56 protein-coding genes, 1 pseudogene and 1 riboswitch are annotated in these 57671 nt (G+C 47.6%); of the genes and pseudogenes, 25 read left to right on the top strand and 32 right to left on the bottom strand.

Going from position 1 to position 57671, the window contains the following annotated elements; genetic code table 11:
* Window positions 1–275 precede the first annotated feature (275 nt).
* Window positions 276–986 (top strand): GT-D fold domain-containing glycosyltransferase, encoded by a 711-nt coding sequence (locus DC345_RS00275; protein WP_113051408.1) that lies wholly within the window; start codon window positions 276–278, stop codon window positions 984–986.
* Window positions 987–1104: 118 nt separating this feature from the next.
* Here the strand turns inward: DC345_RS00275 and DC345_RS00270 are convergent, their stop codons facing one another.
* On the bottom strand, window positions 1105–1512 hold the full coding sequence (locus tag DC345_RS00270) for a hypothetical protein (RefSeq protein WP_113051407.1): 408 nt from the start codon (window positions 1510–1512) through the stop codon (window positions 1105–1107).
* A 189-nt stretch (window positions 1513–1701) separates the two neighbouring features.
* Between DC345_RS00270 and DC345_RS00265 the strand changes: the two genes are divergently transcribed.
* The 12 genes and pseudogenes from DC345_RS00265 to DC345_RS00215 all read left to right on the top strand — a co-directional run bounded on the left by DC345_RS00265 (window position 1702) and on the right by DC345_RS00215 (window position 11509).
* Complete coding sequence (locus DC345_RS00265) at window positions 1702–2835, top strand: RluA family pseudouridine synthase (protein ID WP_113051406.1); 1134 nt, start codon at window positions 1702–1704, stop codon at window positions 2833–2835.
* A 111-nt stretch (window positions 2836–2946) separates the two neighbouring features.
* A complete protein-coding gene (locus tag DC345_RS00260; RefSeq protein WP_181586429.1) occupies window positions 2947–3528 on the top strand; it encodes an SLOG family protein in 582 nt (193 codons plus the stop codon).
* 121 nt (window positions 3529–3649) lie between these two features.
* Window positions 3650–4465, top strand: coding sequence for an adenosylmethionine decarboxylase (speD, locus tag DC345_RS00255; protein ID WP_113051405.1), 816 nt, complete (start codon window positions 3650–3652; stop codon window positions 4463–4465).
* A 179-nt stretch (window positions 4466–4644) separates the two neighbouring features.
* Window positions 4645–5055 carry a flagellar basal body rod protein FlgB gene (gene flgB / locus DC345_RS00250; RefSeq protein WP_079695340.1) on the top strand — a complete coding sequence of 137 codons (411 nt, stop codon included), beginning with the start codon at window positions 4645–4647 and terminating at the stop codon, window positions 5053–5055.
* A 230-nt stretch (window positions 5056–5285) separates the two neighbouring features.
* A pseudogene (locus DC345_RS31555) lies at window positions 5286–5777 on the top strand (GNAT family N-acetyltransferase); the annotation flags it as partial.
* Window positions 5778–5927: 150 nt separating this feature from the next.
* Window positions 5928–6386, top strand: a complete 459-nt coding sequence (locus tag DC345_RS00245; RefSeq protein WP_309304308.1) for an NUDIX domain-containing protein — start codon at window positions 5928–5930, stop codon at window positions 6384–6386.
* Between the two features lie 234 nt (window positions 6387–6620).
* Window positions 6621–7142: an RNA polymerase sigma factor gene (locus tag DC345_RS00240; protein WP_113051404.1), complete on the top strand. Its 522-nt coding sequence runs from the start codon at window positions 6621–6623 to the stop codon at window positions 7140–7142.
* Complete coding sequence (locus DC345_RS00235) at window positions 7132–8451, top strand: DUF4179 domain-containing protein (RefSeq protein ID WP_113051403.1); 1320 nt, start codon at window positions 7132–7134, stop codon at window positions 8449–8451. Before DC345_RS00240 ends, DC345_RS00235 begins: the two co-directional genes overlap by 11 nt.
* Before the next feature lie 114 nt (window positions 8452–8565).
* The gene (locus DC345_RS00230; protein WP_113051402.1) at window positions 8566–9609 is read left to right on the top strand and encodes a S66 family peptidase; all 1044 of its coding nucleotides are present in this window, start codon (window positions 8566–8568) and stop codon (window positions 9607–9609) included.
* A gap of 64 nt (window positions 9610–9673) precedes the next feature.
* Window positions 9674–9979, top strand: coding sequence for a hypothetical protein (locus DC345_RS00225; RefSeq protein ID WP_076291774.1), 306 nt, complete (start codon window positions 9674–9676; stop codon window positions 9977–9979).
* Between the two features lie 365 nt (window positions 9980–10344).
* A complete protein-coding gene (locus DC345_RS00220; protein WP_397333610.1) occupies window positions 10345–11040 on the top strand; it encodes a threonine/serine exporter family protein in 696 nt (231 codons plus the stop codon).
* A 19-nt stretch (window positions 11041–11059) separates the two neighbouring features.
* On the top strand, window positions 11060–11509 hold the full coding sequence (locus DC345_RS00215; RefSeq protein WP_063564353.1) for a threonine/serine exporter family protein: 450 nt from the start codon (window positions 11060–11062) through the stop codon (window positions 11507–11509).
* 247 nt (window positions 11510–11756) lie between these two features.
* On the opposite strand, the gene DC345_RS00210 is transcribed toward DC345_RS00215, so the two are convergent.
* From DC345_RS00210 to DC345_RS00170, 9 genes are all read right to left on the bottom strand, one after another.
* Entirely contained in the window at window positions 11757–13616 is a 1860-nt protein-coding gene (locus DC345_RS00210) for a transglycosylase domain-containing protein (protein ID WP_397333600.1), read from the bottom strand.
* Window positions 13613–14413 (bottom strand): HAMP domain-containing protein, encoded by an 801-nt coding sequence (locus DC345_RS00205; protein WP_113051399.1) that lies wholly within the window; start codon window positions 14411–14413, stop codon window positions 13613–13615. Before DC345_RS00205 ends, DC345_RS00210 begins: the two co-directional genes overlap by 4 nt.
* A gap of 399 nt (window positions 14414–14812) precedes the next feature.
* Complete coding sequence (locus tag DC345_RS00200; protein WP_113051398.1) at window positions 14813–15949, bottom strand: sensor histidine kinase; 1137 nt, start codon at window positions 15947–15949, stop codon at window positions 14813–14815.
* A 54-nt stretch (window positions 15950–16003) separates the two neighbouring features.
* The gene (locus tag DC345_RS00195; RefSeq protein WP_258530409.1) at window positions 16004–16726 is read right to left on the bottom strand and encodes a response regulator transcription factor; all 723 of its coding nucleotides are present in this window, start codon (window positions 16724–16726) and stop codon (window positions 16004–16006) included.
* An 89-nt stretch (window positions 16727–16815) separates the two neighbouring features.
* Window positions 16816–17637: a DUF2785 domain-containing protein gene (locus DC345_RS00190; protein ID WP_113051397.1), complete on the bottom strand. Its 822-nt coding sequence runs from the start codon at window positions 17635–17637 to the stop codon at window positions 16816–16818.
* Window positions 17638–17879: 242 nt separating this feature from the next.
* Window positions 17880–18347: a DinB family protein gene (locus DC345_RS00185; RefSeq protein WP_258530408.1), complete on the bottom strand. Its 468-nt coding sequence runs from the start codon at window positions 18345–18347 to the stop codon at window positions 17880–17882.
* Between the two features lie 173 nt (window positions 18348–18520).
* Complete coding sequence (locus DC345_RS00180; protein WP_181586428.1) at window positions 18521–19465, bottom strand: DUF1963 domain-containing protein; 945 nt, start codon at window positions 19463–19465, stop codon at window positions 18521–18523.
* 155 nt (window positions 19466–19620) lie between these two features.
* A complete protein-coding gene (locus DC345_RS00175) occupies window positions 19621–20910 on the bottom strand; it encodes an ammonium transporter (RefSeq protein ID WP_113051394.1) in 1290 nt (429 codons plus the stop codon).
* 2 nt (window positions 20911–20912) lie between these two features.
* Complete coding sequence (locus tag DC345_RS00170) at window positions 20913–21326, bottom strand: hypothetical protein (protein WP_113051393.1); 414 nt, start codon at window positions 21324–21326, stop codon at window positions 20913–20915.
* A gap of 282 nt (window positions 21327–21608) precedes the next feature.
* Between DC345_RS00170 and DC345_RS00165 the strand changes: the two genes are divergently transcribed.
* Window positions 21609–22109: a DinB family protein gene (locus tag DC345_RS00165; RefSeq protein ID WP_113051392.1), complete on the top strand. Its 501-nt coding sequence runs from the start codon at window positions 21609–21611 to the stop codon at window positions 22107–22109.
* An 86-nt stretch (window positions 22110–22195) separates the two neighbouring features.
* Here the strand turns inward: DC345_RS00165 and DC345_RS00160 are convergent, their stop codons facing one another.
* Both DC345_RS00160 and DC345_RS00155 read right to left on the bottom strand, forming a co-directional pair.
* Entirely contained in the window at window positions 22196–22699 is a 504-nt protein-coding gene (locus DC345_RS00160; RefSeq protein WP_113051391.1) for a GNAT family N-acetyltransferase, read from the bottom strand.
* Between the two features lie 100 nt (window positions 22700–22799).
* Window positions 22800–23948: a M23 family metallopeptidase gene (locus tag DC345_RS00155; protein ID WP_258530407.1), complete on the bottom strand. Its 1149-nt coding sequence runs from the start codon at window positions 23946–23948 to the stop codon at window positions 22800–22802.
* A gap of 230 nt (window positions 23949–24178) precedes the next feature.
* Here DC345_RS00155 and DC345_RS00150 point away from each other — a divergent pair, with 230 nt between their 5' ends.
* The 4 genes from DC345_RS00150 to thrS all read left to right on the top strand — a co-directional run bounded on the left by DC345_RS00150 (window position 24179) and on the right by thrS (window position 29145).
* The gene (locus tag DC345_RS00150) at window positions 24179–24946 is read left to right on the top strand and encodes a response regulator transcription factor (protein ID WP_113051390.1); all 768 of its coding nucleotides are present in this window, start codon (window positions 24179–24181) and stop codon (window positions 24944–24946) included.
* Entirely contained in the window at window positions 24943–26703 is a 1761-nt protein-coding gene (locus tag DC345_RS00145; RefSeq protein WP_113051389.1) for a sensor histidine kinase, read from the top strand. The genes DC345_RS00150 and DC345_RS00145 overlap by 4 nt, the downstream gene beginning before the upstream one ends.
* 75 nt (window positions 26704–26778) lie before the next feature.
* Window positions 26779–26937, top strand: a complete 159-nt coding sequence (locus DC345_RS31550; protein ID WP_181586427.1) for a hypothetical protein — start codon at window positions 26779–26781, stop codon at window positions 26935–26937.
* Between the two features lie 231 nt (window positions 26938–27168).
* Window positions 27169–29145, top strand: coding sequence for a threonine--tRNA ligase (thrS, locus tag DC345_RS00140; protein WP_258530406.1), 1977 nt, complete (start codon window positions 27169–27171; stop codon window positions 29143–29145).
* Between the two features lie 120 nt (window positions 29146–29265).
* Here the strand turns inward: thrS and DC345_RS00135 are convergent, their stop codons facing one another.
* Window positions 29266–30129, bottom strand: coding sequence for an SDR family oxidoreductase (locus DC345_RS00135; protein WP_113051388.1), 864 nt, complete (start codon window positions 30127–30129; stop codon window positions 29266–29268).
* 130 nt (window positions 30130–30259) lie between these two features.
* On the opposite strand from DC345_RS00135, the gene DC345_RS00130 reads away from it, so the two are divergent.
* The gene (locus tag DC345_RS00130) at window positions 30260–30805 is read left to right on the top strand and encodes a hypothetical protein (RefSeq protein WP_113051387.1); all 546 of its coding nucleotides are present in this window, start codon (window positions 30260–30262) and stop codon (window positions 30803–30805) included.
* Window positions 30806–30869: 64 nt separating this feature from the next.
* Entirely contained in the window at window positions 30870–31601 is a 732-nt protein-coding gene (locus tag DC345_RS00125; RefSeq protein ID WP_181586426.1) for an MBL fold metallo-hydrolase, read from the top strand.
* A gap of 101 nt (window positions 31602–31702) precedes the next feature.
* Here the strand turns inward: DC345_RS00125 and DC345_RS00120 are convergent, their stop codons facing one another.
* The gene (locus DC345_RS00120) at window positions 31703–32911 is read right to left on the bottom strand and encodes a PQQ-dependent sugar dehydrogenase (RefSeq protein WP_113051386.1); all 1209 of its coding nucleotides are present in this window, start codon (window positions 32909–32911) and stop codon (window positions 31703–31705) included.
* Window positions 32912–33198: 287 nt separating this feature from the next.
* On the opposite strand from DC345_RS00120, the gene DC345_RS00115 reads away from it, so the two are divergent.
* The gene (locus tag DC345_RS00115) at window positions 33199–34290 is read left to right on the top strand and encodes a M24 family metallopeptidase (RefSeq protein ID WP_113051385.1); all 1092 of its coding nucleotides are present in this window, start codon (window positions 33199–33201) and stop codon (window positions 34288–34290) included.
* A gap of 147 nt (window positions 34291–34437) precedes the next feature.
* On the opposite strand, the gene DC345_RS00110 is transcribed toward DC345_RS00115, so the two are convergent.
* Both DC345_RS00110 and DC345_RS00105 read right to left on the bottom strand, forming a co-directional pair.
* Entirely contained in the window at window positions 34438–35121 is a 684-nt protein-coding gene (locus DC345_RS00110) for a queuosine precursor transporter (protein WP_113051384.1), read from the bottom strand.
* Window positions 35122–35379: 258 nt separating this feature from the next.
* Window positions 35380–36777 (bottom strand): L-cystine transporter, encoded by a 1398-nt coding sequence (locus DC345_RS00105; protein ID WP_099855238.1) that lies wholly within the window; start codon window positions 36775–36777, stop codon window positions 35380–35382.
* A 334-nt stretch (window positions 36778–37111) separates the two neighbouring features.
* Between DC345_RS00105 and DC345_RS00100 the strand changes: the two genes are divergently transcribed.
* On the top strand, window positions 37112–38812 hold the full coding sequence (locus DC345_RS00100) for a methyl-accepting chemotaxis protein (protein ID WP_113051383.1): 1701 nt from the start codon (window positions 37112–37114) through the stop codon (window positions 38810–38812).
* Window positions 38813–38965: 153 nt separating this feature from the next.
* On the opposite strand, the gene DC345_RS00095 is transcribed toward DC345_RS00100, so the two are convergent.
* From DC345_RS00095 to cobD, 11 genes are all read right to left on the bottom strand, one after another.
* Entirely contained in the window at window positions 38966–40507 is a 1542-nt protein-coding gene (locus DC345_RS00095; RefSeq protein ID WP_113051709.1) for a cobyric acid synthase, read from the bottom strand.
* Between the two features lie 72 nt (window positions 40508–40579).
* The gene (gene cobS / locus DC345_RS00090; protein WP_113051382.1) at window positions 40580–41470 is read right to left on the bottom strand and encodes an adenosylcobinamide-GDP ribazoletransferase; all 891 of its coding nucleotides are present in this window, start codon (window positions 41468–41470) and stop codon (window positions 40580–40582) included.
* Window positions 41467–42027 (bottom strand): bifunctional adenosylcobinamide kinase/adenosylcobinamide-phosphate guanylyltransferase, encoded by a 561-nt coding sequence (gene cobU / locus DC345_RS00085; RefSeq protein ID WP_113051381.1) that lies wholly within the window; start codon window positions 42025–42027, stop codon window positions 41467–41469. The genes cobS and cobU overlap by 4 nt, the downstream gene beginning before the upstream one ends.
* Window positions 42024–43154, bottom strand: a complete 1131-nt coding sequence (cobT, locus tag DC345_RS00080; RefSeq protein ID WP_113051708.1) for a nicotinate-nucleotide--dimethylbenzimidazole phosphoribosyltransferase — start codon at window positions 43152–43154, stop codon at window positions 42024–42026. Before cobT ends, cobU begins: the two co-directional genes overlap by 4 nt.
* A gap of 47 nt (window positions 43155–43201) precedes the next feature.
* On the bottom strand, window positions 43202–44023 hold the full coding sequence (locus DC345_RS00075; RefSeq protein ID WP_397333599.1) for an ABC transporter ATP-binding protein: 822 nt from the start codon (window positions 44021–44023) through the stop codon (window positions 43202–43204).
* Window positions 44020–45066, bottom strand: a complete 1047-nt coding sequence (locus tag DC345_RS00070; protein WP_113051380.1) for a FecCD family ABC transporter permease — start codon at window positions 45064–45066, stop codon at window positions 44020–44022. The genes DC345_RS00075 and DC345_RS00070 overlap by 4 nt, the downstream gene beginning before the upstream one ends.
* Entirely contained in the window at window positions 45063–46067 is a 1005-nt protein-coding gene (locus tag DC345_RS00065; protein ID WP_376032091.1) for an ABC transporter substrate-binding protein, read from the bottom strand. Before DC345_RS00065 ends, DC345_RS00070 begins: the two co-directional genes overlap by 4 nt.
* Before the next feature lie 200 nt (window positions 46068–46267).
* Window positions 46268–46415: riboswitch (cobalamin riboswitch) on the bottom strand.
* A 154-nt stretch (window positions 46416–46569) separates the two neighbouring features.
* Window positions 46570–47217: a histidine phosphatase family protein gene (locus DC345_RS00060; RefSeq protein ID WP_181586425.1), complete on the bottom strand. Its 648-nt coding sequence runs from the start codon at window positions 47215–47217 to the stop codon at window positions 46570–46572.
* Complete coding sequence (cbiB, locus tag DC345_RS00055) at window positions 47208–48188, bottom strand: adenosylcobinamide-phosphate synthase CbiB (RefSeq protein ID WP_113051706.1); 981 nt, start codon at window positions 48186–48188, stop codon at window positions 47208–47210. The genes DC345_RS00060 and cbiB overlap by 10 nt, the downstream gene beginning before the upstream one ends.
* 44 nt (window positions 48189–48232) lie before the next feature.
* Window positions 48233–49051, bottom strand: a complete 819-nt coding sequence (locus DC345_RS00050; protein ID WP_113051377.1) for an adenosylcobinamide amidohydrolase — start codon at window positions 49049–49051, stop codon at window positions 48233–48235.
* A complete protein-coding gene (gene cobD / locus DC345_RS00045; protein ID WP_113051376.1) occupies window positions 49032–50180 on the bottom strand; it encodes a threonine-phosphate decarboxylase CobD in 1149 nt (382 codons plus the stop codon). The genes DC345_RS00050 and cobD overlap by 20 nt, the downstream gene beginning before the upstream one ends.
* 211 nt (window positions 50181–50391) lie before the next feature.
* On the opposite strand from cobD, the gene DC345_RS00040 reads away from it, so the two are divergent.
* A complete protein-coding gene (locus DC345_RS00040) occupies window positions 50392–51393 on the top strand; it encodes a lipoate--protein ligase (RefSeq protein ID WP_063564381.1) in 1002 nt (333 codons plus the stop codon).
* A 240-nt stretch (window positions 51394–51633) separates the two neighbouring features.
* Window positions 51634–52437, top strand: coding sequence for a Cof-type HAD-IIB family hydrolase (locus tag DC345_RS00035; protein ID WP_113051375.1), 804 nt, complete (start codon window positions 51634–51636; stop codon window positions 52435–52437).
* A gap of 102 nt (window positions 52438–52539) precedes the next feature.
* Here DC345_RS00035 and DC345_RS00030 read toward each other — a convergent pair whose 3' ends face one another.
* Entirely contained in the window at window positions 52540–52863 is a 324-nt protein-coding gene (locus DC345_RS00030) for a hypothetical protein (RefSeq protein WP_113051374.1), read from the bottom strand.
* Window positions 52864–53101: 238 nt separating this feature from the next.
* Window positions 53102–54031: a DMT family transporter gene (locus DC345_RS00025; protein ID WP_113051373.1), complete on the bottom strand. Its 930-nt coding sequence runs from the start codon at window positions 54029–54031 to the stop codon at window positions 53102–53104.
* A 120-nt stretch (window positions 54032–54151) separates the two neighbouring features.
* On the opposite strand from DC345_RS00025, the gene DC345_RS00020 reads away from it, so the two are divergent.
* Window positions 54152–55573: an aminotransferase-like domain-containing protein gene (locus DC345_RS00020; protein ID WP_258530405.1), complete on the top strand. Its 1422-nt coding sequence runs from the start codon at window positions 54152–54154 to the stop codon at window positions 55571–55573.
* 185 nt (window positions 55574–55758) lie between these two features.
* Here the strand turns inward: DC345_RS00020 and DC345_RS00015 are convergent, their stop codons facing one another.
* From DC345_RS00015 to DC345_RS00005, 3 genes are read right to left on the bottom strand one after another with little or no spacing between them, the layout of a single operon-like run.
* Window positions 55759–56385, bottom strand: a complete 627-nt coding sequence (locus DC345_RS00015) for an ABC-2 transporter permease (RefSeq protein WP_113051371.1) — start codon at window positions 56383–56385, stop codon at window positions 55759–55761.
* Entirely contained in the window at window positions 56378–57244 is an 867-nt protein-coding gene (locus tag DC345_RS00010) for an ABC transporter ATP-binding protein (protein ID WP_113051370.1), read from the bottom strand. Before DC345_RS00010 ends, DC345_RS00015 begins: the two co-directional genes overlap by 8 nt.
* Window positions 57241–57624: a GntR family transcriptional regulator gene (locus DC345_RS00005; RefSeq protein ID WP_113051369.1), complete on the bottom strand. Its 384-nt coding sequence runs from the start codon at window positions 57622–57624 to the stop codon at window positions 57241–57243. Before DC345_RS00005 ends, DC345_RS00010 begins: the two co-directional genes overlap by 4 nt.
* Between the last annotated feature and the right edge of the window lie 47 nt (window positions 57625–57671).

Raw genomic sequence — 57671 nt, 5'->3', positions numbered from 1 at the left:
AAAAATGCCTCCGTCAGCCCGAAACTGCTATACAGAAGCTCTCTCTCCAATCCAGCCGACTCTATAACGTATGAAAAAATAATAGAACTGGTCCGGACACTTGCACGGGTTCTTGCATAAATCAGCTTTTACATAAGCCCATCAACACTTTCCGGTCTCGAAAGCAGATTGATATATAACCGAAGATGCGCCCTGCGGGTCGAACGCACAAAACGTTGCCGAAGCCGCAACATAGAATAGAGCAATTGAATTTTCAAAGGAGGCCTTATACCACAATGAGTCCAATCTATCTTGAAATGGATGGTGTGCTGGATCAACTTGAAGCGGCCGTGAGGGATAAGCGTCCCTTCTCTCTGGTCCGTGTGGGCGATGGCGAGAATATCGTCATGTCCCAGGAAACAGTCTGGAGTACGGAACAGGTTCTGCAGGAACGATGGGCTATCAAAGCTAATCTGGGGCAAAAAGGACTGCGTCTACCTAATCTGCAGCTTCGGGACGAGGTTGCCGCTTCCTTGCAACGGGCAGATATCGTAGGTGTTCTTCCTCACGGGGACAGTACCATCAAAGCCCCGGAGCATCTCAAAAGACAGCTGACCGATACGGTGTTCGCGCATTTTGGCATCGCTCCGGCACTGACTTGCCATGCCTGTGTCAATCGGGAACTCGCTCAGGTGCCCCGCTTCTGGAATATGCTTGCCGGCAAGCGGGTACTGCTCGTTACCCGGGAGATTGAGCAACTGCGAGCCATGCTAGTTCAGGAGCCCTACCATCTGGATATCACAGCTGCGCTGCCCTTCGACGGCTGGGACCAGATGCAGGAAACGCTGCAATGGATTCAAACGAATCAGGATACCTTCGATGTAGCTCTTTTCTCCTGTGGCGTGAACGCGGTTGTTCTTGCGGAACGGACAGCGGCACTTGCAGGCAAAGTCGCCATCGACTTCGGCAAAGCCAACAACATTATTTTGAAAGGCCGCGCCAACTAGTCTTTAAAAGTAGATACTACAACAAAAATCCCGGACTCCTTGGAGCCGGGATTTTGTTCTGCTTATCATCAGATGTTTACGTAAGCACTCTTCCTGCTGAACCTTTTGTTCATAGGAACTAATTGGTGGCTGCAATGCCATGGAACACCTCAGGGCCAGTCCGTACCGATGTGGACACGCCGGAAATAAACGAAGTATACACACTTTCCAGTGCAGGCGGTGCGGACAGATCCTGTGCAGTGAACGAATGAAATTCAGCACCACCGTTCTGACCTACCGTGCCTTCGGCGCGATATATCACATAGAACGGATCGTAAACACTGCCCCGTACAAGCTCAACAACAAACGTATCCCCCACTTCTCCGGTAACGCCAACCGTGCCATTCAAGGTGATAATGGGGTTGGGGACACCAAGGGTCTGCAGACCAATGGAGCCAAACGCTTCTGGCGATGGGCCTAGAGACAAACCCGGCTGTCCTACGGTTCCCGAGTTCATCGAAGTTCTCATATCGAGAAACACACCCATGAGTAACACCTCCAATGCTATGGGATACGTTATTCTATGAATCTCGACTCTCTTTGGATTGGATGGGTAACAGATTGTCTCCACCTATTTTTATTTGCCCCCGGTTAATGGTATATTGGACTGCATAACGAAATGAACGGATCGTATGCACACAAGCGGTACAGGCTGTTCAGAAGGAGATTACTATTTATGAATAAACGTAAACGCCCAACAGGCAATACATCGGCCAAGGGGAAAACATCCGCAGGTTCGTCCACAGCACGATCCGGTCGGTCCACTTTTACTTCCGCCAAATCATCAGGACCATCTGCATCACGCAATACAGGAGCGGCGAATAAGCCTGTAGCATCCAAATCCTCCGCGGCTCCCAAGAAAGCCGGAGCATCCAAACCCAAAGCAGCCAAACGTTCGGGTAATTCCTATTATCGCAAGCAAGAACCACCACGCCCGTACAAGGTTACTGAACCGGATGAGCTGCTCAACTTCTTGCTGAAACATTTGAAGTCCGGCCGTAATGCCGTCAAATCCATTCTGGGTCGCGGACAGGTATCCGTTGATCAGAAAGTGGTGACCAAGTTTAATCTGGAGCTAACGCCAGGGCAGATCGTAACAATTAGCAAAGAAGGCGCTGTTGCCGCTCCTTCCCTGACGGGCATTAACATTTTGCATGAAGACGATGATATTATTGTCATTCGCAAGGAAGCTGGACTGTTGTCCATCGCCGCTGACAAGAGTGATGATCTTACCGCTTATCGCCAGCTGACCGAGCATGTTCGCCGTACCGACGCGCTGAACCGGATATTTATAGTCCATCGTCTGGACCGCGACACTTCGGGTGTCATGATGTTCGCCAAGAGTGAAGAAGTGCAGCAGAAGCTGCAGGACAACTGGAAAGAAAATGTACAGGAACGTGTGTATGTTGCCCTTGTGGAAGGCGCCGTTGCAAAAGAAGAAGGCACCATTTCCTCATGGTTGAAAGAAACCAAGACGCTCAAAATGTATTCCAGTTCTCGCCCGAATGATGGACAACATGCCATTACACACTACAAACGTCTACAATCGAACCGCGAGTTCTCCTTGCTGGAAGTCCGTCTGGAGACGGGACGTAAAAACCAGATTCGTGTGCATATGGAAGATCTGGGCCATCCCATCGCAGGCGACAAAAAATACGGGGCTCATACCAGAACACTCGGCCGCCTCGGACTGCATGCACGGGTACTCTCGTTCATCCACCCAACGTCGGGTCAGCTAATGAGATTTGAGTCGGATATTCCAAAACAGTTCCTCTATCCATTCCGTACGGATGCTCCACCAGCGAACTAACGGGATGATTCAAAGAACAGGCAGCGCTGACTCTGCGATTTCAGCCGATTCTGGACAAGCTGCGGTGCCGGAACTGGCCGCTGGCCTGACCACGTCTGAAAGGAGGAACCGATGCTGAAAAACGTGTTGATTACCGGTTATCGTGCACATGAACTACAGATTTTTGGACAGAAGCATGAGGGAATTCCTTTCATCAAAAAGGCGATCTCTTCCCGTCTTACACCTCTGGTCGAAGACGGGCTGGAGTGGGTGCTGACGCCAGGCCAATACGGTGTAGACCTGTGGGCCTGCGAAGTGGTACTTGAGCTGAAAAAGACGTTCCCGGATCTGAAGCTGTCGATCATTACTGCTTTTCAAAATCCTGAGGAACAATGGAAGGAAGACAAACAGGAGTATTATCGCTCCATTCTGCAAGGTGTAGACTATTATGGCGCGATTAGTCGTCAGCCGTATATCGGCCCGTGGCAGTTTACTGCGCGGGATGACTTACTGCTGCGCAAAAGCGACGGTCTCCTGCTCGTGTATGATGAAGATGCCGGGGATGGCAGTCCCCGTTTTATTAAGGAAAAAGCAGTCAAAAAACAGCAGAATGAAGATTACACCATCATCAGCATCACCTCGGAGGATATTCAATCGGTTGCCGAAGATGAACGGATGAACGATGTAGGGAATTACGACGATCCTTCATTCTGATCTGTGCGCGATTGGAGCAGCAAAGAATGACGTACATATGTTTTTTTTGGCAGCAGGTTGGGTATAAGTAGTAGTAAAACTGCGATTACCATGTCGTATGGGACAAAGGGGAACTGCAACCATGACATTAACGCCAGAGCAGCGCATTCAACTGCATGGATTCAACAACCTGACCAAGTCGCTGAGTTTCAATATGTACGATATCTGTTATACGAAAACCAAAGATGAACGCGAAGCTTACATTGAATATATTGATGAACAATATAATGCGGCTCGGCTGAGCAAAATCCTGAATAACGTGTCTGACATTATCGGTGCCCATGTGCTGAATATCGCCCAACAGGACTATGTTCCTCAGGGTGCAAGTGTGACGATGCTTGTGTCGGAAGGCCCCATTGTGGAGATCCCCGAAGAATCCTTCGATGAATCTCCAGGCCCCCTGCCCGATAATGTTGTCATGCAGCTCGACAAAAGCCATATTACCGTTCATACGTACCCCGAATTCCACCCAAGTGAAGGCATCAGTACATTCCGGGCAGATATTGACGTCTCTACCTGTGGTGAAATCTCGCCACTTAAGGCACTGAATTATCTGATCCACTCATTCGATACGGATATCATGACGATGGATTACCGGGTACGTGGTTTTACACGGGATACGAGTGGACGCAAACTGTTCATTGATCATGAGATCGGTTCAATCCAGAATTATATTCCAGATGAGATCAAGAGCAGCTTCGACATGATTGACGTAAACGTCTATCAGGAGAACATTTTTCACACCAAGTGCAAACTGAAAGAATTCGATCTGGATAACTATCTGTTTGGTTATACCAAAGATAAACTGAGCAAGGCTGAGCAACAGGAAATTACGGAGTGGTTGAAGTTGGAGATGGATGAGATTTATTATGGCAAAAACATCAATCGTCCTTCTTAATAACTAATTCGTGAGGACTGATTCATACGGGTGGGACAAGGATAAGATGTCATGAAGCAGGATTTCATAATGGAGTCCTCCGTCATGCGCTTGTCCTTTTCTTTTGCCTAACTTGACAGGCAGTAGCTCATTTTTTTATGATGAAAGCAATTGCATTTTCATTGAAGGAGACTGAGCCGTTGATTGAAACGAACACTTCCAGACGCAATGAATCTCTGTTACAGGCGCTGAACGCGCAGCACAAGGTTACCACTGAAAATATTGCCAACGCAGACACACCCAATTACAAAAAGAAATCGGTGGAGTTTGAGGAAGAGCTTAGACGTATTATTGAGAATGGCAAAACAGATCAGCTCGATATGAAGCGGACTCATGAAAAGCACTTTCCGGTCAGTAATCCCAATGATTCCATCGTAAACTACCGGATTGTCGAGAACAACGAAACATCCATGAATAATAACAACAATAACGTTGATATTGACAAGGAAATGGCGAATCTTTCGGAGAATCAGCTTATGTATAACTACATGGTTGATCGGGTCAGCGGGCACTACAAGAAAATGAAAAACCTGTTGCAGGATATGAAATAATGAATGATAGAGCAGCCTTTTGGCTGCTTTTTGTTTTGTCAGCGATCGGAAGTATGCAGAGGATCTATATTGAATTATATTGATCTATATTAAACGCATTTAGCGTCGCTTTTATTTTCTTTAATCAGGAGGATGTGCTCCCCTGCTTGTGCCCTTTTTCGGTATCCTCTCTGATTCGTAGTATAATGAGATAAAATGTATGATTTCATATCCAATAAAAGAGGTGCAACATGGCTCCACGTCATTTAAATGCTTTTCAAGGCTCCAAAGTCCGGCTGGCCGCTCCTTGCCCAGAAGACTGCATGCGGCTCTCCCGCTTCACTGACAGTTATGATTACTTGCGTAATCTGGATACCGATATTGCTGTTCCGCTAACGCCGGATGAGACGGGGTCATCCGCAGTGCGCAGAGACAACGGCTTTGAATTTGCACTGCGTACACTGGAGGACAATCGGTTCATCGGATTCACGGCCCTCTACCGAATTGAATGGAATAACCGCTCTGCACGCCTGGCCATTGGCATTGGTGATGATAAAGATCGGGGCAAAGGATACGGCAGTGATGCTCTCGCCCTGATTATTCGTTATGGATTCCATGAATTGAATCTGAACCGAATTGCGCTGGAAGTGATTGAATACAATGAGACTGCGAGACATGCCTATCTAAAAGCTGGATTTCGGGAGGAAGGCCGCCAGCGCTCTGCCGTTCTACGCGATGGTACGCATTATGACCTGATCTCCATGAGTATTCTTGCAGAAGAATGGTCCACACAGACCAAACTTCCGCTCGCGTTTCAGTCTACTCATGTCCAGGGAGCTAAACAGAGGGAAGATCACTTAAACTCACGATTGGTCGCTGCCGAAGGATCTGCGCTGTCCTCACTTAACGCCAAAGGTACAGAGAACTCTCTTGTCCAACCTCGCATTGGCGTGGGAGCGGTCATCCTCAACGATCGTAATGAAGTCCTTTTGGTTTGGCGGAATCGTCAGCCTGAACAGTACACCTGGAGTATCCCTGGGGGCAAAGTGGACCCGTACGAATCCATTGAAACGACCGTCATTCGGGAGATCAAGGAAGAAGTCGATCTGGATATTGTCATCGACAAGCTGCTCTGCACCGCAGAGACGATCCGACCTGAAAAACAAGAACATTGGATTTCCGTCCTCTACTCAACTCGAGTTATTAGCGGCGTTGCTCGTAACCTCGAAGAAGGCGGAGCGATTGGTGAGATTGGTTGGTTCCCGCTGGATGATCTGCCATCGCCGCTTGCCAGTTTCGCGGTGCCTGGTCTGGAAGCCGCGAAAAAAATCCATCTTTATTCTGAAGATTGAAATTGGAAGAAACTAGTCTCATTACGATCAAACAAGTCATATAAAGATAACAGCCGCCGAACTCCTCTCTGTAACATAAAGGGGAGCTTGGCGGTTGTTTTCAGTTTTCTGCGCAATTTCTTTCTTTTTGGTAGTCTTCGGTAAGTGTATACATAACTTTTTTTCCAAAATCAAGAACCGTTTGGCCCTTTGCAAGGTCTAATACGCAACAACATCCATGAAAGGAGGAGCCATGTGACCCCTGCTCAACTGACCATCGCCGCACAAAAAGGGGATGCCGAGGCTTTTGCAGCCTTAATGGAGATGCATCAGAGCCGACTGTACCGGATTGCCTATGCCTATCTGCACAACGAGGGCGATGCACTGGAAGCGATACAGGAATCCACCTATAGAGCGTATAGAAAGCTCAAGAAATTAAAAGAACCCTCTTATTTCGCCACTTGGCTGATCCGCATTCTGCTGAACTACTGTGCGGACGAACGCAAACGCAAGAGTCGATTCAGCCACGTTACCGAAATTCATGAACCTAGCAGCTGGGACCGCCCCGCAGACCCTGATCTGGCCGCAGCCGTCTCTGCGCTGAATCGGGATTGCAAACAGATTATTATTCTATGTTATTTCGAAGGTTTCTCCTTAACAGAAGTCGCTGATATTCTCGAAATCCCGACCGGAACCGTAAAGTCCCGACTGCATCGAGCCCTTGGGCAGCTCAGGGACCAACTTGAAACGAAAGGAGATGTAACTCATGAGCGATGAAATGAAGTCATTTGAAGCACTTGAAGAGCGTCTGAGTGATCGTAAAACGGAATACGATGCCATGCCAGTACCGGATGCCGCAGCATATCAGGCTGTACAGGCTGGAATCCGTCAGGCTGCGCGCAAGCGCAAGTCCCGGCTGCGCTGGTATATGAGCTCCATATCGGCAGCCGCGATCATCCTCGTGTTTACGGGATGTATTCGCGTTTCCCCCGCCTTTGCGTCCTTTGTGGAGCAACTGCCGGGCATGGAGGGCATCGTCAGCATGATTCGCCAGGATAAGGGGTTAATGATGGCGATAGATCAGTCTCTTTTGCAGAAGGTTGGTGTGACCGATGAGCATGATGGAGCTTCAATGACCGTGGACAGCATCATTACAGATGAGTCACGCATGGTTATTTTTTACACGATGAAAGGCATGAAAGATCTGGAGAAGGGTGGATACGATATCGATTTACTTGATAGAGATGGAAAAAAGCTGCCTGTTGCGTTTAGCTATTCCTCTCCTCAGCCAGCTTCAGAACTTGGCATTTATGAGGATAAAATTGATGTCTCATTCACAGAATCTTTACCGCCACAAGAGCTGACCGTTGTATTTAAGGAGCGAGGTAAGGAATCGAATAATAAGTGGAAAGTCACCTTCCCAGTGGATCGCAGCTTAACGAAAGGCATGAAAAAAATCATTCCCGTAAACCAAACAATGACCGTGGACGGGCAGCGTATTCATGTAAAACAGGCCGTTCTGTATCCCACTCGTCTTGTACTTGATATCGAATATGATCGGAACAACACCAAAAAAATCTTCGGAATTCGTGATTTGCAGTTGGTAGATGAGCAAGGCCGAGCATGGCGAACAGATTCATCCTCCATCTCAGGCTCTGGAAGTTCTGTCTTTTTCGAAAGCATGTACTTCTCCGCTCCGAAAAAGCTGACGCTGCAAGGGTCTGGCCTTTCAGCGGTGGATAAGGATGAACTGGTTATCAGCATCGATCCATCTTCAGGTGAAATACAAGGTGGCCCATCGAGTTTGAAATTCCTGAAAAGCACGGCCCAGGGCAAAAATCTGATCCTCGAGTTTTCAATCGCAGACGCTCAAAATGCTACTTCAGGGCTATCATTTACCAATATCGAGGACAGCAAAGGAAACCCTTTCGACATTAATGAAGTAGGTTGGAGTCCTTCCGTCTTTGAAGCAAGGGTTGTCATTAAAAATGGAGCCGCAGCCAAAGGAAATTTAACAATGGAAATAGACTCTTACCCTGATCAAATTCGTGCACCGTTCTCCATTGAAATTCCTGTAACTCCCTAAAGAAAATGTGAGCAGCTATAATCGCAAGCCACAAGAAGTAGTCATGCACTATAATGAAAATATCAACCATCTACAATTAAATAGAGTATGTTCACAGGAAAGGGTGTTTCCACAATGAATAAGCGTTCAATTCGTTACCCGCAACCACTTGCTCCGGGAAATACCATTGGCGTGGCTGCACCATCCAGCGGTGTAAGTGAATCCTTGCATCATTACCTTGAAGAGAGCAGGCACAACATGGAGCGCCTTGGTTTTGGTGTTCAGGAGAGCCCATTTCTACGGCATAACGCCAAATGTGTAAGTTCCTCCAAGGAAGATCGCGCTGCCGAGATCAATGCATTTTTCCGCGACCCTGAGATTCAGGCTATTATCCCTCCGTGGGGTGGAGAGTTCCTTATGGATATCCTGCCCCTGCTCGATTGGGAAGCTTTGAAAACCTTGCCGCCCAAATGGGTTATGGGATATTCGGATATCAGCACCTTTTTATTCGCATACACCCTGATCACCGGAACGGCTTCGGCACATGGTACGAACTACGTGGATCTAAGATCCAATGAACTCGATCCGGTGACAGCACGCTGGATTGATGTATTACAGACTGGCCATGGAGGACAGGTTACTCAATCTTCCTCCACTCACTATCAATCGGAATGGAAACCGGATTTGTCCACGTTCAATCTGGATACTCCTTCTCGTTGGAAACAGCTGGGGCAACCCGAAGGAGCAGACTCGCAGGTTACATTCTCAGGTCGGTTGATCGGCGGCTGTATGGATACAATCACCTGTTTGATTGGCACGTCTTACGCACCAGTTGAAGCGTATCTTGATCAGTATTGTGCAGAAGAAGGAACGATCTGGTATCTGGAAAGCTGTGAGATGAATGCGGGTGATATCTACCGTCATCTATGGCAGATGAGACAGGCTGGCTGGTTTGCTGGTGTTAAAGGCTTCATGTTCGGCCGACCTGCTGGTTATTCGGATACAGGAGATTTCAACTTCATCGATGCGCTGTCTTCGGCTCTCGGAGATATGGATGTTCCTGTATTATATGACGTGGATCTTGGCCACATCCCGCCACAGTTAACCTTTGTAAATGGCGCACTGGGCGACGTAGCTTATGAGAATGGGCATGGAAGACTTGAGATGGCATTTGTGTGATCACCTTTTGTAGGCAGATGCATACCTTGAAGTAAGAAATGATTTTGAGGAAGGGTTGTGCATCATGTCTGAATCCACGTCCACACCATCCGCACGGGTCGTATACCAAGCCAATCAACCAATGCTCCAATCCGTGCAAAGTGTGCGGAATATGCTTCATCATACAGCCCGGCAGCATGTAGGCAAGAAGGTGCAAGTCCAAAATATCGATGGTCAGGTATGGGAAGGTGTCATTATCAGCGCAGATCGGGGAATATTATATCTCCAGGTTACGCCGATGCATGGATACCCTGAGCCACGCGCCTTGTTTGGACCAACCATTCTACCACTCGTACTGTATGAGCTGTTGGTTATTACGCTGTTGATGTAGTTGTTTTTTTGTCTCATTTGAGCCTATTCCAATAAGCTTCTCTCCCTTTGGCCATCAAGTCCGGGGAGCGAAGCTTTTGGGGTTTTAGGCGTTATCGGGTTATCAATTTGGTGTGAATGTATGCATTAATCTCTGCAACCAGGATGACTTCCTGTAGTTCGTGCGGTATGTTTCCTTGCTAACGTGTGAAATATGATACAATGGTGTCGGCACCAAGCCTTATCTCATATGAACGGAGCTTGATCCGGTTGGAATATATCCCTCATGATCCTCCACCCGTGCCTCAGTCTGAGACGGAGCTGGTTGGGACAAATCATACTGAACAATCCCGCGTGATTGCAATCTGTCTATTGGCAGGCAAAATCATGCTGCAAAGCGGCGGTGAGACCTATCGTGTGGAAGATACGATGAAACGCATGGCTGCCGCGCTGGGCCTTCCCCATTCGCACAGTTATGTTGTGCCCACGGGTATCTTCTTCTCGGTTGATGCAACCGAGCCTGCCAAGCTGATACGGATCTCTGAACGAACCACGGATTTGCACAAGGTATCCGAAGTGAATGCCGTTTCCCGGCGTATTGGACAAGGTGAATTGTCCGTGGAAGACGCCTATGCATTGTTACAACAGATTGAGGGACAGCCCTCCTCCTATTCTGCGGTTGTGAGGCTTACGGCGGCGGCGTTATCCAGTGGGTGCTTTACCATTATGTTTGGTGGAGGCTGGGTCGACTTTCTCCCTGCGGTACTCTGCGGTGGTATTGGCTATACAGCGGTCATTGCCTTCCATCGATTAGTACTGGTGAAGTTTTTTGCCGAACTGACCGCTTCATTTGTCATCGGTCTGCTCGCCTTTTTGCTTGTCTATATGGGCGCGGGTCATGAACGGGACAAAATCATTATTGGCTCAGTCATGCCCTTGGTACCGGGACTGCTGATTACCAATGCTGTGCGTGACCTGATGGCCGGGCATCTCGTGTCCGGGTTATCCAAGGGAGCCGAGGCGTTTCTGACGGCTTTTGCGATTGGCACCGGCATTGCTGTTGTTTTTTCACTTTTTACGTAAGACGGAGGAGTTGCAGGTTATGCTTCATTTTATTGAACAAGCCCTGACCAGCTTTGTCGCCTCGGCCGCATTCGGCATTATTTTCAACGCTCCTCGGCGCATGCTGCTTCACGGTGGATTTGTCGGCATGATCGGCTGGATCATCTATATTGTGCTCGAATATGCTGCAGATGCAGTTCCTGCTACTCTGGCAGCGACCATTGCGGTAGGTGTCATCAGCCAGCTGTTCTCCCGCATGTTTCGCGCGCCCGTCATTATCTTCAGCGTAGCAGGTATCATTCCGCTCGTTCCCGGTGGACTGGCCTATAATGCGATGCGTAATTTTGTGCAAAATGACTACGGTGCTGCCATGGAGATGGCTGCCAAAGCGCTTATGTTATCCGGTGCCATCGCGATCGGACTTGTATTGTCCGAGGTGTTGAACCAGATGATTCGTCGTATACCCGAATCATTGCGAGCAAAATCCTAATACAGAAGATGAATATATTTTCACTAAACTAAAACGATAAAGACCCGGCGTTGGAGACAGGGTAAACACTGTCCTTCACGGGTCTTTCATATTTCCAGCCAATGTTGATCCATTATCATCTAATATGCAGCGTTTTGTTTTCATCGTAGTATCCATTTGTTTGATAACTGTAGGCAATCCATAAAACAGAGCTCCCCATGTCTGTTGGAACATCCTTGCCCATTGGTGTACGTTAAACCATTCTCTTTTATGGCAAAGCACGCTTCATAACCGACGCAAATAAATCCGCCGCCACACCACTTCCGGATCTCATATAATGCTCTGCATCCGTACGATCAAATCCCATCCAGACTGCAGCCGTCCACTTGCTGGTATACCCTACAAACCACAGATCCCTGTTCGCCTCCTTGCTTACACCAGGTAATGCAGCCTGCGTTGTTCCCGTCTTTCCCGCTACCTTATGCTGACTCAGCTGTGCCCTGCTACCTGTTCCTTGACTGACTACATTTTGAAGCATGCCGGTCATGACCGTTGCCGTGCTGGTGGAGATGACCTGCTTGTTCTCTGGCTTAAAAGCATAGATTTTCCGGCCGCGTGAATCCGTAATTTCACGAATTAGATGTGCCGTATTAAACTTGCCGTTATTGGCAAACACGGAATATGCCTGGGCCATTTTTAGTGGGGATACCCCTTTATGCAAACCACCTAAGGCAATCGAAAGATGAAGATCCTCCTTGCCCATTTCAATGCCCAATCGATCTGCAAATTGATGTGCGCGTCCCAGCCCCGTCTCGTGCAGCAGCCATACGGCCGGAGCATTGATGGAATTTTCAATGGCTTGCGACATGGTAACTGTACCTCTGTAAAACCCGCCCAGGTTGCTTGGTTGATAGCTCCCATATTTCATGCGTTGATCAGGCAGTACACTCTTTGGCTTAAACCGACCAGATTCCAATGCAGGTCCATATGCAATAATGGGCTTAAATGCAGAACCGGGTTGCCTTGCATCCGTGGTTGCCCGGTTAATGCCTCCTTTTACAGGGTCTCTCCCGCCCATCATCGCTTTGACTTCACCGTTATGCTGGTCCAGTATGACCATACTCGCTTGCACTTGCTCATCCTCACGATCATCAGTGAACCGGGAAGATTCACGGAATGTTTGCTCCATCGCCAGCTGCGCCTGATCATCCAATCCCGTTCGAATGGTCCAGCCTGCGGATTGAATCTCTGCTCCACTCTTGCCGGTGAGACGGGAAGCCTCCTCGATTATCGCATCCAAGGCAGACACGTATGCAGGGGCTGTTGAGCCTGGAGTCGATGCAGAGGCTGAATTTGGCGGTGTATAGTCGACAATTCGCGCCTCATCCATCTGTTTCTTGGTAATGATTCCTTGCTCATGCATGAGTCCAAGAACTACAGAACGCCTCTCTTTGGACAGGTCTTCCCTGTCCACCGGATTGTATATAGAAGGTCCCTTCGGGATTCCGGCGAGCGTAGCCATTTGCCATAGCTCCAGCTGTTGTAGATCCTTAATCCCGAAGTAGCGCCATGCCGCTGCTTTAACCCCATATTGCTGGCTCCCCATATAAATGTGATTCAAATACAGCTCCAATAGCTCATCCTTGCTAAATCTCTTTTCCATCGCCATGGCAATCGACATTTCATTCACCTTGCGAACCAGCGTTTTATCTCCGTTCAAATACAGATTTCTGGCCAGTTGCTGTGTAATCGAGCTGCCTCCCTGACTCAGGTTCATATGTAAAACATCCTGCACAACAGCCCTGCCAATCCCGATAAAATCCAGTCCATCGTGGTTATAGAAACGTCGATCTTCTGTAGCCAGAAATGCCTGCTTTAACAGATCGGGCATATCCTTCAAATCAAAATGCTCCGCATATCCCTTGGTTTGTACTTTTAATCTTGAAATTTCTGTTCCATCCGCATTGGTAATGACGGTGGAAGAGGCCACCGAAATGGCCTCAGGATGATTGCGAAGTACACCTTCGCCGTAAGTAACTAGATAGATATAGCCGACAGCTAGCAAAATAACGATTACTACCGAGGCATCAAATATATGATAAATTCCGCGCCTTATGCTGGACCTCAACATTCAGGCTCCCTAAATACATGTGGATTGGAGCCTGAATGTTCCTGTGGCTTCATTTCCATAGAATCCAGGGCAAGTTCCAGCCTTAACATCTGTTCATGCGCCAGCCTGACCCAGTGCTGAATCTCCGCTTCATCCCGACAGCGTCCTTCCATGATCGTATCCAGTGAAGAACGAACACCGTAAAGAGTGAGTTTAATCGGCAGATCGGTACTTATACGACCAGATTGTGATCCAACCAACTTTTCTTGAATAGGTTGCTGATGGCTTCTCTCACTATCTAACACCATTTGTTGTGTTATTTGTTGCCAGCTACTTTCATCGCCATACATACCAGAACTGAACCATTCTTCGTCCCTCGGCTCTCGATCTGTCCATTCCTGATCAGAACTATTTAAGCGCTCCGCTTGTATATGTAACGCAACGTCATTCAGATCGGCCGCAATCTGCCGCAGCTCTCCACCGTTCAGCACTTCAATCTGTGCTGGAATTCGGCCATTTGCCAGTTCATGAGTTCCACGAACAATTACCTTGAGGTCCTCTGCAATCTTCTGGGATCGAATCCAAAAAAATAGCGCAAACAGACTACATCCCATAAATATAAACAATGGCGTTGTACCAATGTGGTTTATCACCCAGTACATAACTCGAGTTAAATCAGTTGTCTCAGACAGGATATGATGGTGAGCATAACGTAACATATGATAAACGACAAATAGGAGCGCTGCGCTAAGTAAGGCGCTTGCTCCGCTGATATATATGTATCTTAGTCTGACTGTACGTAATAATAATCTCATATTCGGCATCCTCCTCAATTTTGCATTTCATGCGTCCGATTGAGGTTAAGAATACCGAATATTTCTTAATGAAGAAGTGGGAAACTTCTTATCATTTTCTTAATTAAGCAATTATATAAATTGAACTAAAGAATATTTACACTTTCCACTCTGATGACAGAACAACCTTCCGATCGCTGTTATCCCCAGATTTTTTTAATTTCCTTATTTAAAGGGGAAACTCCGGGGATAAAGGCGAAGCATATGCTTTCGATGCAGCTTTCTTTCAGAAAGCTTTTAGCTATGCTTCTTCAGGTTATTTCTGTCCTCTCTCCGTTATCGTGTAAATGTTTAGTTCAATTTAAATAGATATGTTGAATCAAGCAAGCTCTCTAACAATTAGAAGAGAATTCTGCCCGGTTACCGTTCCTCTGCATCTCTGTTTATCGGAGCAGCAGTCACAGGAAAACGCGTAACAAAATCGGTTCGGCCCTGTTCACTATATGCAGCGATACTCCCGTGATGTAATTCAATCATGGATTTGGCAATAGCCAGCCCCAGCCCGGTGCCGCCCGTATCACGAGAGCGGGACTTGTCTACCCGGTAGAATCGATCGAATAAATGCGGCAAATCCTGCGCCGGAATCGGTTCACCATAATTGCTGATCCGCACCACGGCTTCTTTACCTTCAAGAGACAACGCGATCTCCATCACTTTACCCTGTGCTCCATAACGGATCGCGTTAGTGAACAGGTTCTCATACGCACGGACAAGCTCTCCAGGAGCAGCCTGAATCCATAAAGGTTCTTGTCCACCAATGATCTTGTATGTCATGCCCGCTTCTTCCAGCATCGGAGAGAACTCTTCAGCAAGCTGCATCAGAAACGGATTCAAGTTCAAAGAAGTCAATGACAAGGGTAAGCTACCACCACTTACACGGGTATATTCGAACAAATCGTCAATCAGCTTCCTTAATGTTAAGGATTTCTCGTACGCAATACTCACGTAATAGCGCATCTCAATTTCATCCTGATAGCGATCCTTCTCTATGTATTCCAAAAATCCGAGAATAGAGGTCAGTGGAGTCCTCAAATCATGAGAAATACCTGTAATTAAGTCATTTTTCGCAGCAACCGCACTACGCTCCTCCTGCAATGACAGCTGTAATTGTTCGGCCATCTGATTAATACTGGCAGCCACAACGCCAAATTCATCTGATGTCTTCACCTCGATCCGATGAGACAGCTCTCCTTTGGCAACTTCCTGAATTCCTGCTGTAATCTCGTCCAAAACCAGCATCACCCTACGCGTGAATAGGAAAAAGAAGAGCACAAAACCAAGTATGCCAACCATAATCATTAATGGCACCGACCCAATATTGTTCACCAGCCACCTGATGCCCCTTGCAGGGATCGAATAATTAGGATAAGTCTGAGCCGCTAGAATGGAGTGTACAACTTTGCTGCCACCATACAAAATAGCCGCCGTCAAAATGCCACTCAGCAGAAATGCGTAGATAAATTTCCACCGGACTGTGTTAATTAATTTTGAATTCATCTCGGAACTCCTTGCTCACGCTCTGTATCCAATTAACATAATAGATGTACGTGCTTATTGTGGTTTGATCATCTTATAACCAACACCCCATACCGTCTGTATGAATTTGGGATGTTTGCTGTCGAGTTCGATTTTCTCACGAATCTTGCGGATATGCACCATGACTGTGTTGTTGGACTCCATAAACTCTTCTTTCCAGACCTGTCTGTAAATCTGCTCCATACTAAGTACAGAACCTTGATGGCGCGCCAGCAGCTCCAGAACAGCAAATTCACGGGGAGTCAAACGAACTAGCTGCTCATCCACCCAAACTTCATGCGTATCGGTGTTGATGACCAGATCGTCAATCACCCACTCATGCTCCTTGTTTTCCCGACCCTCATTGAAGGTATGGTACCTGCGAAGCTGTGACTTTGCCCGTGCCACAAGTTCAAGCGGGTTAAAAGGCTTGGTCACATAATCATCAGCGCCGATGCTCAGCCCTGTAATTTTATCCATATCCATGCTTTTGGCTGACAGCATAATGATCGGCATTTTCTGCTCTTCCCGAATTTTCATACATGCTTCAATTCCGTCCATATTCGGCATCATGACATCCAGAATAATCAGATCAATTGCCTCTTTCTTCAATTGCTCAAGCGCCTCGACTCCATCACTGGCTGTCAGAACCCGGTATCCTTCATTACCAAAATAAATTTCCATTAGTTTAATAATATCCTGCTCATCATCCACAAGCAGAATGGTTGCTGGCTGTGCCACGGCATTATTCCTTTCCATTCCATAAATCATTGCTTGATCAAAGTATATCACTAGGAAATGAATTCGCGAAAATCACCGCTCTCTGAAAGAAACAAAAACGTTGATTTTCAGGAATAATATACTTTTTCTATTTTATATAAAGTATGCTCGATTGTTGGGCAGAGATCAGCATCCACTTTGTGAAATCTAATTCGAAAGTATAAACTTTTCAAAAAGTTTTTTATATTATTTTTTTGCCTAAAGGCAGGAAGAAATTCTGGGTTTTTCTCCACATCACCAAAACGTTGAATCCATTGCTCTACATAAGTCTGACTAAGTATTTTTCTATTTAAAACACTAATTATGGATTTTACCATTCTTTCATCTTCCCCATCGGAGTAAACTCGATCAGGTATGGTCATCTTTTCGTAAACCAAATCGAGAATGGTTAAGAGATCAGTTTTATCCAGCTCGGAACATTGGGCCAGTTCGTCTAAAGCATCTGCTGCATGAGCTATGGCATGTGCCCAGCCTTTTTCTTCGTCATACCCGCGGTAATCTCGCTCTTTATGTACATTGTAAAACACGTTCTCTTTTATCTGATGAATATGCTCTCTTGAGAGAAATGGTGATTCCCTATGCCTCATGAGGAGGAGCGGGATAACCAGCATAGAGAACGATCGAGTAAAGACAGAATCTGTATTGGTTTCACCAAGCCTAAAAAGCAAATGCTTATTATCCAAAACAACAGGTAGAAGTTGTTCTAGTTCGTTTACTGTTAAAGTATTAGCAGGAATCCAATTTGATAAGGTTGTATAAATTAGGTCATCACGTAGTTCGGCATCCAAAGAACCAATGTTAACCATCATTTCTTGTATCAACTTGAATGTATCGGGAGGCGCTTGGTAGTCTCTCTCTTTTATTAATATCAACTTTTCTTTTAAACTCATTTTACACGTCCCTATATAGAAGATTATCCGAACTTACTGTTTTAGTTTCTATTGACTATGTGGCATTTTGAGGCGTTGTTTTTCTTTAATTGTACCTGATCCGGTAATCCCTATTTTAACGTATAGTATTGTCGATCTACTCCTTGCTGAACCGTTGCTTTGTTGCGGATAACATGCTCTATGTATTCTATTAAATCTGCTCTATATTCAGGCAGAACCGCGCATTATGAACCTGGCTCTATCTATTCAAACAACGCTACTTTGGGCTCTATACCAGTCAGTGTCAGCATAGTATGCAGTTGACCCCTATGGTGATACACATGTCCCATGATCTCAAGCAGCCACTCCAGACGACTGTAAGAAGCGCCCCAATAGGAGTCAGTCACCTGTAATAATTCCTCCGTATTGTACTGTCTGTATCGTTGATAGAGGTACATCTGATTCTCAATCAGTGCTTCCCTGATCTCGCTCAGTGTATTCGGCTGATTCTCCTCGTAAAACAAAGCCATTTCTTCTTCGGAAGCGCCCTCCGAAATATGTACATCTGCACGACAAATGACGGATAGATGAGAAAGCAATTCTCCAACCGGCCGTTTGCCTTCAATCGGAGTCAAAGCCAAGTCCTGCTCCGACAGTTGGTCACATAAATTGATTAATGATGTCACTGCCACATCAATATGTTTAAATGCAGACTGAATCAACTGAAACACTCCCTTTTTATCCCATTATACAGAACATATGATCGCTAATCAATCATGAATTCCCCTTAATATATAAACCAGCTGTGCTCAAAAACCAACAATGACGAACAAAAAAAGCCCCTCCTCCCTCATATAGACGGAATTTGGGACATTTTGTTGCTCCGATGATAACAAACACGAACTTAACTTGAATATAACGAACAATACGTTTGATCGAATCGTCCCGCGAGCAAGTCAGCCTTGCGAATGAAAAATTGCAGCTCCCCACAATCCCACCATTGAAAACCGATGGCGTCATGCGTATCAATTTTTAATAGAAGCAAGGTATCTGCAAGCTCTTGTTGTGTGCGTTTCTCATCTCCGCCATAATGAGCAGTCAGTTTCTGCTCACACGCCTGCTCGTCATAAGCATACTCTTCATCAAGCACGATCTGTAACAGCGCCTGATGCTCTGCATCGGGATGCTGACCGTCAGGATATCCAAACATGCCACCCCAGTTCTGGGTGCTTGGATGATTCCAGCTGGACTCAAATTCCAGGTATCGGTCATACAGACCTTCCTCCCCTTCGACGGCTATCGTTCCACCGGACAGCGGGGCGGCGATTGCATTCAGAGCCAGAGAATCAATGTAGGCATATGTAGGAAACTCAAGATTAGGCAGCACGGTTACCGAATGTGCTACAAAATCGTCCTCACCCAGCGCGGTTTCGCCATTAGGCTCTCGCCTTGTCAGGTTATGAGCGTCCGGCTCGTAAATCACACGATGCTCAATATGATAGGCAGGTTCATCCACACCAATAAAAAAGTATAACATGCCTCGTTCAGGCAAACTCCCGCGCCCATCATTTGGCGTATATGGCGTCAAATCCACGAGATTCAACTGGGCCAGGAACGTCATCGGCACCCCGTCCTGTGTCAAAGGCCATTTCATGTTACCCGGCAGATCGGGATTTCCTCCTACACGTGAATTTCCTGTTCTGCGATACTCATCGATTGTCGATACATCAAGGCGAATTCCCCAACGGCTTGAAGATAACAGCAGATCGGCAGCATTACCCAATCCATATTCCTCAAGAGTTTTCCGGGCTTTTCTGGTCAGACGTTCACATTGTTCAGGTTTAATCATACAGATCCTCCCCTTTGGACAATACATCTATGGTGAGACATATTCAGGTTCACACCTGTATATTCTTCTGCTGACGCTTCTTTCCCTGCTTCTAGCGAAAAAAGAGACTGACATCCGTTGTCAGTCTCCTTCCTTATTATCCATTCGGTTCATTCTTAACGATCCCGATTCGGTGAATCATCCTGAAAAGCACGAATATGCTCCTCGCCATCCAGAAATTCATGCGACTGGTGTGCAGCCATCACACCATGATAACTGATATCCAGACCCAACTCTTCCTCTTCTTCCGTGGAACGGACAGGAACGATCTTGCCAATCAGTTTCAGACCAATCCAGGTCATGACAAATCCCCAGACGACCAAAGCCGTGAGGCCGAGCGCTTGAACACCCAGCAGCCTCCAGCCACCTCCCATGAACAAGCCACCATCGGTTGCAAACAAACCCACGGCAATCGTTCCCCACATCCCGGATACAGCATGAACAGGGAACGCTCCTACCGGGTCATCAATCTGCCTGCGGTCCAGCCAATTCGTTGCAGCCATCATGAGCAATCCGGATACCGCCCCGATGAATATCGCAGCCACATCACCGACAAAGGCACACCCCGCCGTAATACCGACCAGACCGGCAAGCGAGCCATTAATGACCGAGGGTGCGTCTGAACGATTGAACCGGAACAAGGTGTAGAGCAGTGTAACCGCACCACCCGAAGCAGCAGATAACATCGTTACGATGGCAATGTGACCGATCCTTACATCAGTCGCACTGAGCGTACTTCCTGCATTGAAGCCAAACCAGCCGAACCACAGCAGAAAGGCACCTACAGATGCCAGTGGCAGATTACTTGGTAGCGCAATGGCACTCACACCAAGCGGCGTGTATTTGCCTTTACGCGGCCCAATAATAATCGCTGCGGCCAGTGCAGAGAACCCGCCCAACGCATGAATGACTGCGGAGCCGGCGAAATCCTGCATCCCCAGTTTGCTGAGCCAACCGCCGCCCCATGCCCAGTGTCCACCAATCGGATAAATAATGGCCGTCATCAATATGATGTACAGCAGATATGCACGAAAGTTAATCCGCTCAGCCACAGCACCCGATACGATGGAAATGACAGCAATCGTGAACGCGGCCTGGAACAGCCAGAATGTTTCCAATGATACAGGTACGTCCAGGTGAGACAAGTCTCCATTGAGGAAAAATCCGGTTATGCCTACAAAACCTCCAGCATCAGATCCATACATCAAGCCAAATCCGATGGCATAGAAAAGCAACGTTCCAATGGTAATGTCAGCGAAAACCTTCATAATAATATTCACACTATTTTTATAACGTACGAAGCCAGCCTCCAGCAGGGCGAATCCGCCTTCCATCAATAAAATCATGGCTGCACTCAGTACGACCCAGACCGTATCAATCCCGGAGCTTAACGTCTCCAAAGTCATGCTTATACATCCTCCGTTTCCCTAAGCTGTCTAATCTCCCGGATCGTTTCGGGCGTAAGCTCGATTTCGTCCCGTTCGATGCTGTCCGGATGCTTGATTCGTTCAGTGATGCGGTCCAGTTCTCGTATCCGCCGCCGGATTTGTTCCATTTTGCGAAAACGTTCCTTCACCTGGACCATATATTCCACCGCCTGGTGATGGGATGCAGGACGGCCTGCGAACCATTTGCGTACAGTCGACAAGGATTGATAAGCCACCTCTTCCGCACGTTTTTTTTGTTCGAATTGTTCGATTTTATGTTTAAGCGTTTCGATCTCATTTTCTTTTTTGACCTTGAGCTGTTGGATAAGGTACAATAAATCGGACGATGATATTTGCAATGCTGTATGGTGATACACCTCGTCAATTACTAACATATCATGTCAGGACTCCTTACATGTCAAGTTACTTGTTATCGATTATAGAGTCCAGCACCACTTAGCGTCAATTCTTTTTTTGGCGATGGCATGATTTGATATGACCCTTTCAGAAAAAAAGCCTCATCCTCATATATATAACTTCTAATAACAAAGCGATTTGAACACTCCTTCGCATTCACCTTTCAGATCCTCTATGATGTATATCAAGCATCCACATTTCAGGCACTGCACTTACACAAGCTGACATCATAGAACTCGTATAAAGGAGAGGATCGCACGATGTTCACTCGTAATGACTACATTCGTAGCCAAATCTGGAATGCCGTCTCTGGACTCAATGAAGAACAATTGAACCTCAAACCCACACCTGACCACTGGAGTATTATGCAAGTTCTCCGTCACCTGAATTTGATGGAAAGCATCATTGCGAAGCAAGCCCGCGCCGCGCTAGAGAAGGAACAGACCGTTGCTGTGGACAAAAAACCATATGAGCTTACACTGGATCGCAGCCACTCTGTTAGCGCCCCGCCTCATCTCCAGCCTCCGGCGGAACCAGAAACGCTCGCTAATGTTACCCACGACCTGGAAGACTCACATCAGGCGTTGATGCTCGTTGCACAAGATCATGAGGCTGAACTGCTGCGAAGCAAGTCCTTTCTTCACCCGGTTTTCGGTGAGATGGATTTAGCCCAATGGGTCGACTTTGCAAGCTATCATGAAGAACGTCATCTGGCACAGATTAAGGATATTAAACAAAGGCTTGGCGTGTCGCACGCCTAAGTCATCCATATTTAATCTATGTAAGCAAAAATAACCTCCAATCCACGCATTGTGGATCTGGAGGTTTTCATTCATTTTGAAACATGCTATATTTTTTTGCCCAAAATCGCCAAATCCCGGTTGACACCATCCAGCACAGCCACTTCAGGATAATAGCCCCACTGTTCAAAACCATGCTTGCGCAATAATCCCAGACTTGGTTCATTATGTCCAAACACAAAGCCCAGAATCGTCTTGATTCCAAGCTTAGGACAAGCTTCAAAAATGGTATTCAGCAAACGTCCGCCAGCTCCAATTCCCCGGCACTGCTGATCCACATACACACTGACTTCCACCGTCCCATTGTACGCAGGCCGTCCATAAAACGAACTCAGGCTGGCCCAGGCTACAACCTGTCCCTCATATCTCATCACCCAGAGCGGGCGATGATCGGATGAATGCTCCTCAAACCACGGAATACGCTGCTCGACAGTCACCGGCTCCAAATCTGCCGTCACCATTCGACTTTCAATCGTGGAATTATAGATCTCCACAATTCTTGGCAAGTCCTCACGACGCGCATAATCAATCTGTACACTATCCAACTTCATGTCTACTCCTCCATCATCCAGATCAATTCTATCGTATGACGGTATTATAACGGAGGAAGGAAGTCGACGTCATCCCCCAACATTCGGGTCAACTCCACACTTACTCAGGCAATCCTTGAATTGTATTACCCCGAGTCATCTGCTGGCTCTGATCTGCCCAACGAATGTTAACAGAACGGGAAGTGAATAGATCCGGGCCATCCGATACCTGAAAATGCAGATGGGCTTCACTGGAATTCCCTGAGTTACCCAGCTCTCCAATAAGGTCTCCCTGCTTGACTTTATCTCCTTTTTTGACCGCTACACTGCCTTCCTTGATGTGCGCGGTGATGCTGTATTCTCCGTTTCCATGGTCAATGACCACATTGTTACCCGCAGGTTCTTCCGGATTCATAACCCCTGGTGTGTTGTCTCGAATATCATTCTTGATATCGACTACGGTTCCGTCCGCAGCTGCATAGAGCGGCTCACCAAAAGCGTAGTAGTTTTCGTTCACCTTCGGATCTCCGTTGTAACTGAAAGCTTCTTTGGTCCGAATGATATCTAGCGCATAGCGCTGTGTTTCATGTTCATAATGATAGTTCGACATCACATCATTGCCTCCCCAGAACACATACCATTCACCCTTCATAGGGAATTGAAATTCGGTATTGGTGAACTTTTGATCCGTATCTTCATGGGGTTCCAGTGGTTGGATCAACAGACCTTCAATCTGATTGGCTCCGGTAAAATAGGCTTGAATCCCTTTGGTCCCTGTTTGATCCTTCCAGGCGAACTCAGTTAAATGGTTCACTTTGGCATCTACAACCAGATCAAAGGAAGTTACTCCCTCAAGGAATTGATCCGCAGACGTTTTAAACTGTTCAAGCGTTAGCGCTTCCTTCAACTCGGGACTCATCTGACTGTAAATTGCCTCCTTGGAACCGTTCATTAACGTATCGATGAAATTGTCGGGTGTAATGATAGCACTCACCTCTGTACCTGAATTCTCTTCCTGATGGGTACTTTCACTCGCTTCATTGGCATTTGTCGTCTGTTCCTTGGACTGCCGCTCCGCCTGTTCGGATGTAATCGAGTTACTGTTACCGCAGGCTGACAACATCACGCAGGCTCCAAGGGCAATGGTAAGCAACTTCCAGCTCTTTTTGCTCTGTAATTTCTCATGTGTCGCGTATTCGGATTCCAGCTGATCCCCTTCGTAATTCGAGTGCCACTCCTTTATTTTACTACTCTCATGCAGCCTGTTCATTTTCCACCTCATTCTCAACATCCCTTCTGGTGTTCGTTATACTTTCCAGTTAAGTGTACAGAATGAATCTTATCCTTCGTCTAACCCATCCTTACATGTAGTTAAACTGTGGAGTCTTCTATGGCTTCATAATTAAGATTCCGTTAAGATAGCTCGCACACTACATAGCCCTCTCGGATGGTATGATTAGCAATAAACAAACAGGAAGCTCTAGGAGGTCATTTCACATCATGGATCACGTCTCCATACTGCTAGTTGATGATGAACAAGCCATTTTACATATGCTCAAAACCGTCTTGCTCAAAGAACAATTCGTAGACATCGACACCGTTACCACCGGAGAAGAGGCGATTACCGCCTGCGAAAATAAAACCTATCATTGCATCGTGCTGGACATCATGCTGCCTGGCAAAAGCGGACTGGAAATCTGTCCCTTTCTGCGGCAAGTGACCGATGCACCAATTCTTTTTCTAACTGCCAAAACAACGGATTATGACAAGTTAACCGGATTCGCCGTTGGCGGCGATGATTATGTCGTTAAACCCTTTAACCCACTGGAAGTAGTCGCTCGGATCAAATCGCTGCTGAAACGTTATTTACCTACCAAAATAGTGACAGGTACAATGGAGACTACACTCTCCTCTGACGCAACTTCGTCATCTTCTGTCGTGCAGGAAGGGGTTTATGATTTTGGTCGTTTTCAAGTATTTGAACAAGCCGGTGAACTTCAGGTTGAAGGACAGTCTGTAACCTGTCCCGCTCTTGTCTACCAGCTGCTGCTCTTTTTCTGCAAGCATCCCAATCGCATTTTCACCAAATCGGAATTGTATGAGCGTGTATGGGGTTCGGAAGCCATCAGCGATGACAACACCGTTATGGTTCATATTCATCGTATTCGTGAGCGGATTGAAGCTGATCCCTCTAACCCTGTGTTTCTCGTCAACGTCCGGGGACTGGGATACAAACTCATACAGCCTAACCAAGTGTTACGCGCATGAGTATTCGTCGCAGGTTAATGACCCGTTTTATCGGTATGCTTGCTGGAGCAGTCGTTCTTATCATCCTGATGGGTTCTGCAGCGACCTATTGGGTCGTTCAAAAGGTGAATGAAGTAAGCCTGGTGGATGACTTCGCTACCAGTGGTCTTGACCAACTGATTAATACTGCAGAAATAATGCCCGATGGGAGGGTCCGCTATGATCCCAGGCTGCTGAAGCAGGTCGAGAAAAATCAGGGATGGCTTCAGGTTGTGGACGAAAAAGGCTACGTCATTGATGATTTTGATACACCGGATGACGTTCCGAAGCAATACAAGCCTGGAGAGTTGATCGCATACTGGGAAGCTAAAAAGCCGTTTCCATACCAGATCGTCATGCTGATCCGGGAGAAAAACGGCGAGATGTTCACCTTGCTGTACGGGGAACGCAATCAGGCCAATTCCTTACTCGATCAAGCCCGTGTGGATAGTCATTATACCAATGGAGAGCTGATGCTGCAGCCCAAACAAGAAGATGTCATACGTTCCAGAGGTGCCTACCTGCAAATTCTGAACGAATATGGCCAAGAGCTGGCTTCCTACAATAAACCTGCCATGGGTGTCCCTAGCAGTTATAATATACAGGAACTGGCTTTGCGTATTCGTTATCCCAATCGATATGGAATATCGATCGCAACCTTTTACGATGAACAGAATGGCACAACCTGGATGCTCAGCATACCTGTCGATCCAACTGCTACAGGGGATGAAAATCCCTATAACTTCATTTTGACTCCAGTGGTCATCGTACTGCTCCTTTCCGTTGTCATTTTACTTATTCTGTTGGCGCTATGGTACGCCAATCGTTTCGGTTCTCCCATGCTGCATATGCTCCAATGGCTCCAACGACTGGAACAGGGACATTATGAAGAACCCAAAGGCATCGGCGGCGTACCTCGCAGCCAGCGACGAAATGGCAAATGGAAGCGGAAATACCGCGTATATGCCGAAGTGCTTCGCTCCATGCAGGCATTATCTGCAACACTGAAACAAGACGAAGAGCTCCGTAAACAGACCGAATCTCTGCGCGAGGAATGGATTGCCGGAATAACGCATGATCTCAAGACTCCGCTATCCTCCATCCAGGGATACGCCCATATGCTTGAAGCACATAAATATAGCTGGTCCGCGGAAGAAGTGAGAGAATTCGCAGGCATTATGCTGGACAAATCCATGTATATGGACCGACTTGTAAACGACCTTGCCATGACGTACCGATTGCGAAGCGGTGGATACCAGCCACCTGTTGAAGAAACTGACGTAAATACGCTGCTGCATGATCTCGTCCAGCGTGCAGAACGCAACCCGTTATATGGCGAGGGGCGTATTGTGTTCCGACCTGCAAAAATTCCGGTATACGGCCATGTGCATATTCCTTCGTTTGAACGTATTGTGGATAATCTGACCGCTAACGCCCTTCTTCATAATCCAGCGGAGTCGATTCTGACCGTTAGTGTGCATCCGGGTAAGCAGGCAGGTGAGTTCAGTGTTCAATTTGCCGATGACGGTCAAGGAATGGATCCGGAACTGGTCTGGAGGCTGTTTGAACGATATTACCGCGGAACGGATACAGGCACGTCCGATGTCGGATCAGGCCTTGGTATGGCGGTAACAAAAGGCTTAATTGAAGCGATGAAAGGCCGTATTGAAGTCCAATCAGCTTCTGGTGAGGGTACTGTCATTCGATTAATATGGGATGGCCAATCAGAACATGGGTAAAAAACATTCCGCTTGACCTTTTCATTTTCAATCTATATAATCGACACTCAATAACACCTGTTCCAATATATTGATATGGACTTCAACGATATTCAGATCAATTCATTTGATATCGATTTTGCATATTTGGCGATGACCAGAGACAAGATTCCGTTTGCGTGCTGCCCAGAGAGAGAGGGGATTGGTGAAACCTTCTTCAGCGAACGGACCGGAATTACCCCTCTGCAGCCGTGAGCTCGAACCCAGCTTTATTCCTGTTTCGGACCAAGCTGTCAGTAGAGTTCACCGCCTGATCCCCGATAACGGATTCCAATGAGGGTTATGATGTTCTTGCTTGCGGCGGCTGGTCGTGTTCAGGAGCATTCATAACCAAATTAGGGTGGAACCACGAGCTGAGCGCACTCGTCCCTTTTCCGGGACGGGTGTTTTTTGCGCTTCAAATTTGAGTATTGGAGAGTGGTTCACATGAGTAATCCGAATAATAACAGCCAATCCAGCAACCCATTGAATAACCAACAACAGCCCCAACATCCGATTGAAATTCGCTTACAAGGCGGAGCTGTACGTTCTTACGAGGCAGGCATCACTGTAGGAGCGGTCGCATCATCCATCAGCACAAGTCTGGGCAAACAAGCCATCGGCGGAATCGTAAATGGTAAGAATGTCGATCTTGACTGGGTTCTTGAGAAGGATTGCGAACTCGTCATCGTTACTTTGGACAGCCCAGAAGGTCTGTATCGTTACCGACACAGCACTGCTCATGTACTTGCGCAGGCTCTCAAACGCATCTACGGTGCGGAACAAGTAAAGCTGGGCATAGGACCTGTCATTGAAGATGGATTCTATTACGATGTCGATCTGGAGCATGCTCTATCGATCAGTGATTTGGCTGCCATTGAGCAAGAAATGAACAAAATCATAAAAGAAAATGAGAAAATTAGCCGCCGGGTAGTTAGCCGGAAAGAAGCACTTCGTATCTTTGGAGAGATTCAGGACCCGTATAAGCTTGAACTCATTCAGGATTTACCGGAGGACGCTGAGCTCTCGATCTATGACCAAGGGGAGTTTTTCGATCTCTGTCGCGGCCCTCATCTTCCGTCCACTGGTCGGATCAAGGCATTCAAACTGCTGAATGTGGCTGGTGCATACTGGCGCGGCAACTCGGATAATAAAATGCTGCAACGCATTTACGGCACTGCTTTCCCGAGCAAAGCCCAATTGGAAGAACATCTGCACATGCTGGAAGAAGCGAAGAAAAGGGATCACCGCAAACTGGGTAGGGAGCTTGAACTTTTCATGTTCTCGGAAGAAGCACCAGGTATGCCGTTCTATCTGCCCAAAGGCATGACTGTCCGCACAGAACTGGAGCAATTCTCCCGTGAATTGCAACTACAGGAAGGCTATCAGGAAGTTCGCACTCCCCTCATGATGAACAACCGTCTGTGGGAGCAGTCGGGTCACTGGGAGCATTACAAAGACAATATGTATTTCTCGGAAGTGGACGATGCGACTTTTGCCCTGAAACCAATGAACTGTCCCGGACACATGCTGATTTTCAAAAATACACTCCATTCCTATCGTGAGCTGCCGATTCGTATGATGGAATTCGGTCAGGTCCACCGCCATGAATTCTCAGGCGCTCTGAACGGCATGATGCGGGTGCGGACTTTCTGTCAGGATGATGCCCATCTCTATGTGATGCCAGAACAGATCGAGGAAGAGATCAATCAGGCGATTTCATTGATCGGTCGCATGTACGACATCTTTGGTTTCGAGTACAACATTGAGTTGTCCACTCGCCCGGACGATTCCATGGGATCGGAAGAGCTATGGGATCAAGCAGAAAGAGCATTGCAAAATGTACTTGATCGGCGCGGTGTGAAATACCGCATTAACGAGGGTGATGGTGCCTTTTACGGTCCGAAAATTGACTTCCACATTCTCGATGCACTAAAGCGCAGCTGGCAGTGTGGAACAATTCAGCTCGATTTCCAAATGCCCGAGAAATTCGATCTCACTTATATTGGCGAAGATAGCCTGAAACACCGGCCTGTCGTGATCCACCGTGCCATCTATGGTTCAATCGATCGTTTCATCGGCATCTTGACTGAACATTATGCAGGTGCATTTCCTCTCTGGCTCGCACCTGTGCAAGTGAAGCTGCTGCCAGTGTCAGATCATTACGCAGATTATGCGCTTCAAGTTCAGAGCCAGCTGCGGGCTGCTGGTATTCGGGTAGAAACAGACTTGCGCAGTGAGAAGCTCGGCTACAAAATCCGTGAAGCTCAGATGGAAAAAGTCCCTTACTCGCTCGTACTTGGGGAAAATGAGAAAAATGCCTCATCCGCCTCTGTCCGTGCATACGGTCAGGGTGATCAAGGCATTCAGCGCATTGAAGCATTCATTGAGCTGATTCAGCAAGCTGTGAAGGCCAAAGCTTAAGCACTCAATCAGGAATCGGCTGAAACTTAACTTTAGAGGCGGCCCGTTAGTATGGAAAACGGCTGCCTCTAATTATGTGGAAACAAGTAAGCCGCCTCTTCCACTTCGAACAATCAGTAATTACAATTTCTCTTCGGGTCTAAGTCCAACTTGCTCTTCACTCCATGTCCAGAAACGCTCAGCATCTGCCGCATCCAGCGCATGGGCTTTCAATTCCTGGTCCTTTTGTTGATAGAAGTAACGCCCGGTTACCCCGGCGACTTCAGGACTTGTAGCAAGATAGATGGCCGTTTGTGCTCCTTCTTCCGGTGAAAGGAAAAACGGTAGTTTGCCCACCAAAGCCATAATTCGTGTGCCAAAACCGGTATTGCGGTCCACGCCAATACTTGTCCCCACCGCACCGGGATGGAGGCAGTTAACCGTGATTCGGGTTTCCGCCAATTTGCGGGCCAGAACACGGGTGAACAACACGTTTGCCAGCTTGGATTGAGCGTAACTTTTGATTGGATTGTAACCTTTGTGCAGATGGGGATCCTCGAAATGGATTTTCCCGGCTTTGTAGGCACCAGACGAAACATTCACAATACGCCCCTGCTTCGCAGACTTCAAAGGTTCGATCAGGAGTAAGGTAAGCAGAAAATGTCCAAGATGGTTAATACCGATGGCTTGCTCGAAACCGTCGGAGGTTTCCTGGCGCTTCAACAAGACGACACCCGCATTATTAACGAGAACGTCAAGTGTATCGTAACGCTCACGGAAGGATTGGGCAAAATGACGGATGCTTTCCAGTGACCCCAGGTCACACAGCATCAGTTCAATCGCAGTAGAGCCGGACTGACGCAGCGCCTCCTGCAGTGCCTGCTGTCCGCGCTTCTCGCTGCGGCATGCCATAATCACGTGATACCCTTGCCTTGCAAGTTCGATGGTGGTTGCCAAACCCATACCTGAGTTGGCTCCCGTAACAATGGCTGTCTTTGTCGACATCAGTTATTTCCCTTCTGAACCAGAGGTTCTTCATATTTTAGAACAGTCATCCTCTTGTTTTTTAAAGCACTGCTGACGTCAATATGAGATAATTGAAAGAACACATATTGGTCTTATAGGGAGGATACGTATGCTAACCAAAGAAGACTTCAAGAAACTGAAAAAAGAAGCGAAACTCGAGATTGCACTAATCGAACAGGAAGATCAAAATCTCCAGCAAAAGACAGACTCATCCCTGTATGAAAAAGATAACCTGTGGAACGATGAAGAGATTGGTGAGCTTATCCAGAAACGGAAAGAGCGAAAATATAGTTCATGGACGATTGAATTATGCACGATTATTGAAGACCTGCTGAATCAACTATACCAGCAAACGTATCAAAAAAAATTTAATTCGATCCAGCTGATGAAAACTCCTGCATACCGTTCATTATCCAATATCGAGATCCTTCAGGCTGAATTGAAAAATCAGCATCTTTCCCTGAAATCGGAAGAAGTGAAATTTGAAGAAGAAATAGCCAAAGTGTTTCAACTGAGAAATAAACTTATTCACTCCAACTTTTCTTTTGCTTCCATCATTAGAGAAAATCACGATGTAAAGCAAGAGTTTGAATCCATCCTGGATACGGTGAAGAAGTATAGAAAACACTTGAAATATAATCAGCCAGAGAACTGACGAATGCATGATACATGGTCATTCACAACAAAGGAGGTGCTCCGGATTCGCTCCGGAAACAACTATGAACAATCAATACATGGAAATTACGGTTCTAAATCTTCATATTGTCACACCTGCGGGTAAAAACCCGATCTACCCTGTTATGTTGCGCGATGAAGATGGTATTACGCTTGTGGATACAGGCATGATTGGGCAATTCGCCGAACTTCAATCCGCACTGGAGCACGAAGGCGTTCAGTTATCTGATATCAAGCGCATTATTGTAACCCATTCCGATATAGACCACATTGGTAATCTTGGTGCCCTGGTGAATGCGATTGCGGAAGTGGAAATCTGGGCGCATAGCGATGAAATTCCGTATATCACAGGCAAAGAGCCCATGATCAAGTTCACACCAGAACGCAAAGCGTTGCTGCCCGAACCTATAGCGGAGCTGGCGGAACAATTGATCTCACAACGGACTGAGTTCAAAATCTCCAAAGTGTTAGAGGACGGTGACATGCTGCCTTTACAAGGCGGCATCCAGGTCATTCATACACCAGGACACACCCCAGGACATATCTGTCTGTACTTCCGGGAGCAACAATTCCTGCTCGCTGCCGATGAATTGCGTGTGGTCGATGATGAATTGGTGGGTCCTTCTCCACCCGCAACACCGGACATGCCTGAAGCACTGCGCAGCTTGAAAAGATTACTTGGCCTAAAGCTGGAGAAGGTGCTTTGTTACCATGGTGGCGAGTTTACCAATGACCCGAGTCAGCGCATTGCCGAACTCGCGGAGAGTGCGGACTAATTCGTACCTTCAACCTAAGTTATAATTACTTAAATATTGAAGCGAAGGGGCTGTCCCATACGTCATGTACATGGCGGGACAACCCCTTTCTCTTGTAAATGTTAAGGTTTCGGCGTCAGAACGATCAGTTGGTCATCCCCATCGCGTGGAGATCCCCTGCCATCCCGGTTGTTCGTGAGCACATATAACTTCCCGTCTTCTCCGGCAGTCACATTGCGAATACGTCCCCACTCGTCTTTAAAAATCGGCTCCACCTGCGTTACTTGTGTACCATCTTCGGACAGATTAATTTTAAGCAGTTGTTCACCCCGCAGATTGGCAGCAAGCAGCGATCCGGCCCATGGCCCTTCCTCTATAAAGACTACACCTGATGGAGCCCATGTTTCATCTCCACTATGCGCAAGCGGAGCCTGATATGTGCCCTTGTCATCATCGTCTCCCTCTACCTCTGGCCAGCCATAATTCTCACCAGCTTCAATGCGGTTAATTTCATCAAAATTACGCTGACCATGCTCTGTGGCATACAGATAGCCATTGTCCGGGTTCCAAGCCAGGCCCTGTGCGTTCCGATGCCCCATGCTGTACACAGGTGAATTAGGCCATGGGTTATCTTCTGGGATCGATCCGTCGAGACCAATCCGCAATATTTTGCCACCCAGGCTATCTTTGTTCTGGGCCAGCTCCGGTTCGTACCGTTCACCTGTTGTAATATAGAGCAGATTGTCCGGGCCAATCTTGATCCGTCCTCCATTGTGATTCACGCCGCCAGGAATGTCACTGAGCAGCTCCTTGTCCATGGTCGCCTTCCCGTCACTTACCTTCAAGCGCAATACCCGATTGGCAATGTCACCATCACCTTCCAGATAAGAATGGTATGCATACAGATAGCCATTATTGTCAAAGTCCGGATCGGCAGCAAGTCCAAGCAGGCCACCTTCCCCTTCTTCATTAAATGGTGCAGAAAAATCAATCAGAGGTTCAGATGCCAATTCTCCGTTCTCGATGACCCGAATGGTACCCGGTCGCTCTGTTACAAACATCCGTCCATCAGACACGCTTACCAACTCCCAGGGTACATTGAGTCCGCCCGCTAGCACAGAAGCCTCGTAAGGAATTACAGCATTCTCATCTGTTTCCTCTTCTCCACCACTCGCACCGTTATTACTACCTTCCGCTGCCTGTCCCTGACCTGTACCCTGTCCTTGTGATGTCTGCTGCGATTCTGTCGTCGGGTCACCCGAAGCACAGGCTGTTAGCAAAGCCATACTGAGTAACGAAGCATATAACGGAACGCTTAGTCGATTATTCATGAATACATCTCCCTTCTAATGTTGTTTTATCGTGTAATCCCAATTTCAGGGATTGTCCATTTCCAAAGTAGGTCAGTCAGTCAATAAATAAATAAATAAATAAATAAATAAATAAATAAATAAATAAGTAACCCTACGCGGTTTCGCCCTGTATTACCCTCCCCATCCGCCACTTAAACGGGCAACTAAAGCTTATTTTCGGTCATCATGCCTGCCTCCATTTGGATTTCTCCGACATTCTTCTATAATAGAAAGATAGAACGAACTGAAAGGTGGACATATAACTAATGAATCAAACTCCTTTATCCCGGCTGGAAGCTGGACTGTCTACACAAGGGTTGGACGCCATGCTGATTACAGATCCGAAACATATTTACTATTTAACAGGTTTTGCGAGCAATCCGCATGAGCGTTTCCTCGGGCTTGTTCTTGCTCGCGGCGAAGATCCATTGTTGATCGTACCAGCACTCGACGAGGAAGCTGCTGCAGCCGCTTCTTCGGTTTCGAACATTGCCACGCATTCAGATACGGACAATCCTTACGCCTTATTTGAGCGTTATCAAGGGCGTCTGGGCCGCGTAGGTCTCGAAAAAGAATACGTGACTGTCGCACGTTATGAACAGTTGACCGCCGCGCTGGGCGCTGCCAACTTTGAAGATGTCGGTCCTCTGCTTCGCACCTTGCGGGTGAAAAAAACACCGGAAGAAGTTGCTCGCATTCGCCATGCCATTCATCTGATCGAAGAGACGCTTCGTCAAGGACTGTCTCATGTTCGTACAGGGGTAACCGAAATCGAACTGGTTGCCGAAATGGAATACCAGATGAAGAAACTGGGTGCAGACGGCCCTTCATTTGATACCATGGTGCTCACAGGACCCAAAACAGGCTTGCCACACGGCACACCAGGTGAACGCAAATTGCAGCATGGCGATCTGTTGATGTTCGATATGGGTGTCTACGCTGGTGGGTATGCATCAGATATTACGCGCACGTTTGCCTTTGGTGACATTTCACCTGAACTTAAAACCATCTATAACACTGTGCTCGCAGCAAACGAAGCTGCCATTCGTGCAGTTAAGCCAGGTGTCACCTGTGCGGAAATTGACCGTGCAGCACGCCAGGTTACGGAAGAAGCCGGATACGGTGAACGTTTCCTGCACAGAGTTGGACATGGAATGGGCATTGACGTGCATGAATATCCTTCATTGCATGGTCAGAACATGGACATTCTTGAGGAAGGTACAGTATTTACGATTGAACCGGGCATTTATGTAACCAGTGCAGGCGGTGTACGTATCGAGGATGATGTACTTGTGACAGAGACGGGTGTAGAAGTTCTGACCACATATCCGAAAGAGCTGCAAATCCTGACGGACTAATCCTCTTTTGGGATCATATCACTTTCGTTTCCATTTTACTGAAGAAAATATGGTGTCATAACCAAAAGTCCCGCGAAACCATGAATGCATGGCTTTGCGGGACTTTTGTGTTGGATTGAGCATTTTACGTACGAATGAACTACGAATCTAGGTTTCATCCTTGAATTTAAAGCTTCGTGCAGCATATAGAAACGGGGTTCCTACCGCGGTCAATACAAATTTGATCACGTACGTCGTCAAGAAAATTTCAAGCCAGACGTCCCATGGATAGATGAAGGCAAACGCAATCGTGCAAAATACCAGCGTATCCGCAAAAGAACTGATGATCGAGCTACCGTTGGTACGTATCCACAACTGATTACGCCCTGGCGCCAACTTACGCAGCCAAGTGTACAGTCGCACGTCCAGGAACTGACTGATGAAATAAGCTGTCAGACTTCCGAGTGCCAGGCGTGGCAGCAGACCAAAGAGGGTTTTCATCGAATCCTGTGCAAAGTCCGTTGATGCTGGTTCAAAGAACAATACCATCTGCATCAACACGGTGGTCATAATCAAAGTGAAGAACCCGAACCATACGGCTTTACGTGCCTCACCTGGTCCATACTTCTCATTGAGCAGATCACTGGTCAAGTACATGCTGACATACATCGTATTGCCCAGCGTTAAAACGATCCCCATAATATCTATTGTTTTGGTCACCTGAATGTTGGCAATAACCGTTGCCACACCAATCCAGGCATATAGACCCTTTTTACCGAACAAACGGTAACACAAAAGAAAAAAGCCATACGTTACGAGAACAAAAAGCGCTCCCCATCCTAAATTAAACAATATAAATACACTGCCTTCCTAGTTTTGATTACGCGGGATGGTTACGAACCGCGGTTTGGCTCTGGGCCAAAACATGAATACTCTATCATATTTCCCCAAGGTTGAACAGCACTAAATAACTCCAACTGGCTTCAAGTGGTATTTACGGTATGCCGAGCGGATGCTAAAAGCAAAAAGCCGCCCTCCGGATTAACCCGAAGGACGGCTGTTCTTGCATAGCTTGTGGCAGTAACTGCCATCGCCTATTATGAATCTGAATTACACCTGAACGGCGGAATCCAGATCACGACTTTGATCATTGAATGTATCCTGATCGTTTTCTTTCAAAATTTTGCTGGATACGAGACCTGCGGTCATCGAATCGTTCACGTTCAGCGCCGTACGGCCCATGTCGATGAGCGGTTCAACCGAGATCAGCAATCCTGCCAAAGCAACCGGCAGGTTCATCGTGGACAACACGATCAAGGAAGCGAAGGTTGCCCCGCCGCCTACACCGGCTACGCCGAATGAACTGATCACGACTACCAGGATCAGGGTAATGATGAAGTCCCAGCTCATCGGGTCGATCCCGACCGTAGGAGCAATCATGACCGCCAGCATGGCCGGATAGATCCCGGCGCAGCCGTTTTGACCAATGGTCGCCCCGAAGCTTGCCGACAAGTTCGCAATCCCGTCCGAAACACCCAATCTCTTCGTTTGTGTCTCCACGTTAAGCGGAATCGCTGCCGCACTTGAACGGGATGTGAAAGCAAAGATCAGCGTTGGCAGAACCTTTTTCACATACGTAATTGGATTGAAGCCAAACAGTGAAATAATAATCAGGTGGATGATGAACATAACGATTAACGCCACGTAGGAAGCAATGACGAATTTGATCAGCTTCAGAATCTCATCCGGGTTCGTTGTGGCGGTTACCTTCGTAATCAGCGCCAAAATCCCGTAAGGCGTCAGCCTGAGCACCAGCGTTACAATCCGCATAACTACCGCATATACCGCATTAACCATGCCGCGGAACGTTTCCGCCTGCTGTGGTTTTTTGCGATCCAGTCCAAGCACAGCTACTCCGATAAAGGCCGAGAAAATAACAACAGCCAGCGTGGATGTACGACGCTCTCCGGTCATGTCCGCGAATGGATTCGACGGAATGAATTCCAGTACTTGCTGTGGAATCGTCTGGTCCTTCACGTCAACGAGACGTTCCTCCATCTTCTGCCCTTGTGCGAGCTCTCTGTCTCCACCTTCGATCTCAATGGAAGTCAGGTTGAAGCTCAAGCTGGTCACAATACTTACACTTGCGGCAATCGCTGTGGTGATGAGCAGGATTGCGATAATCGAAAGGCTCATTTTACCGAGATTCTGCTTGCCTTTCAGATTCATGATGGCCGAAATGATGGAAACCATAATCAATGGAATTACGACCATTTGTAACAAACGAACATATCCTGAACCGGCCAGATTAAACCAATCGACCGACTTGGTAATGATGTCAGAATCAGAGGTGTAGATCAATTGCAGAATGACGCCGTATACGACCCCAATGCCCAGACCCGCAAATACACGCTTGGTAAACGAAATATGTTTCTTCTGCATCCAGAACAGGACACCCAGAAGAGCGAGCATAACCACGACGTTCAAAATGATTAAAAAGGTATTCATCTGTATAAATCCTCCTCAGTGTGAGTAACCGGATCTTCCGGTTTTCTACTCGCTCAAAAGCGATATTCAACAATATATCACATAACAAACTATTCTGGTAGGTATTAATTGATATTATGTAATATGCGTGTAACAAATTCATCTATTTCTGAAAAAAATACACTGAATCGTGAAAATTATTGTATTCAACCTCCGGTTAATTTTGTAATATAGGTATATCCGCTTATTCCCAAGTTTTCTCAACGTGAAAATTAGGCCTTTCTTCGTTGGTATTTAGTCTTACGATAACGGAAAAGCGATAATGTTAATGAACATGACGTGAAAGGATGATTCTATGTTTCGAAATCGCACCGTTGCCGGTAAAATCAGAGGCACTTTGTTCCTCGTACTGCTGGTTGCTTCCCTGTTGTTTAGTATCAGTTTCTATGCTGTCTCCATGAATATTATGCAGAGCTACGTGCTTCCACAGTTCGACAAGGTCCTGAGCACGTCCATTCAGGATATATACAAGAACACATCCGCTTCTAAAATTTTGCAAGTACAGAGTGGCGGAGCTGGCTCTGAGGGCGCTGCACTGACCGTGGAATCCTATTTGGCTGGCAAAGCCAAAGAGCATAATCTGGACGGAGCATACGTTGTGTCCATTCAGGATGGTAAAGCTACCGTGGTCATCGCAAATACCTCCTCGGGCATGAAAGCCGGAGATGAGATTAAAGTAGAAGCAGCAATGAATGAGGCCACTGAGAAAAAAGAAATGGAAATTAGCCAGGTTTATGCCGATTCCTTCGGTGTACATAAAGCAGCCTTTATACCGATCGCAGGAAGTAACATGATCATGGCTGTTAGCATGGATGCCCAATTCATTCAGGACAAAATTGCACAGATCTTCTGGTTGTGCCTCGGTATCACGGCATTGGTCTTTGTGCTCGGATGGCTCATCTCGACTAGCATGATCAAACGTGTAACCAAGCCGATCATCAAGCTCGTTCAACATAGCAAACAAATATCACAAGGAGATCTGACTGCCGAGCTTCAGATTAAAGGCAAGGATGAAATTGCACAGCTCGCTTCAAGCTTCCAAACGATGACTCATAATTTGAAAGAAATGATTAGCCGCGCCCTCTCCACTTCCAATGAAGTTGTAGAAGGCTCCAATGATTTGCTCAAACGGGTAGAATCCATGTCCGGTATGGTGAAAAACTCCAGTCGTTATGCAGAGAGTGCCGAGAAAGGCAGCGTAAGTATCGCTTCCAGCGCAGCCGAAAATGCCAGAGCCATGGAAGAAATCACGCAAGGCATTATGCATATTGCCTCCTCTTCTGCCGAAGTATCCGAGCAGATCGGAGATGCGGCGAACGAAGCTGTTAACGGTAATCGACTGGCTCAGGATGCCATTCAGCAAATGGAACGTGTTGGCCAAACCGCGAGCGAATCTCTGCGTTATGTTGAAACGATGAACGAGCGTTCGATCGCCATAGGGACCATCGTTCAATCCATTTTTGAAATCACGAGACAGATTAACATGCTGTCCCTCAACGCTTCCATTGAAGCAGCGCGTGCGGGAGAGCATGGACGCGGGTTCGCGGTCGTTGCCGGAGAAGTACGCAAACTGGCAGAGCAATCCAAAACAGCTACTGAGGAAATCTCCGATTACTTGGGTACCATTCGTGAAGACGCAGAACGTTCCGTTGATGCCATGAACCGGGTAACCCAAGAGATTGGATCAGGTACTCATGTGGTTCAGCAGGCAGGCTCCGCATTCCAGCAGCTTAATGAATTGATTCAGAACGTCAATCTGACGATTCAGACGGTATCAGCCTCTACCCAGCAAGTATCTGCTGGAGCTGAACAAGTCAGCGCTTCCGTGGAAGAAACGGCTCAGATCACGTCCAAGTCCCGTCAAAGCATGCAAGAGATTGCTTCTACAGCGGATCTCCAACTGAATGAGATGGATTCCCATTCCAGCACCGTACGTCATCTGAATGAGCAAGCGGTAGAACTGCAAGCCGCCATGAAGAATTTCAAAATAAACTAACCGGAATACCTTTAACCCATTATTTCCATATTCGAATCAAACTTTAACATCAGGTACACAAATACCCCCATGCACAGCATTGTTCCAGGTTTCACGGAACGTTGCCACGCATGGGGGTATTCTTTTGGACTGCATATTATATAAATTGAACTATTATTCAGGTGGCTGAACGCCCATAATCTCGTATACACGCTGCATATCCAAGGAAGAACGTAATGATTCAGCTACACGGTCAAACTCCATTTCCTTGCGTTCACGTGCGCTGTATGTCTCCAGCAACGGAGCAAGTCCTTTTCCTTCACGCAAACCATTCAGCCATGAACGCCGGAACTGATCACTTTCAAACAAACCATGCAGGTACGTTCCCCATACTTTGCCATCGCTCGTGCCCCAGCCTTCATAAAAGGATTGACCTCCCGGATGGGCGATCTCGAACAAGGCCGTTAAACGTTCAGGCTCAAGACACTCGGTAACACCCATATGAATCTCATATCCATTAATCTTCAACGAGTTTGCAGGATCGCTTTCCTTAGCCAAACGAATTGGATGATGACTATGAACATACCCGGAGGCTCTTACCGTTTGTTTGTTCTGCAGAAAGGTTGTCGATAGGGGCAGCCATCCCAATCCATGGGCTTCCTGGATCTGATTCGCTTCTACCGCAAATGGATCTTTGAGACGCTGACCGAGCATCTGATATCCACCACATATCCCGACAAGTTGAACATGTTCACGCTCCGTCTGGCTGGCAATTGCTTGCTCCAGTCCTGACGCACGTAGAAATGCCAGATCACCGATGGTATCCTTCGTACCTGGAAGCAGAATGGCGTCGGGATGTCCCAGATCATCGGGAGAAGTCACGTATCGCACATTCACATCTGGTTCCCGGGAAAGAGCATCAAAGTCTGTAAAATTGGAAATGCGCGGATAACGAATTACCACAAGGTCCAGCTCCTGCTGACCGGATTTTCCATGTCGCATGGAGTCCAGCACCACAGAGTCTTCCGCTTCAATCTGAATATCACTTATGTAAGGCAATACGCCCAATACAGGTATGCCTGTCCGTTCTTCAAGCCAGTCCAACCCAGGCTGCAGCAAGGACAGGTCTCCGCGAAACTTGTTGATGATGAATCCTTTTACACGCTGAACCTCATGCGGCTCAAGCAGCTCCAGTGTACCTACAATGGAGGCGAAGACGCCGCCACGATCAATATCCGAGATCAGAATAACCGGAGCATCCGCCCATCCCGCCAGATTCATATTAACGATATCTCGATCCTTCAGATTAATCTCTGCAGGACTTCCCGCACCTTCCATCAGCACAATATCATACGTCGCGCGTAACCGATTCAGTGCATCCATAACCGTTTGTTTGGCTTCGGGCAGGAAATGCTGCCGGTAGTCCCATGCACTCATCTGTGTAAGAGGTACACCGTGCACGACAATCTGGGAATGCATATCCCGAACCGGCTTGATCAGGATCGGATTCATATCCGTCGTCGCTTCAATGCCGCTTGCCTCGGCTTGCGCCCCTTGAGCTCTTCCGATTTCCTTCCCGTCTTCCGTGACGTAGGAATTCAGTGCCATGTTCTGTGATTTGAACGGAGCCGGCCTGAAGCCATCCTGTTTGAATATTCGGCATAAGGCCGTCGTAATTACACTCTTCCCCACATCCGATGCCGTCCCTTGCAGCATTAATACTGCTGCCGTTTGTTCGGATGTTTGTGTAGAAGTATCTTCCACGTTCCCTCACCTCCACGCTCAGCGTTATATCAAAAAGAATCCCTGTAACAGACTAAGTACCGTTAGCAGTGCGGCCTCAAGCAGCTCATTCATGGCTCCATATGTGTCCCCTGTAAGTCCACCCAGCCTTTCGCTGATACGCCCGGCAATGAATTTGCCAATCACATAACCAGCCAGTGGCACCACAATGATCGCTGCAACGGGATATAGCCACCATGGTAACGTCCCCAATCCATTCTCTGTCGCCAGTACTTGGAACATGGCTGTATCCGGCTGGAAGATCCATACCGCTGCCCATGTGATCACACCTGCCAGAATGGTTAGCCCAACCGCGGACCTGCGTGCACGCTGGACTTCCCTCCGTTCACCCAATCCCTTGAACAGGACAGCGAGTCCATCGTCCTTGCGGGCATTCGGCCAGGATGCCATGGCGTATACCATGAACCAGCGGCTCCAGATCATCGGCAGGATGAGCAAAGCGCCATAGGCCCAGTTACCACGTGCAATAAAGTCAGCAATCAATGACGCTTTCATCATCAACAGCAGGACACAGGCGATCACGCCCATTGCCCCAACGCGGCTGTCTTTCATAATCTCCAGCATTCGCTCACGGGTGCGATAACTAAGCAGCCCATCTGCCGTATCCATCCAACCATCCAAATGCAGGCCTCCGGTTAGCCATACCCATAACGTCAAGGTTAACACCGCAGCCGGAAACGATGGAAGCAGTGCACCCGTCAGGGCTCCGCCCAGCCAAACGCATAATCCGATGACAGCACCAACCAGCGGGTAATACACTACACTTTCCCTCAACAATGGCGGGACGAAATCAAGCTGTATTTTTACCGGAAACCGGGATAGAAATTGAAAAGCGGCCGCAGCCGCATGTTTTTGTTCAAGGTCACCTTTACTCATAAACGATACTCCCTGCTTTTCAGCTCAATGGCAATACCCACTGTCACCAGAAACACTTCGCGGCAAATCGCGGCAATCCGCTGATTGAGAATGCCTGCCAGATCCCGATATCTTCTGCCCAGCGCATACTCCGGCACAATGCCGTCCCCTACTTCATTGGTGACAAGCACGAGCAGACCCGGGTACGACTGGATGGCCGCTACCAGCGCGTCCATATGATCGTACAGCACCTGAACAGGTTCATGTTCATGCGCTAACAGTACATTGCTGAGCCACAGTGTCAGACAATCTACCAGAATGGTCGGTGCAGACGTACCTGTATGGGACTCTCCCATTCGTGTAATTAACTCAGGCAAAGCCAGCGGTTCCTCCACCGTATGCCATAGATATCCTGCTTCATCCCGCTGGCTCTGATGCAGACGTATACGCTCACGCATCTCGTCATCATAAGCTTGAGCCGTAGCGACATACCAAGCCTCAGAGGATCGCTGCATACAGAGACGCTCGGCAAACGAACTTTTGCCACTTCGCGCCCCGCCCGTCACGAGAACACTCATGAGGATACCTCTCCTTGAACAGATGAATCAGCAGAAGCTGATATAGACTCTGTAGGTTGAGACTCCGTTGTGCCATCAGATACACCCGCACTTGCAAATGTCGCCATCTCATTCAGAATGCGACATGACGCATCAATCAGATGAAGACTGAGCACGCCTCCGGTACCTTCACCCAGTCGCATGTCCAGATCCAGCATGGGCTTCAGACTCAGCTCACGCAGCAACGCTGCATGTCCACTTTCATGCGATGTATGGGAAGCAATCATGTATTCTGTGCTGAGCGGAGCAAGATGACTTGCAATCAACGCGGCAGCGGTGGAGATAAATCCATCCACGACGACGGGGCATCCGTTTGCAGCAGCAGCGAGAATCACCCCTGTCAGTCCGGCAATCTCCAGTCCGCCCACTTTGCACAGTACATCGAGTGCATCGTCTGCATCTGGAGCATTCACGCTGAGGGCTTGGCTGACTACTGCGGCTTTGCGCTGCAAACCGACATCATCTAAGCCTGTTCCCCGGCCAACCGCTGAAGCAGGTGCTGTTCCGGTTAATGCACACATTACCGCAGCGCTAGCAGTTGTATTCCCGATCCCCATCTCTCCGGTCACAAATAACTGCGTTCCCTTCGCAACCTCAGTGGAGACCACTTCAGCACCTGCAAGAATGGCCTGAATCGCTTCGCCCCGGGTCATTGCAGCACCCTTCGCCATGTTAGCTGTTCCTTTACGGACTTTGCGGGAGACCAGGTCTGGATGATCCAGATCCGCATTCACGCCGATATCCACACAGATCACATGAGCTCCAGCGTGGCGCGCAAGCACATTGACAGCGGCTCCCCCTGCCAAGAAATTCAGAACCATCTGCGGCGTTACCTCAGCAGGAAAAGCGCTAATCCCTTCTTCAACCACCCCATGATCCGCAGCCATAACGATGACAGCTCTTCGATCAAAGCAAGGCCGAGCCTCACCAGTGATTCCCGCCAGACGAATAACTAGCTGTTCAAGCTTGCCCAGACTGCCGGGAGGCTTCGTCAATGCATCAACATGCGCGGAAGCTTCAGCCGCAACTGCCTCATGTGGACCCACGATCCGACCAATCAACTGTTCCAACACCTGTTCATTATTCATACAACCAGCACTTCCTTTATCAAAATATGGGGTCTCCCCCGCTTCATTCATTTCTTCTCTCTTCTTAGCAAAAGCTGTGGCAATCCATTGTCGGGATGATTCACCATGGCCGGGCTCACCCGGAAGATCTCCCGAATGTTCTCTTCCGTCATTAACGAATGGGGGGTGCCACTGCTTACACAAGTCCCGTCACGCAGCGCCAGAATATGATCGCAAAATTGCGCGGCCAGGTTCAGATCATGCAGCACCGCCACAATGGTAATATGATTTTTTTGACGCCACGCTGATAATAACTCCATGAATTGCAATTGATATTTGATATCGAGAAAGGTCGTTGGCTCGTCAAGCAATAATAGCCTCGGTTCCTGAGCCATGACTTTGGCAAGCGCAACCCGCTGCCGTTGTCCGCCACTCAGTGCATCCAAAGGTCGTTCGGCCATGTCACTCAGACCCAACTCTTCTAACACCTTATCAACTACCGCTGCTCCATTCGACGGTTCTTTGCCAAGCCAATTCTGGTAAGGGTAACGTCCCATCTCGACAACATCCCTTACGGGATAAGAGATGGCCGGCAGTCCATCCTGCTGCAAAACCGCAATCATGCGCGACAGATCTTTACGGGTGTACGAGGAAATGTCACGTCCATCAATCTGTATGCTGCCTACGTTCGGCTGTTCGGTTCCGGCAAGTAGCTGAAGAAGGGTCGATTTTCCACTGCCGTTTGGACCAACAACACCCCACCATTCGCCCTCTGTGACTTGCCAGTCCACCGCATGCAGAGCCCGATGGTTACCATACATTTTACCAGCTTCTTTGACTTCTATCATCGGCCGACTTTTGGTAAGGTCTGTTTTCATGAATGTACTCATGGCATCATCCCCTTCCGCAGCTTTTTGTTCCGGTGCAGCAGATACGCAAAAAATGGCGCTCCAACAAAAGCCGTAACCACACCCAGCGGAATTTCGGTTGGGGCCAGCAATGAGCGTGCAATTGTATCTGCCCAGACCATGAAGATGGCTCCCCCAATGGCGGACAATGGCACCAGCAAGCGATAATCAGGTCCGACGATGAGCCGTAGAATATGCGGAATGACCAAGCCGACGAAGCCGATCACACCGGATACGGAGACAGCGCCTGCCGTAAGCAGCGTACCCACAGCTAACACCGACAGCTTCAATCCATCCACCTTAACCCCGATATGCGCAGCCTGTCGTTCCCCCAAGGCAAGCACATTCAATGAACGTGCACGGCTCCAGAGGAAAATCAGCCCAAGTACAAAATACGGGAAAAGGATGGCCGTATACGACCACCCACGCAGTGCCAGACTTCCCATCGTCCAGTATATAATTTCATTGATTGTCTGTTTCGACATGGTCGACAGGAAAGAGACTACTGCTCCCAGGAAACTTTGCATGACCACGCCAGCCAAAATCAGGCTGTGTGTCGGTATTTTGCGACCCTCACGAGCGAGAGCCAGCACAAACCATAGAGTAACAACTCCCGTCAGAAACGCGACCAGTGGCAGAGTCCAGATCCCAATCAGTGCATACTGTAATCCGAAAAAAATCAGAAAAGCCGCACCTACCGATGCACCGGACGATACGCCCAGGGTAAACGGATCAGCCAGAGGGTTACGAAGAACCCCCTGGAATCCAGTTCCGGCAATCGCCAGCGATGCACCTACAAGCACGGCAAGCAGTACACGTGGGAATCTGACCTTCCATATAATCTGTTCTGCTGCTGTATTCCAGTCAGGAATAATCCAGTCGCCCACCCAGGGAATGCGATGAAGCAATATGCCCGCAATGTCCCGAACAGGCAGGGCAACCGAACCGATGCCCGTGCATATGAGCACGGTTAACACAAGCAGCACAATTCCGGCCGTTCCGTACACTGCCAGCTTTTTACTCATTTGAACAGATCAGGGTAGATCGCTTTGGCTACTTCTTTCAGACCTTGGGTTACCCGTGGTCCCGGACGGCTCAACAGGTTGGCATCCAGACCGATGACTGCATCGTTTTTCACAGCCGTGATTTGATCCCATCCACTACGTGCTTTGATGATTTGATCCAATGTTTTGGAATTTTCGTCAATAACATCGTTCGCATACAAAATGACGTCCGGATTGGAGGCAATAATGTTCTCTTCATTAATCTGGTTCCAGCCAGTCAAGTCGGAAGCTACGTTGTTTCCTCCGGCCAGTGTAATCAATTCATCCATGAATTCGCCTTTACCCACAGTCCAGCCTGGGGAGAACTCAACGTATACTTTTTTCTTCTCTTCCGCTTTAACTGCCTTCACAGCTTCAGTTACATCAGCCACATCCTGTTTCATTTGGGTGATGATCTCTTGTGCTTTTTCCTGATGATCCGTGATTTTACCAAATGTTTCAATGTTGTTCATCACATCATCCACTGATTTAGGATCTGTTTTGAAAATGGTAATACCCAGATCGCGCAGTTTCTTAACCGACTCTTCGCTCATCGAGATACCTGTAAATACGATATCTGCTTCAGCTGCAATGATCGACTCTTCATTAGGCTTTGTTATGCCGCCCATTTTTGGTTTCTTCGTTGCTGCTTCCGGATAATCGTCATAGTCGGATACCCCTACGATCTGCTCGTCCAATCCGAGTGCGAAAAGGGATTCCGTTTCAGCCGGAGATACGGATACGATTTTGGCTGGTGCTTTGTCAAAGGTAAACGATTCACCCGTAGCATCTGTAACCGTGAGTGGGTATTGGGTTTTGAGATCTGTCTGCGCCTGCTCCTGGGATTGCTCCTGTGCAGGTTGCGAGGATCCTGTACCCTCGTTCGTTGTTGTTGTACCACATCCGGCCAACGTCAGTGCCAGCATCGCTGCGCTCAGCAGTGACGCTACGCCTTTCCATGTCTTGAAATTCATTGTGTTCATTCTCCCCTTCTCTATCCATTCTAGTGAGTAGTGCTCCTGTCCCAATTCCGCTTGAATTTGTGTTCCGAAAAAATAAAATCCCCAATCCTTTGGTCAGGATCAGGGATGACGTCTCGCATGTGGCGATCTGCGCATGGTCAGCTTGGCGCTGTATATGCACAGAGAACTGCCCGAAACGCTGTCCTTTCCTCGAAGGAACACCGGTTTGTACGTCCAGGGCAGGTAACCTGACTTACAGGAATTTATCCTGATTTACAGTGGCGGGACCGTGCCGGATTTACACCGGCTTCCCTATTTCACCCGTTTGCCGTTCATGGCCTCATATGAACCCATGAAATTGCTGCATGCACGCGGGACCCTTGGTCGCTAATATTGTTTAACCATTCAAGTGAGCATCCTGCATCCTCGGCAGAGCTTATTAAAGCCTCTATTCAATGATGCGCTTGCTAAGTCACACTTCTGTTGTGATTATAGGTTATATTGCACATCCTTACAACCCGATTTACGGAAAAGTCAATCTGGTTCCAACCCAGCTGTCCCCATCGCCATCCAGCCGAATCTTTATCGCTTGTCCTGGTATCACCTGTGTATCCCAGAATCCTTGATTCCGAATGAGACGTGACACCATATAACGAATAACACCGCCATGCGTAATCACGGCTACCTTTGGCACGTTCATGCTGGGAGAGTGAAGTATTGGTGAAAAGGACATCAGACTCTCTTCCATAAAAGAATCAATCCGTGCAGCAAATGCTGTCCAGGGCTCTCCATCCGGGGGCGTTACCTCCTGCGGAGCATCGATCCAGTCGCGGTACTGTGGATTGTCCTTGAGCTGATCATAGGTCAACCCCTCCCACTGACCAAAGTCGATCTCCCTTAGTCGGGGATCAAGCTTGGCCTGTCCCGCTTGGGACGGCGCAATGTGTGTGAGTGTCTGCTGACATCGCAGCAGATCACTGCAATACAGGGCATCGCATGTGATATTGCTGAACTGCTCACGCAGCGAAGATAGCTCCTGCTCTGCTTCAGGCAGCAATCCGATGTCGGTATGTCCAAGATACCTTTTTTCCAAGTTCCACGCCGTTGTACCATGACGTATCAAAATAATCTCACGGCTTTGCATGTCACCATGTCCAGCTTCTACCTCCATAACAGTCCACCTCCAGCAGACCATACCCCTAAGGTGACCAACCAACATACTAAAACAAAAGAACCTGCCGACCAGAACATAAGCCGTGTTGTTCGTACAATATCTTCTGCTTCCATCCGTCTTGTAGGCTCGCCCATATATGCGCGAAATGAAGCCACGCCATGATATACGTTATGTCCACCAAGTCTTATACCCAGCGCTCCGGCCACCGCCGACTCGGGAAAACCGCTATTTGGGCTTGGGTGAAGTCGTGCATCCCGGGACACCATGCGTGCTGCCCCTCTGGCATCCAGCTTCATGAACCAAGCTCCCATAATCAACAGCAAAGCGGTAAGTCGCGCGGGAATCCAATTGGCCCAATCATCCAGACGGGCGGACGCCCAGCCGAGATGAAGATATTTCTCATTTTTATAACCCACCATGGAATCCAGGGTATTTACCGCCCGATAGGCCATGGCAAGTGGTGCACCACCAATCAGGGCATAGAACAGTGGAGAGACGATGGCATCCACGATATTCTCCGCCACAGTCTCTACCGTTCCCCTCACAATCTCCGGTTCATCCAGATGTTCCGTATCACGCCCGACAATCATGCCCAGTGAACGTCTCGCCGCAGTCCAATCCTGCTCACTCAGATGGCGGTAAACGTCCATACCTGCATCCTTCAAACCTTTCGAGGCAATGGTGGTCGCGATTAGAACCACTTCTGCCACAACCGCAACAGCCGGATGAATAAGACCCAGCACATAGATTAATCCCCAAGTCAGTGCAAAAGAACCGCCTGCAATCAAAATGGGAAATAATACACCAGCTCTTTTGAGAGCCTGGTTTGAATCCACCCGCCTCCTTATCGTCCGCTCCAGAGCTGAGATGGCCTTTCCCATGCCAATCACCGGATGAGGAATCCAGCGTGGATCACCGATGCAGCGATCCAATATGTATGCTCCTACAATAATCCAGGCTCCAGCCATTCCCGCCCAGATCGGCCAGGAAGCCCATTGATGCAGCAGAGATGTCATTGCTTGTTATTCCTCTCTTTCCATTCCTGCGCGGCTTGCAGGCTTTCCATTATCGTGTCATACACCAGCCTGCCGATACCAGCACCCATGACCGTAGCCGTCCCGGCGTAACTGATGAGCGGTCTATCTACTGCAGCCTGGCTGACCGCGAGTACGATGGCATCCGTTGTTGTTCCGGTTGCAGTCAGACCATTCTCTGAATCCATCACACCGAAATCAGCTAACGCAGCAGCCTTCGCCTCAACCGCAGTCTGAACGGCGTTCACCATAGCCCCTACAGTCATACGCCCATTCATCCACAACATAATATTGATCGTACCGGGAGTATAGGTTGAAGCCGAAACCTTCTCAATTTTCTGGGACACCGTCCCATTGTTCATCTTATTCCCCGCAGCATCGAATACGGTTCTTGCAGAACCTGCCCGTGCAGCATTGGATACCCCTGCTGTAGTGCAGCAAAGTAATCCGAACTCATCGCTTTCATATTCCTGGATCGCTGTGTGCTCCAATCGAACCGCAGTCAGAAGACCGGCACATTGATCCTGTGGCTCCTGCCATTCACTCAACAGATCAGCAATATCACGTGGTGGATCGTCACAGCGATAATGTCTGTCCACATAGATGTTGAATATACGATCCAGTTCAATCATGCCGCCTCCATACACGGCACTGGAAAGGGCTGTTACAGCAGAGGGGCTGGATGCCTTAATATGGCGCTCATGTGCAGAGACGTATAATCCCGGCCACACAGAAGATCTGTATTCGTTCTGGTCCTTTTGTACATGGGAGTAGTAATTATAGAATGGCAGTGCCATCGCTTTGCCTCCTTGCCCCTAACCCGGTTGTCAGATTAGGCGTAATTACATTTCCCATGGTTTCCAGCATACGTCCGTTAGCCTCTGCGTCCTTGACCGCAAAACGTACATGTCGTTCTCCAAGTCCGGGATACATCGCGCAGCTTCGGATCAGTATACCGCGTTCGCCAAGAGCAGCCTGCATGGACGACGCTGTCCACGGCTCTGGCAGAGCTGCCAATATAAAGTTCGCTTCCCCTCGCGTCACCTTACATCCCAAAGCCTCCAGACCTTCCGTTAATCTCTTTCGCTCGTGTGACACCAGTGCCATTGTCTCCTGTTCAAATTTATCCCCGCTGCGCAAACAGGCTTCTCCTGAAATCAGTGCCAGCCCATTCACACTCCAGGTGACCTGTTTGTCTGTCATGGCACGAATCAGTTCGGGGCGACTTATCGCATAACCCAGACGCAGGCCTGGAATCGCATAAAACTTGGTCATCGAACGAATGATGATCACTTGCGGATACTCTTTCAAGCTGAATGCAAGCGATTGACGCTGTGATTCAGGAATAAAATCGATAAATGCCTCATCGACAACCAATATTGTGCCTGTTGTCTCTGCTTTACGAGCAAGCCGTTGCAGAACGTCCACCGGATACTGTACCCCATTGGGGTTGTTGGGTTGTCCAAGGAAAAGCAAGTCCACCCGCTCCAGCAGCTTCTCCATATCTTCCGGTTCTGCTCGCCATTCCAGCTCTTCCCGTCCTTGAACATGGTGGACTTCTGCTCCAAATTGTCTGGATAATGCACTGTACTCTGAGAAGCCGGGCTCTACCGTGCCTACTCTACGAGGCGCAAGTCCAAGTAAGATTAGAGCCATACTTTCTGCCGCCCCGTTACCCACAGATATGTGATCTGGGGTTAAACCCAGTCGGTCACTAAGCAACATTTTGAACGCCCGATGGCCCGGATCAGGGTAACGAAGTACCGTATGCAATCCTTGTTCCAAAGCCTCCAGCACTTCCCGAGGTGGACCCAAAGGATTAATGTTTGCGCTAAAGTCGAGGAAATCCGCAGGATTCCCTCCAAAACGTGCCGCGGCCGTCTCCACATCACCGCCATGTCCGAAAACTTCAATTAAACCGGTCATCCTGTCCGTCATCCTTTCTGCATGTCCTTTTTATTATGGATGTCTTGACAGGCAGGGGTCAATCCTGTTTTGACTATTCAAGCCCTTTGCGGCTTCAATTCCTTTGTGTCCTTTCGACAATTCGTTTACAATAGAGAAGGAATTTCGATTCCGTAAAGTATCACTACATAAGGGATATGCATCCCTCACATACATTAATGGAGGAATGACCATGCTGTTTGTTGATAACCAGGGCATTACAGATCCTTCTGTAAACCTCGCCATTGAGGAATACATTCTGAAGCATCTGCCGATGGATGACAGTTACTTGTTGTTTTACATCAACCGCCCGTCCATTATTATCGGAAAACACCAGAATACCATTGAAGAGATCAACATTGAGTATGTTCAGGATAACGGTGTTCAAGTCGTACGTCGTCTTTCGGGAGGCGGAGCCGTTTATCACGATCTGGGCAACCTCAATTTCAGCTTTATTACCAAGGATGACGGACAATCCTTCCACAACTTCCGCAAATTCACGCAGCCTGTGGTGGAAGCCCTGCAAGAACTTGGGGTTAATGCCGAACTGACGGGACGTAACGATCTGCAAGTTGGAGAGAAGAAAATTTCCGGCAATGCCCAATTCTCTACACGTGGCCGCATGTTCAGTCACGGTACATTAATGTTTAACCTGAACCTCGATCACGTCCAGGCTTCACTCAACGTTAATCCAGAGAAGTTCAAGTCCAAGAGCACCAAATCCGTACGTAGCCGTGTTGCCAATATTCGTGATCTGATTGACAGCAATCTGACCATTGAACAATTCCGGGACGAGCTGCTGCGTCATATTTTCCGTATGGAACCACAAGATGTTCCTCAATATGAACTCACAGAGAAAGACTGGGACAAGATCAACGAAATCTCTGCTGAGCGTTATAACAATTGGGACTGGAACTACGGGCTTTCCCCGGAAAGCAATGTGAAGCATACACGTAAATTCCCTGTCGGCATCATTGATCTGCGCATGAATATCAAAGATGGACGCATTGAAGATATCAAAATCTTTGGTGATTTCTTCGGCGTAGGCGATGTAGCGGATATCGAAGATATGCTGCGCGGCAAGCGTTACGAGGAATCCGAGGTGCGTACTGCACTTGAGGGTCTGGATGTAAAACATTACTTCGGCAACCTGGAGCTGGAGGACTTTATCGGCCTCATTTTCCTGGAGGAGTAGGTATATAAGTTCAACCCAAGAAAGTTTACACCTGCCACTCCGATGACAGAATAACCTTCCGATCGCTGTTATCCCCAGATTTTTTTGATCCCCTTCTTTTAAAGGGAAAATCCGGTGATAAAGGCGAACGCTCCGCTTCTTCAGGTTTTTTCTGTCCTCTCCGTTCTCGTGTAAAACGTTTAGTTGAACTGATATAGATTAAGTCGGGTATAGATACAGATAAAAAAGGAGAGAAACTAGATGACCTACAAATTAATCGCAATTGACATTGATGATACCCTGATTAACGATAACAAGGAAGTAACGCCTGCAACACAAACTGCCCTGGAACAAGCAGTAGCTCATGGTGTCGTTGTAACACTGGCAACGGGACGTGCCTATGCTTCCGCACAAGCCCTCGCACGCCAAACGAAGCTGAACGTGCCCATCATTACGTATCAAGGCGCTTTGGTAAAAAACTTGCTGGACGAAAAAGTACTCTACGAGCGCTACGTTCCACAGGACGCTTCCCGCAAATTGTACGACTACTGCCTGGAGCATAATCTGCACCTGCAAACGTATATTGACGACAAACTTTTCGCCCGTGAAGAAAACGACAAGCTGCGTGACTACGCCAAACTGAATGGCACTCAGTACCACATCGAACCGGATTTCATCAAAGTGATCGAGCAAAAAACACCGAAACTGCTCATCATCGATGAGCCAGATTACTTGGATAAGGTTGCCGTTGACCTGCGCGAACTGCTCGGATCAGAAGTACACATCACCAAGTCCAAGCCATACTTCCTTGAGATCATGCACAGCGAAGGAACGAAAGGTCATGCTTTAACCTTCCTGGCAGAACACTTCGGTCACCAATTGAGCGAGTGCATTGCCATCGGGGATTCCTGGAATGACCATGAGATGCTGGAAGTTGCTGGTCTTGGTGTAGCGATGGGAAATGCGATCCCTGCTCTGAAAGAGCTGGCAGATTACATTACCGCGAGCAATAACGAAGACGGCGTGAAGCAAGTGATTGAGAAGTTTGTGCTGAACGCGGAGTAATTGCCTCAGAAACAGAACAGCCCGGAACCACAATAAATTGTGGATTCCGGGCTGTTTTTCTATTCAGCGCTTCAGAACATGAGTTATTAAAATGCAGATAAATTACTTTTTGTTCGCCATTCGTTCCAAAGCACGAACCGCTCGTTCTCGCTGCTCTCGCTTTTCAGCTCGCCTCTGCCCACTATCCTCCATTTCCCCAGCCATGAAACCCCAAATATGACCAAAGATACTCCCGAGTATACTTGGAACAAATTGAATCGCCAAATCGGTGTCCAAATCTAGCCTGATACCCAGATAGAACAATCCTCCCCAAAGAAAAAACAGTACAAAAAAAGCTAAAAAACGATGATACATTGTGAAAACCAGAAAAATTAAAAAAGGTGCAATACCCACCAAATATGAAATCATATGTATTTCTTCTTCCATAATGCCTCCAATTTAATTAAATCTCTCCTACTCTTTCTAAATGAATCTTAGAAAACCTATATTATTTCTAATCTGCTTCTATAACTACTAACAATTCTCAATAATACTCTCCTCTCCTAAGTTAAATGCATTTTACACTATATCATATCCTGGAGATCCCGATATATACTTTATTGATTTACAAGAAAATAACTCCTCGATTACGACATTATAAATGCGTAGCCGAAGAGTTTTTGACCTAAAGCATATTGGTCTGACCCAAAGAAGTTGTGTGTTTGCCTCTCTTGAGCCATCCCATCACTTTCTCATTCATCGCCAGCAAACCTGAAACGATCAGAGCAACGCCCAACCAGGTAATCCAGCTTACATGCTCATTGTAGAGAACCGCCCCAAGCCCAACCGCAATCGGAGGGGAAATGTATAACCAGGTCGCTGGGAATAACGGGTTGGTACGAGACATGATCCAGTAGAACAAGCTGTGCCCAACCATCGAACCGATCACTGTCAGATAGATCAGGGAAGATACCGCTGGCAACCAATCCAGTCCTGCTGTACTCCATGATTCTGTCACTGCCGAGAGCCCGGATAAAAGTAGACCTCCGTACATCATTTGCACCGCATTGATGGCTACAGGATTAGCTTCCTTAAACTGGTTAATGACCTTTTTGGAGTACAACGCACCTGCCGAGTAACAGACTTCACCCACCAATACAGCAATACAGCCCCATAACCACAGTGAATTACCGCCAATGGATACACCAGGCAATACAACGAGGATAACTCCGGCAAAACCAATCAGGCATCCCGCAATCATGCGTGCAGACGTTTTTTGACGCAACAACGCTGTCTGCATCACCATAATCATCAGTGGACCTGTTGCTGACAGAATCGCGCCAACACCCGAGCTCACATATTGTTCAGCCCAATATAAGGTCGCAAAGGTCCCGAAAGTCAATCCGGCCCCCGTCAAGAGCATCTCTTTCCGCCATAGTAAAGACAGGTTCACTTTCCCTTTCATCCACATCCATGCAAACATTAGAGCACCTGCAATGATAAAGCGCAGTCCGGCCGACAGAAAAGGCGGCATGCCTGCCTCCACACCAATTTTAATCGCTAGAAACGTTGTTCCAAAAATAAGACACATTACGGTAAATGCTACTGCAACCATGCTAGCCCCTCCTTCATCTGCTCTCCATCATATAGCACTGTCTACAGAACAGAATGAATAAAACAGAACAGTTAGTTCCCGTTTGCTGTTACAATGGAGTTCAAAAGGAGCGTGAGCCGGGTGGGCAAAGCCATGTTGATGACAGATAACAGCCTGAAACTATATGAGCAAGTGGTACATTATCTGGTTGTACGGATCGAAGCCGGAGAGTGGAAAGAGCATGAGAAGCTGCCGTCCGTGCGGAGCCTGTCCGAGCTGCTCGGTGTACATCGCCTCACCGTTTTTAAGGCCTATCAGGAATTAAAGGAACGGGGGAACGTTTACGTCAAGGACAAGTCCGGCTATTTTGTCAGTCCTGCTGAACCTTCTCCCGTGACAGATCAGGCCGATGACCCTGCAGTGTCTGCTTGGCTGCATTGGGATTCACTTGCCCGCGTGCAATCCCTTGAGGCGGAGTACCAATTTTCCAAATCATTGATCGACCCGGCCCTACTACCCAACCGATATTGGGGAGAACTGATGCGGGATTTGCTAGATCTATATCCTCGTCTGCTTGGCACATATTCCACGATTCAGGGAGATCTGGAGCTGCGCAGCGCCTTGGCAAGCCATCTGACGACAAGGGAACGTTTCTATATATCGGCCGATGAAGTACTAATCACTTCCGGTGCACAGCAGGCCATTGATGTGATCTCCCGAAGTCTCGTCAGACCCGGTGACCGTGTGCTCATGGAGAGGCCAACATACGGCCCTGCGATGGAAATTTTCCGCAAACAGGGTGCCAAGTTAATTTTTACGGATATCCATCCTGATGGCTACGATCTGGAACAGATTGAACGCCTGATGAAGCAGGAAAAGCCGAGAGTATTTTATATGACGCCAACCTTCCAAAACCCTACGGGCATTAATATTCCGACCGAGCAGCGCAAACAACTGCCTGAACTGGCAGAACAGTACGGATGTTTTCTGGTGGAAGACGACAGCACCTATGATATCTATTTCAAGGAAAAACCTCCTGCGCCGATCTTCACATACGATACGACAGGACATACACTCTATATTCGCAGCTATAGCAAATATGTCGTGCCGGGTCTGCGGATTGCCGCAATCATGTGCCGTCCCCGGTTTATGCCAGGATTGCAGGCCGTCAAAGCTCTGACAGATAACGGTTCACCTCTGCTGAATCAGAAGCTTTTCCTCCGTTATTTCCAGTCTTCACGTATGCACCAGCATCTGTCCAAGCTGCGCACCGCTATTCAGCTACGGATGGAAGTGATGGAACAGTGCCTACAACAAACCGATTGGACATGGACTCGCCCTGAGGGTGGACTTAACATCTGGGCGGAGCTTCCGGAAGGTGTAGATACAGGGCGCTTGCTTCACCGATGCATGGAGCATTCTGTCGCCTTTGTGCCGGGAACGGTATTCGATCCTTCCGATGCGAACGCCAGTCGCAAGCTGCGTCTCTCCTTCTCCTATGCTCACGAGCAACAAATCCGGGAAGGCATGGGCAGACTAATTGCATTGGCTGAAAATACGTGATGATACTTTTGCAAAATCTACATTTGCAGATTAACGATAGCTGGTCTGTCAGGTCGCAAATTTTAAATCTTCTGTAACACAAAAAGTCGCCGTTTGGCGACTTTTGGGGCTGCTTCTGTTCTCACTGTTCTCGACTGGTAAAGTAAGTTAGAAAGTTTTTTTATTGAAATCCATCTTCATTCATCCTATAGGTCCTTCCGTGTAAACAGACGGACCGTTACAAAATAGGAGGCAATGAACAACAGAAGAATGCAAACTGAAACAAAAACATAAACAGAAGCACGATCCATTCCATTCTCGCCTGCCTTACTTATGAGGAAGGCCGCAGGTTGCGCCATAATAATGAGAACTATCATGAATACCATATTAATAATTCCGGCTCCCTTTTTGCTAAAGGCGTAAAAAAGAGGTAAATAGATCGAAACTAAGACAAGCACCATTCCTAAAGAAATCAAAATGTCCATTACCGAATAATCAGGCTTGTTCAGCTCGGGATAATTTATATTAACGAGCGAGTGAATCCCATATGAAGCCAACACTCCGAAAAGAGCATACAAAATGGCAGACAGGTACTTGGCTTGCACAATGTTCTTGCGGCTAACCGGAAGCGTAACGAGAAAATTATGATTGTAATTTTTAATATCAATCGTGGTTGCAAGGATCATCGAACCGAAAGCAGTATAGATTCCTACGAAATACATCGACATTTCAGTTTGGGGTATAAATGCGAAGCTGAATACAACAAGGTAAAAAGGAATCACCCATAGGGAGCTTTTTAAAGCTATAAAATCTTTGCGAAGCAAGTTAAGCATGATGCCGTTCCCCCTTGGCCGTAAAATAGATAAGGTCTTCGAGCGAGGGTCTATGTAAAAGAGCATAATTACCAAATAATCGTTCTGCCTCCGCCCTGTTATCTGCCAAGCCTTCAAAACCAACCGCGGTCTCACGGATTCCGACGAATTGACTTCGAGTATCCGAATCAAGCAGATCCATATCCCCTTTTACGATGGTATATCTTTCGAGTACATCATCTTTTACTTCATTGAATATGAGTTTCCCTTGATTCATGAACATAATATAGTCTGCAATACGCTCCAAATCGGTCGTGATATGAGTGGAGAAAATAATGGATTTGGTTTCGTTCTGTATCATATCTGCAAGCAGATCAAGGAGTTCCCTTCTAAATACAGGATCTAGTCCGGATGTGGGTTCATCCATAATGAGAAGCTCAGCGTCATGGGATAAGGCTACAGCAAGGGAAAATTTGATTTTCATGCCTTTGGACAACTCTCGGATTTTTTTTCTGGGGGACAGCTCGAATTGCTCAAGATAGGTATTAAATGTTTTGTCGTCCCACTTCTTATAGAATGAGGCAATCATTCTTCTCATTTCATGAATTGTAAGATGCTCATAGTAAAAACAGTCATCTGACACTATACCTATGCGCTGCTTAATGTTAACTTCCTGATTGTGCATCTCACTACCCAGTGTTTTTATACTCCCAGTGTCAGGATAAATCAGGCCAATGATCATTTTGATAAGTGTGCTCTTCCCAGCCCCATTCGGACCAATGAGTCCAGTAATATATCCCTGTTTTACATCTAGAGATATATTATCAACTTTAAATAATGGATACGTTTTTGTTACATTGCGTAACTCAATTGCATTCATGGTGTTTGTTCCTCCTCAAACAGCAAAGTAAGATGATCGATTAAATCTTGTGAACTCATACCTAGTTCCTTACTCTCACGAATGATTTCTTGCATCTTCTCTTCCATTTGTTTCATCCGTCGCTCCCGAATAAAGTCCTGATTGACTCCTGAGACGAAGCACCCCTTACCAACAACAGAATCAATCAGTTTCTCTTTCTCCAGTTCTTCATAGACACGTTTGGTAGTAATTACACTGACCTGCAGATCCTTTGCAAGTTGACGGATGGAGGGGAGGCTCTCCCCTGCAACCAGTTCCCCGCTTAAAATGCTCTGTCTAATCTGGGTCAGAATCTGCATGTAGATCGGATCGTTCGATGCGTTTGATATTAGTATATTAATGTTCTGTCACCTCACTGGTTTCAATCCAATCCATGTATAGTGTATAT

This window comes from Paenibacillus taichungensis, assembly GCF_003287275.1.
In the GTDB taxonomy this organism is placed as follows: domain Bacteria; phylum Bacillota; class Bacilli; order Paenibacillales; family Paenibacillaceae; genus Paenibacillus; species Paenibacillus taichungensis_A.
Note: the sequence above shows the minus strand (reverse complement) of the source record. Positions and strands in the feature narration are given on the sequence as shown.

What these genes read in the sequence shown, in the direction of transcription:
- DC345_RS00145 (WP_113051389.1), top strand. Translation starts at nt 24,943, where the DNA reads ATGAGTATTCGTCGCAGGTTAATGACCCGTTTTATCGGTATGCTTGCT.
- DC345_RS00190 (WP_113051397.1), bottom strand. Translation starts at nt 17,637, where the DNA reads ATGAGTTTAAAAGAAAAGTTGATATTAATAAAAGAGAGAGACTACCAA.
- DC345_RS00010 (WP_113051370.1), bottom strand. Translation starts at nt 57,244, where the DNA reads ATGAATGCAATTGAGTTACGCAATGTAACAAAAACGTATCCATTATTT.
- DC345_RS00060 (WP_181586425.1), bottom strand. Translation starts at nt 47,217, where the DNA reads ATGGAGGTAGAAGCTGGACATGGTGACATGCAAAGCCGTGAGATTATT.
- DC345_RS00200 (WP_113051398.1), bottom strand. Translation starts at nt 15,949, where the DNA reads ATGAATTCAAAATTAATTAACACAGTCCGGTGGAAATTTATCTACGCA.
- DC345_RS00270 (WP_113051407.1), bottom strand. Translation starts at nt 1,512, where the DNA reads ATGGGTGTGTTTCTCGATATGAGAACTTCGATGAACTCGGGAACCGTA.
- DC345_RS31550 (WP_181586427.1), top strand. Translation starts at nt 26,779, where the DNA reads ATGGACTTCAACGATATTCAGATCAATTCATTTGATATCGATTTTGCA.
- DC345_RS00195 (WP_258530409.1), bottom strand. Translation starts at nt 16,726, where the DNA reads ATGGAAAGGAATAATGCCGTGGCACAGCCAGCAACCATTCTGCTTGTG.
- DC345_RS00265 (WP_113051406.1), top strand. Translation starts at nt 1,702, where the DNA reads ATGAATAAACGTAAACGCCCAACAGGCAATACATCGGCCAAGGGGAAA.
- DC345_RS00170 (WP_113051393.1), bottom strand. Translation starts at nt 21,326, where the DNA reads ATGTTAGTAATTGACGAGGTGTATCACCATACAGCATTGCAAATATCA.
- DC345_RS00220 (WP_397333610.1), top strand. Translation starts at nt 10,345, where the DNA reads ATGCTGCAAAGCGGCGGTGAGACCTATCGTGTGGAAGATACGATGAAA.
- DC345_RS00275 (WP_113051408.1), top strand. Translation starts at nt 276, where the DNA reads ATGAGTCCAATCTATCTTGAAATGGATGGTGTGCTGGATCAACTTGAA.
- cbiB (WP_113051706.1), bottom strand. Translation starts at nt 48,188, where the DNA reads ATGGCTGGAGCCTGGATTATTGTAGGAGCATACATATTGGATCGCTGC.
- cobU (WP_113051381.1), bottom strand. Translation starts at nt 42,027, where the DNA reads ATGAGTGTTCTCGTGACGGGCGGGGCGCGAAGTGGCAAAAGTTCGTTT.
- thrS (WP_258530406.1), top strand. Translation starts at nt 27,169, where the DNA reads ATGAGTAATCCGAATAATAACAGCCAATCCAGCAACCCATTGAATAAC.
- DC345_RS00040 (WP_063564381.1), top strand. Translation starts at nt 50,392, where the DNA reads ATGCTGTTTGTTGATAACCAGGGCATTACAGATCCTTCTGTAAACCTC.
- DC345_RS00160 (WP_113051391.1), bottom strand. Translation starts at nt 22,699, where the DNA reads ATGAAGTTGGATAGTGTACAGATTGATTATGCGCGTCGTGAGGACTTG.
- DC345_RS00115 (WP_113051385.1), top strand. Translation starts at nt 33,199, where the DNA reads ATGAATCAAACTCCTTTATCCCGGCTGGAAGCTGGACTGTCTACACAA.
- DC345_RS00095 (WP_113051709.1), bottom strand. Translation starts at nt 40,507, where the DNA reads ATGCTGCAAGGGACGGCATCGGATGTGGGGAAGAGTGTAATTACGACG.
- DC345_RS00050 (WP_113051377.1), bottom strand. Translation starts at nt 49,051, where the DNA reads ATGGCACTGCCATTCTATAATTACTACTCCCATGTACAAAAGGACCAG.
- cobT (WP_113051708.1), bottom strand. Translation starts at nt 43,154, where the DNA reads ATGAATAATGAACAGGTGTTGGAACAGTTGATTGGTCGGATCGTGGGT.
- DC345_RS00155 (WP_258530407.1), bottom strand. Translation starts at nt 23,948, where the DNA reads ATGAACAGGCTGCATGAGAGTAGTAAAATAAAGGAGTGGCACTCGAAT.
- speD (WP_113051405.1), top strand. Translation starts at nt 3,650, where the DNA reads ATGACATTAACGCCAGAGCAGCGCATTCAACTGCATGGATTCAACAAC.
- DC345_RS00075 (WP_397333599.1), bottom strand. Translation starts at nt 44,023, where the DNA reads ATGAGTACATTCATGAAAACAGACCTTACCAAAAGTCGGCCGATGATA.
- DC345_RS00260 (WP_181586429.1), top strand. Translation starts at nt 2,947, where the DNA reads ATGCTGAAAAACGTGTTGATTACCGGTTATCGTGCACATGAACTACAG.
- DC345_RS00065 (WP_376032091.1), bottom strand. Translation starts at nt 46,067, where the DNA reads ATGAACACAATGAATTTCAAGACATGGAAAGGCGTAGCGTCACTGCTG.
- DC345_RS00165 (WP_113051392.1), top strand. Translation starts at nt 21,609, where the DNA reads ATGTTCACTCGTAATGACTACATTCGTAGCCAAATCTGGAATGCCGTC.
- cobD (WP_113051376.1), bottom strand. Translation starts at nt 50,180, where the DNA reads ATGACCGGTTTAATTGAAGTTTTCGGACATGGCGGTGATGTGGAGACG.
- DC345_RS00175 (WP_113051394.1), bottom strand. Translation starts at nt 20,910, where the DNA reads ATGACTTTGGAGACGTTAAGCTCCGGGATTGATACGGTCTGGGTCGTA.
- DC345_RS00105 (WP_099855238.1), bottom strand. Translation starts at nt 36,777, where the DNA reads ATGAATACCTTTTTAATCATTTTGAACGTCGTGGTTATGCTCGCTCTT.
- DC345_RS00130 (WP_113051387.1), top strand. Translation starts at nt 30,260, where the DNA reads ATGCTAACCAAAGAAGACTTCAAGAAACTGAAAAAAGAAGCGAAACTC.
- DC345_RS00025 (WP_113051373.1), bottom strand. Translation starts at nt 54,031, where the DNA reads ATGGTTGCAGTAGCATTTACCGTAATGTGTCTTATTTTTGGAACAACG.
- DC345_RS00035 (WP_113051375.1), top strand. Translation starts at nt 51,634, where the DNA reads ATGACCTACAAATTAATCGCAATTGACATTGATGATACCCTGATTAAC.
- DC345_RS00015 (WP_113051371.1), bottom strand. Translation starts at nt 56,385, where the DNA reads ATGCTTAACTTGCTTCGCAAAGATTTTATAGCTTTAAAAAGCTCCCTA.
- DC345_RS00225 (WP_076291774.1), top strand. Translation starts at nt 9,674, where the DNA reads ATGTCTGAATCCACGTCCACACCATCCGCACGGGTCGTATACCAAGCC.
- DC345_RS00230 (WP_113051402.1), top strand. Translation starts at nt 8,566, where the DNA reads ATGAATAAGCGTTCAATTCGTTACCCGCAACCACTTGCTCCGGGAAAT.
- DC345_RS00135 (WP_113051388.1), bottom strand. Translation starts at nt 30,129, where the DNA reads ATGTCGACAAAGACAGCCATTGTTACGGGAGCCAACTCAGGTATGGGT.
- DC345_RS00180 (WP_181586428.1), bottom strand. Translation starts at nt 19,465, where the DNA reads ATGATTAAACCTGAACAATGTGAACGTCTGACCAGAAAAGCCCGGAAA.
- DC345_RS00070 (WP_113051380.1), bottom strand. Translation starts at nt 45,066, where the DNA reads ATGAGTAAAAAGCTGGCAGTGTACGGAACGGCCGGAATTGTGCTGCTT.
- DC345_RS00120 (WP_113051386.1), bottom strand. Translation starts at nt 32,911, where the DNA reads ATGAATAATCGACTAAGCGTTCCGTTATATGCTTCGTTACTCAGTATG.
- DC345_RS00150 (WP_113051390.1), top strand. Translation starts at nt 24,179, where the DNA reads ATGGATCACGTCTCCATACTGCTAGTTGATGATGAACAAGCCATTTTA.
- DC345_RS00100 (WP_113051383.1), top strand. Translation starts at nt 37,112, where the DNA reads ATGTTTCGAAATCGCACCGTTGCCGGTAAAATCAGAGGCACTTTGTTC.
- DC345_RS00205 (WP_113051399.1), bottom strand. Translation starts at nt 14,413, where the DNA reads ATGAGATTATTATTACGTACAGTCAGACTAAGATACATATATATCAGC.
- DC345_RS00125 (WP_181586426.1), top strand. Translation starts at nt 30,870, where the DNA reads ATGAACAATCAATACATGGAAATTACGGTTCTAAATCTTCATATTGTC.
- DC345_RS00030 (WP_113051374.1), bottom strand. Translation starts at nt 52,863, where the DNA reads ATGGAAGAAGAAATACATATGATTTCATATTTGGTGGGTATTGCACCT.
- DC345_RS00215 (WP_063564353.1), top strand. Translation starts at nt 11,060, where the DNA reads ATGCTTCATTTTATTGAACAAGCCCTGACCAGCTTTGTCGCCTCGGCC.
- DC345_RS00235 (WP_113051403.1), top strand. Translation starts at nt 7,132, where the DNA reads ATGAGCGATGAAATGAAGTCATTTGAAGCACTTGAAGAGCGTCTGAGT.
- cobS (WP_113051382.1), bottom strand. Translation starts at nt 41,470, where the DNA reads ATGAGTAAAGGTGACCTTGAACAAAAACATGCGGCTGCGGCCGCTTTT.